50 protein-coding genes and 1 tRNA gene (1 of these 51 cut by a window edge) are annotated in these 51,018 nt (G+C 62.6%); 23 read left to right on the forward strand and 28 right to left on the reverse strand.

The features are described from left to right. Positions 1-176, forward strand: the 3' portion of a protein-coding gene (locus tag HMPREF3162_RS06415) for a DUF5703 family protein (protein ID WP_070572731.1). Its footprint begins 19 nt before the window's first position; only the last 176 of its 195 coding nucleotides appear in the window; its start codon lies beyond the left edge, outside the window; its stop codon occupies positions 174-176. After that, on the forward strand, positions 173-1,147 hold the full coding sequence (locus tag HMPREF3162_RS06420) for a DMT family transporter (RefSeq protein ID WP_070572729.1): 975 nt from the start codon (positions 173-175) through the stop codon (positions 1,145-1,147). Before HMPREF3162_RS06415 ends, HMPREF3162_RS06420 begins: the two co-directional genes overlap by 4 nt. A 27-nt stretch (positions 1,148-1,174) precedes the next feature. On the opposite strand, the gene HMPREF3162_RS06425 is transcribed toward HMPREF3162_RS06420, so the two are convergent. Together HMPREF3162_RS06425 and HMPREF3162_RS06430 are read right to left on the reverse strand one after the other, a co-directional pair. Next, positions 1,175-2,485 carry a M20/M25/M40 family metallo-hydrolase gene (locus HMPREF3162_RS06425; RefSeq protein WP_083304036.1) on the reverse strand — a complete coding sequence of 437 codons (1,311 nt, stop codon included), beginning with the start codon at positions 2,483-2,485 and terminating at the stop codon, positions 1,175-1,177. A 3-nt stretch (positions 2,486-2,488) separates the two neighbouring features. After that, positions 2,489-3,118: a hypothetical protein gene (locus HMPREF3162_RS06430; RefSeq protein WP_141750123.1), complete on the reverse strand. Its 630-nt coding sequence runs from the start codon at positions 3,116-3,118 to the stop codon at positions 2,489-2,491. A gap of 506 nt (positions 3,119-3,624) precedes the next feature. Between HMPREF3162_RS06430 and HMPREF3162_RS06435 the strand changes: the two genes are divergently transcribed. Next, complete coding sequence (locus tag HMPREF3162_RS06435) at positions 3,625-4,077, forward strand: hypothetical protein (RefSeq protein WP_070572726.1); 453 nt, start codon at positions 3,625-3,627, stop codon at positions 4,075-4,077. 636 nt (positions 4,078-4,713) lie between these two features. Here HMPREF3162_RS06435 and HMPREF3162_RS06440 read toward each other — a convergent pair. From HMPREF3162_RS06440 to HMPREF3162_RS06455, 4 genes are all read right to left on the reverse strand, one after another. Beyond that, a tRNA-Leu gene (locus HMPREF3162_RS06440) sits at positions 4,714-4,801 on the reverse strand. Positions 4,802-4,877: 76 nt separating this feature from the next. After that, positions 4,878-5,714, reverse strand: a complete 837-nt coding sequence (locus HMPREF3162_RS06445; RefSeq protein WP_070777314.1) for a MaoC/PaaZ C-terminal domain-containing protein — start codon at positions 5,712-5,714, stop codon at positions 4,878-4,880. Beyond that, positions 5,714-7,054, reverse strand: coding sequence for a 3-oxoacyl-ACP reductase (locus HMPREF3162_RS06450; protein WP_070777316.1), 1,341 nt, complete (start codon positions 7,052-7,054; stop codon positions 5,714-5,716). Before HMPREF3162_RS06450 ends, HMPREF3162_RS06445 begins: the two co-directional genes overlap by 1 nt. A 1-nt stretch (position 7,055) precedes the next feature. Next, the gene (locus tag HMPREF3162_RS06455; RefSeq protein ID WP_070777319.1) at positions 7,056-8,336 is read right to left on the reverse strand and encodes an acetyl-CoA C-acetyltransferase; all 1,281 of its coding nucleotides are present in this window, start codon (positions 8,334-8,336) and stop codon (positions 7,056-7,058) included. Between the two features lie 53 nt (positions 8,337-8,389). Here HMPREF3162_RS06455 and HMPREF3162_RS06460 point away from each other — a divergent pair, with 53 nt between their 5' ends. Both HMPREF3162_RS06460 and HMPREF3162_RS06465 read left to right on the forward strand, forming a co-directional pair. Continuing rightward, positions 8,390-8,989 (forward strand): TetR/AcrR family transcriptional regulator, encoded by a 600-nt coding sequence (locus HMPREF3162_RS06460; RefSeq protein WP_070572719.1) that lies wholly within the window; start codon positions 8,390-8,392, stop codon positions 8,987-8,989. Further along, on the forward strand, positions 8,986-11,061 hold the full coding sequence (locus tag HMPREF3162_RS06465; RefSeq protein WP_070777322.1) for an acyl-CoA dehydrogenase family protein: 2,076 nt from the start codon (positions 8,986-8,988) through the stop codon (positions 11,059-11,061). Before HMPREF3162_RS06460 ends, HMPREF3162_RS06465 begins: the two co-directional genes overlap by 4 nt. A 51-nt stretch (positions 11,062-11,112) precedes the next feature. On the opposite strand, the gene HMPREF3162_RS06470 is transcribed toward HMPREF3162_RS06465, so the two are convergent. The 5 genes from HMPREF3162_RS06470 to HMPREF3162_RS06490 all read right to left on the reverse strand — a co-directional run bounded on the left by HMPREF3162_RS06470 (position 11,113) and on the right by HMPREF3162_RS06490 (position 19,299). Then, positions 11,113-12,192 (reverse strand): homoserine O-acetyltransferase MetX, encoded by a 1,080-nt coding sequence (locus tag HMPREF3162_RS06470; RefSeq protein ID WP_070572715.1) that lies wholly within the window; start codon positions 12,190-12,192, stop codon positions 11,113-11,115. A 6-nt stretch (positions 12,193-12,198) separates the two neighbouring features. Beyond that, complete coding sequence (locus HMPREF3162_RS06475) at positions 12,199-13,581, reverse strand: bifunctional o-acetylhomoserine/o-acetylserine sulfhydrylase (protein ID WP_256282685.1); 1,383 nt, start codon at positions 13,579-13,581, stop codon at positions 12,199-12,201. A gap of 159 nt (positions 13,582-13,740) precedes the next feature. After that, entirely contained in the window at positions 13,741-17,019 is a 3,279-nt protein-coding gene (locus HMPREF3162_RS06480; protein WP_083304035.1) for an error-prone DNA polymerase, read from the reverse strand. Beyond that, positions 17,016-18,650 carry a DNA polymerase Y family protein gene (locus tag HMPREF3162_RS06485; RefSeq protein ID WP_083318933.1) on the reverse strand — a complete coding sequence of 545 codons (1,635 nt, stop codon included), beginning with the start codon at positions 18,648-18,650 and terminating at the stop codon, positions 17,016-17,018. Before HMPREF3162_RS06485 ends, HMPREF3162_RS06480 begins: the two co-directional genes overlap by 4 nt. Continuing rightward, a complete protein-coding gene (locus HMPREF3162_RS06490; RefSeq protein ID WP_070777324.1) occupies positions 18,643-19,299 on the reverse strand; it encodes a hypothetical protein in 657 nt (218 codons plus the stop codon). Before HMPREF3162_RS06490 ends, HMPREF3162_RS06485 begins: the two co-directional genes overlap by 8 nt. Before the next feature lie 63 nt (positions 19,300-19,362). Here HMPREF3162_RS06490 and HMPREF3162_RS06495 point away from each other — a divergent pair, with 63 nt between their 5' ends. Next, positions 19,363-19,830, forward strand: a complete 468-nt coding sequence (locus tag HMPREF3162_RS06495; RefSeq protein ID WP_070572710.1) for a tRNA (cytidine(34)-2'-O)-methyltransferase — start codon at positions 19,363-19,365, stop codon at positions 19,828-19,830. A gap of 20 nt (positions 19,831-19,850) precedes the next feature. Continuing rightward, positions 19,851-20,681, forward strand: coding sequence for a bifunctional hydroxymethylpyrimidine kinase/phosphomethylpyrimidine kinase (locus HMPREF3162_RS06500; RefSeq protein ID WP_070572708.1), 831 nt, complete (start codon positions 19,851-19,853; stop codon positions 20,679-20,681). A gap of 126 nt (positions 20,682-20,807) precedes the next feature. On the opposite strand, the gene HMPREF3162_RS06505 is transcribed toward HMPREF3162_RS06500, so the two are convergent. From HMPREF3162_RS06505 to HMPREF3162_RS06525, 5 genes are all read right to left on the reverse strand, one after another. Beyond that, a complete protein-coding gene (locus HMPREF3162_RS06505; protein WP_070572706.1) occupies positions 20,808-21,065 on the reverse strand; it encodes a type B 50S ribosomal protein L31 in 258 nt (85 codons plus the stop codon). A 142-nt stretch (positions 21,066-21,207) separates the two neighbouring features. Further along, the gene (locus HMPREF3162_RS06510; RefSeq protein WP_070572704.1) at positions 21,208-21,972 is read right to left on the reverse strand and encodes a phosphatase; all 765 of its coding nucleotides are present in this window, start codon (positions 21,970-21,972) and stop codon (positions 21,208-21,210) included. After that, complete coding sequence (locus HMPREF3162_RS06515; RefSeq protein WP_176747344.1) at positions 21,965-22,852, reverse strand: TrmH family RNA methyltransferase; 888 nt, start codon at positions 22,850-22,852, stop codon at positions 21,965-21,967. The genes HMPREF3162_RS06510 and HMPREF3162_RS06515 overlap by 8 nt, the downstream gene beginning before the upstream one ends. Next, the gene (locus HMPREF3162_RS06520) at positions 22,849-23,652 is read right to left on the reverse strand and encodes a sulfite exporter TauE/SafE family protein (protein ID WP_070572702.1); all 804 of its coding nucleotides are present in this window, start codon (positions 23,650-23,652) and stop codon (positions 22,849-22,851) included. Before HMPREF3162_RS06520 ends, HMPREF3162_RS06515 begins: the two co-directional genes overlap by 4 nt. Then, positions 23,652-24,440 carry an ABC transporter ATP-binding protein gene (locus tag HMPREF3162_RS06525; RefSeq protein WP_070777325.1) on the reverse strand — a complete coding sequence of 263 codons (789 nt, stop codon included), beginning with the start codon at positions 24,438-24,440 and terminating at the stop codon, positions 23,652-23,654. Before HMPREF3162_RS06525 ends, HMPREF3162_RS06520 begins: the two co-directional genes overlap by 1 nt. A 29-nt stretch (positions 24,441-24,469) precedes the next feature. Here HMPREF3162_RS06525 and HMPREF3162_RS06530 point away from each other — a divergent pair, with 29 nt between their 5' ends. Beyond that, positions 24,470-25,225, forward strand: coding sequence for a hypothetical protein (locus HMPREF3162_RS06530; RefSeq protein ID WP_070572698.1), 756 nt, complete (start codon positions 24,470-24,472; stop codon positions 25,223-25,225). Positions 25,226-25,253: 28 nt separating this feature from the next. Continuing rightward, positions 25,254-26,045 (forward strand): phosphoserine phosphatase SerB, encoded by a 792-nt coding sequence (gene serB / locus HMPREF3162_RS06535; RefSeq protein WP_070572696.1) that lies wholly within the window; start codon positions 25,254-25,256, stop codon positions 26,043-26,045. A 174-nt stretch (positions 26,046-26,219) separates the two neighbouring features. On the opposite strand, the gene HMPREF3162_RS06540 is transcribed toward serB, so the two are convergent. Genes HMPREF3162_RS06540 through HMPREF3162_RS06550 form a run of 3 tightly spaced genes read right to left on the reverse strand, consistent with a single transcriptional unit; the run spans position 26,220 to position 28,198 of the window. After that, a complete protein-coding gene (locus tag HMPREF3162_RS06540; protein WP_070572695.1) occupies positions 26,220-26,690 on the reverse strand; it encodes a SixA phosphatase family protein in 471 nt (156 codons plus the stop codon). Positions 26,691-26,701: 11 nt separating this feature from the next. After that, positions 26,702-27,460 (reverse strand): enoyl-ACP reductase FabI, encoded by a 759-nt coding sequence (fabI, locus tag HMPREF3162_RS06545; protein ID WP_070572693.1) that lies wholly within the window; start codon positions 27,458-27,460, stop codon positions 26,702-26,704. Between the two features lie 27 nt (positions 27,461-27,487). Then, positions 27,488-28,198 (reverse strand): beta-ketoacyl-ACP reductase, encoded by a 711-nt coding sequence (locus HMPREF3162_RS06550; RefSeq protein ID WP_070777328.1) that lies wholly within the window; start codon positions 28,196-28,198, stop codon positions 27,488-27,490. A gap of 116 nt (positions 28,199-28,314) precedes the next feature. Here HMPREF3162_RS06550 and HMPREF3162_RS06555 point away from each other — a divergent pair, with 116 nt between their 5' ends. From HMPREF3162_RS06555 to HMPREF3162_RS06565, 3 genes are read left to right on the forward strand one after another with little or no spacing between them, the layout of a single operon-like run. After that, positions 28,315-28,665 (forward strand): DUF3099 domain-containing protein, encoded by a 351-nt coding sequence (locus HMPREF3162_RS06555; protein WP_070572689.1) that lies wholly within the window; start codon positions 28,315-28,317, stop codon positions 28,663-28,665. After that, entirely contained in the window at positions 28,658-28,867 is a 210-nt protein-coding gene (locus HMPREF3162_RS06560; RefSeq protein ID WP_070427988.1) for a hypothetical protein, read from the forward strand. The genes HMPREF3162_RS06555 and HMPREF3162_RS06560 overlap by 8 nt, the downstream gene beginning before the upstream one ends. Beyond that, complete coding sequence (locus tag HMPREF3162_RS06565) at positions 28,868-29,761, forward strand: SURF1 family cytochrome oxidase biogenesis protein (protein WP_070572687.1); 894 nt, start codon at positions 28,868-28,870, stop codon at positions 29,759-29,761. Positions 29,762-29,793: 32 nt separating this feature from the next. Here the strand turns inward: HMPREF3162_RS06565 and HMPREF3162_RS06570 are convergent, their stop codons facing one another. The 8 genes from HMPREF3162_RS06570 to HMPREF3162_RS06605 form a co-directional block, all read right to left on the reverse strand. Then, positions 29,794-31,395, reverse strand: coding sequence for an ABC-F family ATP-binding cassette domain-containing protein (locus tag HMPREF3162_RS06570; protein ID WP_070572685.1), 1,602 nt, complete (start codon positions 31,393-31,395; stop codon positions 29,794-29,796). Further along, complete coding sequence (locus tag HMPREF3162_RS06575; protein ID WP_070777331.1) at positions 31,392-32,099, reverse strand: ribonuclease H family protein; 708 nt, start codon at positions 32,097-32,099, stop codon at positions 31,392-31,394. The genes HMPREF3162_RS06570 and HMPREF3162_RS06575 overlap by 4 nt, the downstream gene beginning before the upstream one ends. Positions 32,100-32,160: 61 nt before the next feature. Beyond that, a complete protein-coding gene (locus tag HMPREF3162_RS06580) occupies positions 32,161-32,496 on the reverse strand; it encodes a metal-sulfur cluster assembly factor (protein WP_019175051.1) in 336 nt (111 codons plus the stop codon). A gap of 19 nt (positions 32,497-32,515) precedes the next feature. Continuing rightward, on the reverse strand, positions 32,516-33,271 hold the full coding sequence (gene sufC, locus HMPREF3162_RS06585; RefSeq protein ID WP_070572681.1) for a Fe-S cluster assembly ATPase SufC: 756 nt from the start codon (positions 33,269-33,271) through the stop codon (positions 32,516-32,518). Positions 33,272-33,282: 11 nt separating this feature from the next. Further along, complete coding sequence (locus tag HMPREF3162_RS06590) at positions 33,283-33,603, reverse strand: Rieske (2Fe-2S) protein (RefSeq protein ID WP_070572679.1); 321 nt, start codon at positions 33,601-33,603, stop codon at positions 33,283-33,285. Beyond that, positions 33,600-34,751, reverse strand: a complete 1,152-nt coding sequence (gene sufD / locus HMPREF3162_RS06595; RefSeq protein WP_070777334.1) for a Fe-S cluster assembly protein SufD — start codon at positions 34,749-34,751, stop codon at positions 33,600-33,602. Before sufD ends, HMPREF3162_RS06590 begins: the two co-directional genes overlap by 4 nt. Positions 34,752-34,791: 40 nt before the next feature. Next, complete coding sequence (sufB, locus tag HMPREF3162_RS06600; RefSeq protein WP_305366931.1) at positions 34,792-36,231, reverse strand: Fe-S cluster assembly protein SufB; 1,440 nt, start codon at positions 36,229-36,231, stop codon at positions 34,792-34,794. After that, positions 36,228-36,947 (reverse strand): helix-turn-helix transcriptional regulator, encoded by a 720-nt coding sequence (locus tag HMPREF3162_RS06605; protein WP_070777340.1) that lies wholly within the window; start codon positions 36,945-36,947, stop codon positions 36,228-36,230. Before HMPREF3162_RS06605 ends, sufB begins: the two co-directional genes overlap by 4 nt. Positions 36,948-37,089: 142 nt before the next feature. Between HMPREF3162_RS06605 and HMPREF3162_RS06610 the strand changes: the two genes are divergently transcribed. Genes HMPREF3162_RS06610 through HMPREF3162_RS06630 form a run of 5 tightly spaced genes read left to right on the forward strand, consistent with a single transcriptional unit; the run spans position 37,090 to position 43,357 of the window. Then, complete coding sequence (locus tag HMPREF3162_RS06610) at positions 37,090-37,992, forward strand: ABC transporter ATP-binding protein (protein ID WP_070777342.1); 903 nt, start codon at positions 37,090-37,092, stop codon at positions 37,990-37,992. Beyond that, positions 37,989-38,774: an ABC-2 transporter permease gene (locus HMPREF3162_RS06615; protein ID WP_070777344.1), complete on the forward strand. Its 786-nt coding sequence runs from the start codon at positions 37,989-37,991 to the stop codon at positions 38,772-38,774. Before HMPREF3162_RS06610 ends, HMPREF3162_RS06615 begins: the two co-directional genes overlap by 4 nt. A 13-nt stretch (positions 38,775-38,787) precedes the next feature. Next, positions 38,788-39,756: a COX15/CtaA family protein gene (locus tag HMPREF3162_RS06620; RefSeq protein WP_070777345.1), complete on the forward strand. Its 969-nt coding sequence runs from the start codon at positions 38,788-38,790 to the stop codon at positions 39,754-39,756. Between the two features lie 3 nt (positions 39,757-39,759). Then, on the forward strand, positions 39,760-41,484 hold the full coding sequence (locus tag HMPREF3162_RS06625) for an ABC transporter ATP-binding protein (RefSeq protein WP_070777347.1): 1,725 nt from the start codon (positions 39,760-39,762) through the stop codon (positions 41,482-41,484). Continuing rightward, on the forward strand, positions 41,477-43,357 hold the full coding sequence (locus HMPREF3162_RS06630; protein WP_070777356.1) for an ABC transporter ATP-binding protein: 1,881 nt from the start codon (positions 41,477-41,479) through the stop codon (positions 43,355-43,357). The genes HMPREF3162_RS06625 and HMPREF3162_RS06630 overlap by 8 nt, the downstream gene beginning before the upstream one ends. Positions 43,358-43,360: 3 nt before the next feature. Here the strand turns inward: HMPREF3162_RS06630 and HMPREF3162_RS06635 are convergent, their stop codons facing one another. Beyond that, a complete protein-coding gene (locus tag HMPREF3162_RS06635; protein WP_070572663.1) occupies positions 43,361-44,002 on the reverse strand; it encodes a TetR/AcrR family transcriptional regulator in 642 nt (213 codons plus the stop codon). A 133-nt stretch (positions 44,003-44,135) separates the two neighbouring features. Here HMPREF3162_RS06635 and HMPREF3162_RS06640 point away from each other — a divergent pair, with 133 nt between their 5' ends. From HMPREF3162_RS06640 to HMPREF3162_RS06665, 6 genes are all read left to right on the forward strand, one after another. After that, on the forward strand, positions 44,136-45,773 hold the full coding sequence (locus HMPREF3162_RS06640; RefSeq protein WP_070777363.1) for a class I adenylate-forming enzyme family protein: 1,638 nt from the start codon (positions 44,136-44,138) through the stop codon (positions 45,771-45,773). Positions 45,774-45,904: 131 nt separating this feature from the next. Beyond that, positions 45,905-46,564: an SDR family oxidoreductase gene (locus HMPREF3162_RS06645; RefSeq protein WP_371089266.1), complete on the forward strand. Its 660-nt coding sequence runs from the start codon at positions 45,905-45,907 to the stop codon at positions 46,562-46,564. A 1-nt stretch (position 46,565) separates the two neighbouring features. Continuing rightward, entirely contained in the window at positions 46,566-47,819 is a 1,254-nt protein-coding gene (locus tag HMPREF3162_RS06650) for an acyl-CoA dehydrogenase family protein (RefSeq protein ID WP_070777366.1), read from the forward strand. Beyond that, positions 47,813-48,892, forward strand: coding sequence for a phosphotransferase family protein (locus tag HMPREF3162_RS06655; RefSeq protein ID WP_070777370.1), 1,080 nt, complete (start codon positions 47,813-47,815; stop codon positions 48,890-48,892). Before HMPREF3162_RS06650 ends, HMPREF3162_RS06655 begins: the two co-directional genes overlap by 7 nt. A 2-nt stretch (positions 48,893-48,894) precedes the next feature. Then, positions 48,895-50,301, forward strand: a complete 1,407-nt coding sequence (locus HMPREF3162_RS06660) for an MFS transporter (protein WP_083318934.1) — start codon at positions 48,895-48,897, stop codon at positions 50,299-50,301. After that, the gene (locus tag HMPREF3162_RS06665) at positions 50,301-50,933 is read left to right on the forward strand and encodes a histidine phosphatase family protein (protein ID WP_070777372.1); all 633 of its coding nucleotides are present in this window, start codon (positions 50,301-50,303) and stop codon (positions 50,931-50,933) included. Before HMPREF3162_RS06660 ends, HMPREF3162_RS06665 begins: the two co-directional genes overlap by 1 nt. The last annotated feature ends 85 nt before the right edge of the window (positions 50,934-51,018 follow it).

A 51,018-nucleotide genomic window follows, 5' to 3' on the forward strand; every position in this document is an offset into this window, starting at 1 on the left:
ACGAAGTGCGCCAGGTGACTTTCCACCCGAAGATTTCGCGCAGCGAATCGCTGCGGGCACTGACCGAAGCGGCTGATACGGGCCGCTGGGAGCTGGCCCGGACAGTAGTCGGAATGGGCGGCCAGAAGACCGTCTGGCTGCGTCGCCGCGTTATGACGGTCGTGCGCACCGCATGAGGTCAGGCCCCAATCTCCTCTACATTTTTCCGGCCATTGCGACCGGACTCGCGGTTTCCCTGCAGGGGAAGTACAACGGTGAACTGACCGTCGAAATCGGCCACTGGATCTACAGTGCGGCCGTGTCTTTCGGCGGCGGGCTCGTCCTCATCTCCATTGTCACTGCGATACTCCCCGCCGGGCGGCGAGCCATTGCAACCACTGTCGGGCTTCTGCGCTCAAAGGCCCTTCCCTGGTGGATGTGTCTGGGCGGGCTCGGCGGCACCACGATCGTCATAGCCCAAGGCATCACGGTTCCGGCTTTCGGCGTAGCCGTTTTCACTATGAGCTTCACATCTGGCCAGCTGCTCGGTGCGCTGATCGTAGACAGCACACGGCTGCCCGCCGGCGGGCCGAAGCCGATTACCCTCGGCCGGCTCGTCGGTGTTGCCGTCGTTCTGGTGGGTGTGGCGATTGTGAGCGCCGGAGCATTCACGTCCGGCCTGCAGTGGTGGATTCCTCTGATTCCCTTTGCGTCCGGTGCGCTCACAGGGCTGCAGCACGCTTTCAACGGGAGGCTGTCAGCCGCCTCTGGTTCTGCGCTTGCCGCGACGACGATGAACTTCGTGGTCGGCCTTGCTGCCTTGGCTGTTGCCTGCGCCGTTGTGTTTGCCGCAGGCACTCCCCCGCTGAGGTTTCCGTCTGAACCGCTGCTGTATTCCGGCGGTCTGTTCGGCGTTGCCTTCATCTTGGTGTCCGCGCTCATTGTTCCTCGGCTGGGCGTGCTCATTCTGAGCCTGTCAACGCTGGTGGGCAATATGGGCGGTTCGCTCATCATTGACGCGGTGGCGGGAAGCGAACAGGCATTCACTCCTGCTTCGCTGGTGTCAATTGGGCTGGTGGTGCTCGGGGTTGTGATTGCCACTCTGCCCGGGAAACCCGTTATTGGGGGCCGCCGGGCAGTGCGGTCACACATCGACGTCGGCAGCTGATTGTGCAGCGGATGCCAGTCGCGCCGGTTAGGCGTTGATGAGGAAATCTCCCAGGATCTGCGTGCCGAATTCCAGGGTGTCGGTCGGGACGCGTTCGTCGACGCCGTGGAACATTGCGGGAAAGTCGAGATCCTTCGGCAGGCGAAGCGGGATGAACCCGTAGCCGGTGATCCCCAAGAAGCTCAGAGCTTTGTTGTCGGTGCCTGCTGACAGCGCGTAGGGCAGGACGTGGGCGTCCGGGTCGTAGGCGTGGACGCTGTTCTTCATCTGCTCGACGAGGTCGCCTTCGAAAGGCGTTTCGAGTGAAACGTGCTGAACCACCGGGACGATGTCGACGTCTGGACCAGCGAGTTCTTTCAGCTTCAGCAGAGCGTCTTCTGTGCGTCCGGGAATCGGTCGGCAGTCGACGAGGGCTTCTGCTGAACCGGGAATGACATTGTGCTTGTAGCCCCCGGCAAGTGCAGTCGGGTTTGCGCTTGTGGCAAATGTCGGTCCGACGAACTTCTCCACTGAGCCGAGTTCGGCGAGCAGAGCTGGGAAGTTCTCCTCCGTGTATTCGATTCCGGTGAGTTCCGCCACACCCTTGAGCAGTTCACGGGTTGCCTGAGGAATCTCTACGGGCCATTCGTACCTGCCTATGCGAGAGACAGCTTCGGCCAGCTTCACGATGGGGTTGTCGTCATTGCGCTGCGAGCCGTGGCCTGCGGTTCCCTTGGCTACCAGCTTGAGCCACTGCAGGCCCTTTTCCGCTGTCTGGACCAAGTAGACCCGCTCACCGCGCACATCGACGGAGTAGCCGCCGACTTCCGACACAGCTTCGCTCGCCCCGGCGAACACGTCGGGGTGATTGTCGACCATCCAGCCGGAGCCGAACTTTCCGCCTGCTTCCTCATCGGCAAAGAACACCACGAGGATGTCGCGGTCAGGAACAATGTTCTCGCGCATCATCTGGCGCACGACGGCAACGATCATGGCGCAGCCGTTCTTCATGTCCACAGCACCGCGGCCCCACAGCAGTCCGTCTTTGACCTCGCCGCCGAAAGGATCGACGCTCCATTCGGATGCATCTGCTGGAACGACGTCGGTGTGGCCGTGCATGACAAGTGCAGGCCTGTCCGGGTTCTTGCCCTTGATGCGGGCAACCAGGTTGGCTCGCCCGGGTGCCGATTCGTAGATCTCAGAGTCAAGCCCGACTTCTCTGAACTTCTGGGCGATGTAGTCAGCGGCAGGCCTTTCGGGGTTGGCCTTGCCTTCACCCCAGTTCTGAGTGTCAATCCGGATAAGCTCTGAGCAGATCTGAACAACTTCGGACTGAGCGGCAGAGAAGTCGATGTTCAAGGGTCACTCCTGTCTTTCAGTAGCCTGTGCTTCTTTCGCGGCGGACCAGCTGCCGAAGAACTTGCGCAGCGCCGGTCCAGAAGGCCGGTGTGCTCCCAGGGCGTTCTGGTGAGCCACCCACTCACCGTACGCGCGGAAGGACTGGTCGGACTGAGAATCTGCAATAAAGTCCGTCACAGACTGCACGTACTCTTCTCGGCTGAACCGGGTGGGCCCAGGAGCTTTGCCCCGGGTGGAAATGGGAATGCCGAGGCTGCGCATGGCAGTGTTCCACTGTTGGCCGCCGAGCTGAGCGCGCACGGTTTGGCTGGTGGGCGGCCACAGACGAACGCCTGCACTGCCGGCGCGGACAAGACGCGAAACAAACTGGCGACGCGATTTGTCGTAGGCAACAGCACTGAGCGGTTTGGCCGCATCAGAGCCTATGTGCTGTTGGGCTGCGGCGATGAGCCCTTCAATCTCGCTGATCTTCTCTGAGGGTGTGCCCTGCTGGGCGAAGCGCTCGAGGAGCACACGGCGGATCTCTGGGCTGAGAATACGGGCGCCGTGGTCGACAGGCAGTTTGTGGATGCGGCCGTATGTCGCCAATACCGCTGCCGTTGTCAGCTCTGATTCGAGATGCGCTTCTGCCATGCGTTCTCCGTTCATCCCAGCGCTCTTTCAGCTGATATAAGGCCAAGCGTACCGCGAGGAGCAAGAGCAGCGCGCGTTCTTCCTACAGGGTTTGGTACGCGGTGTCAGCAGCGTGGCGCGTTGGAAGGAAGTGCTGAAGCTGTCTGGTCCAACCCACTTATGTGGCTGGTATGAATCCACCGGCTATTGACAGGTATCGCTGTATTGGGCGTTTCTGTGCTGAGGTTTCACAAACACCGATATTGGTTGCAAATCACGGGCAAATTTGCGGGCCTTTGAATCTGTACTGAGCATAACAATCTGTGATCATCACCGAACTGTCTCACCTACCGTAATCTCATCTGAAGAAAACTGTTTCTGTTGCCCCTTGCTATATTCTGGACGCATAAGCGAACAGCGCCGCAAGATAAGGATGAAATATGCGACGTACATTCATGCTGGCAGCCGTTGCTGCTTTTCTACTGGTTTCCGGTTGCGGATCCGGACCAGATGGCCAAGCAGGAACTGTGACTGAAACGGAGGCCGCGAAAGCTCCCAAAGGACCGATCAAGGTTTCTATTGGCGACACTGTGGACGATGAGGAGGGTGGTTCGATCACCGCGCACGGGTACCGCGTGACGACCGACACTTTGGGCAAGAAAGTCGGCGCTGTTGACATTGAAGTCTGCCTTGGGCCGGACGTGCCCGCTGGGGTTGAAGACGCGGAAGGGCATGTCACGACTGATTATTGGTCTGCGGTCGACAAGGAGAATCGTCGTTACCAGCACCCGGGTGAATGGTCGGAGAACAAGGACGTATCACCCGTGCTCGATCCGGAGACTCCGGCTAGTTGGGGTGACTGTGTCCGAGGTTGGGCGCTCCTGGAAACGAACGACAAGACTGACGTCACAGAAATTCGCTACTACCGCCCCAAGGACGAGAACAGAAATGCCACCGATATCCGGTGGGCTGTGAAGTAGGATGAACTGCCAAACAACGCAAATGCGCCGGCATGTTGACCTATAGCCCTGTCTGCGGTGCGTTTGATCCCAGATAGAGCGCAAGGCCCGGAACTTCGGTTCCGGGCCACGTTTGTCTTTGTGCGCTGTGAGCTGTTTCGTTATGGCATCGTTCACTCCTATCTGGCGTCTGTGCACAGATGTGCCAGATGGTTGGTGGCCCCGGCGAACCGCGTGGTTTCAGGACATCGTTCCCCCCGCCGCTGGGAATCGGGCTGCGGATGTCTCATGACATCGTTCCAGTGATGTGTCGTGTCATCGTTCACGTCTACATTCAGACTGCCGACACCCTTTAGCCGGGTTCGGCGCCTTAGCAACAGCTTCTAACGGGAGTTTCTGCTGCTCAAGGGAAGCTCCGTGCGGCTCAAGCGTGGATGTGGTGTTAACGGGTGTGGGGACGCGGAATAGTCAGCCATCCAGCAGCCACGCTGGCAAGAGACAGCCCGCAGGCTTCAGTGGGTTCTGCAGATAAGGGCACATGCTCCAACTTGGGGTGTGCAGGACCTACAGCGGGGAACGATGACCCGACACATCAGTCGCCCCACACACAAAAAGTCCCGGAACATCGAGTGAACGATGTCCCGGGACTTCACACTGTGCGCGGAGGGGGACTTGAACCCCCACGACCGTATAAGTGGCCACTAGCACCTCAAGCTAGCGCGTCTACCAATTCCGCCACCCGCGCTGGGCAACAGCTGATACTTTACACGCTGGTCAGGCGATTGCAAAATCATCTGTGCACCACCCGTTCTGCGAGGCTCCTACACGCCGAGCGGACTGATCCGGGAAATGACGTGGGGCGCTCCGTCGGACTTGCGGGTGACAGCCGTCGTAATGCCGTCACCGGTCTGTGCCAGGCTGAATTCCACAGTGCTCGGCAGCAGGACCGGCTTGGCGAACTGGATCTCCCACACACAGGACTCACGCTCGACATCTGTCGAATTGAGCGCCCGCGAAGCCGTGTACATTCCGTGGGCAATGCGCCGCGGAAACCCGAAGGCCTTTGCTGCTACTGCGCTCAAATGAATCGGATTGCGGTCGCCGGACACAGCGGCGTAGCTGCCGCCGACTGCAGGGGCGAGCTTCCACTGTGCTGTTGGCCGTCCTACCGCGTGCCATTCGATCCGCGGAACCGCTTCGCCTTCTTCCGCGCCGATAAGCTCCACACCCTTAGCCAGGTAGACCGAGGTTTCTTCGAAAACCAGGGCTCCACCTCGGCGACCGATCACGTGAATATCGACCACAGCACCCTTGGTGTGTAGGCGAGGAGTTGAAACAGACGTTTCTACCTCGAGTTCGTCATCCACCCATACGGGTGTCAGCAGTTCAAAGCGGTTGTAGACGTGGACCATGCCGAGCACCGGCAGCGGGAACGCCTTGTCGGCCATGAGCTCGAGCGAAGGCAGGAAGCCCAGCGTGTGCAGATAGGCGGGACTGACGCGGTTGCCCACAGTTCCCGAGGTGACGCGCTGGAAGCGCGCCCACGCCGACGGATCAATACGGTGCGTTTGCGTCACGGATCTTGCGGGCGCGGATGCTGCCCTCGGTCCGCGGCGCAGTGCTGTAAGAGCCGCTTTCACATAGATGGAAGCGCTCATCACGCACCCACCATATTCTGCCCGCACACCCGCAGGGTCTGCCCATTGATGCCGCCGGCCGCGGGGCTTGCAAGGAACGCGATGGCCTCTGCGACATCGACTGTCAGACCGCCCTGCTGGAGGCTGGACAGGCGCCTGGCAACCTGGCGGGTCAGGAACGGCATAGCCGCGGTCATATCGGTTTCAATGAAGCCGGGTGCCACCGCGTTGATGCTGCCGCCGCGAGCAGCAAACTCGTCAGCACAGGCAGCTGCCATTCCGATGACACCGGCCTTGGAGGCAGAGTAGTTCGTCTGGCCGCGGTTGCCCGCAATACCCGATGTCGAGGCGAGGCTCACCACGTGCGGTTCGTTCCCCCACGCATCGGCCAGCTGGGAGTTGATGCGCAGCTGTGATTCGAGGTTCACCGCAAGCACCGCCTCCCACTGCTGCTGGTTCATATTGGCCAGCAGCTTGTCGCGGGTGATGCCGGCGTTGTGCACGAGGATATCGACGGCAGCGCCCACATCCTCGGCAAGACGGGCGCCTGCGTCTTCTGCAGTGACGTCGAGAGCGCACGCGCGTCCGCCGATCGAGTTCATGGTTTTCGCGAGAGCATCGCCAGCTGGCGGGACGTCAACGCCGACTACGTGTGCTCCGTCGCGGGCGAGGGTCTTCGCAATCGCTGCGCCGATACCGCGGGCGGCGCCCGTAACGACAGCAGTCTTCCCTGCCAGGGGGCCGTCGTCCCCAGTCGCTGCGAACTGTTCAGCGCCAATCGGCGTGCCTGCTGTCGAGTTCACGCGTAGGAACTGGCCGGACACATAGGCCGACTTCGAGGACAGGAGGAACCACAGGGCGCCCCGGACGCTCGGTGCGTCGAGGTCTACGCCGTCGAGCTGAATGCCGTTTGTCGTTGAACCGCGCAGCATTTCATGTGCCAGTGAGCGCGTGATGCCTTCAACGGCTTTGCGTGCCGAATTGAGTTCGGCAGACACACTGCTGTCCGGTGCGTGGTCAATTGTGACGATCCGGGCACAGGCGCTCATGCGCTTCAACGCCGCACCAAGCCCCAGGGAGATCTCTGCGAGGTCCGCGGGCGCTTTGATCTGGGTGTAGTCGGCAATGATTCCGCCGTAGCGGTAGGCGGGGTCAAAGCTGCGGTGCACGCTGAAGCTGTTCTCCTTGAGCATGTCAGCCAGCTGGTCTGCTGCACTGCCCGTGCCGACCACCAGAATCGGCTCTTTCAGATAAGCCGAACCGCTTGCAAAGCGCCGCAGCTTCACCGGTGCCGGCAGTCCGAGTTTCTTGATGATGCCTGCCAGCGGGCCGTTTGCAATGTTGATGTACTTATCAGCCATGTCATGCCTCCACAATTGCTGTGAGTCCCTGACCACCGGCCGCGCAGATGGAAATGAGAGCGCGTTTGCCGCCGGTTTCCTTAAGGTGCTTGGCTGCCGAGGCGACGATCCGCCCGCCCGTTGCCGCGAAGGGGTGACCGGCGGCCAGCGATGATCCATTCGGGTTGATCTTGCTGCGCTCGATCGCACCGAGAGGGGCGTCCAAGCCCAGGCGCTCACGGCAGAACTCTTCCGATTCCCACGCCGCGAGGTGACACAGAACGGTCGATGCGAACGCCTCGTGGATTTCAAAGAAGTCGAAGTCAGCGAAGGTGAGGCCATTGCGAGCCAGCAGGCGCGGCACCGCGTAGGCGGGAGCCATGAGCATGCCCTCATCGCCGGTGACGAAGTCAACAGCCGCAACCTCGGCGTCCTTCAGGTAAGCAAGCGGCTCGAAACCGTGCTGCTGAGCCCAATCCGGGCTGGACAGCAGGACTGAAGAAGCGCCGTCGGTCAGCGGTGTCGAATTGCCCGCGGTCATGGTTGCAGGCGCATCGAGCCCGTGACCGAAAACCGTGCCGAGGCGTGCAAGGGCTTCCGGGGTTGAATCGGGTCGAAGGTTGCCGTCGACAGTCAAGCCAAGGTACGGGGTGACCAGGTCGTCAAAGAATCCGCGGTCCCACGCGGCTGCAAGATTCCGGTGTGAGGCCGCGGCAAGCGCGTCCTGATCCTCACGGCTGATGGCCCAATCAGCGGTGGTGCGGGCCTGGTGTTCACCCATCGACAGGCCGGTGCGCGGTTCGCTGTTGCTCGGCGGTGACGGTGCGAGGTCGGCTGGCCGAATGCCCGCCAGAGCTTTGAGGCGCGCTGGCAGAGTGCGGGCGCGGGAAGCCTCCAGCAGCGCCCGTCGAAGGCCTTCACTGACTGCAATGGGGGCGTCCGAGGCGGAGTCGACTCCTGACGCGATGCCGGCTTCGATCTGGCCGACTTTGATCTTCTGCGCAATCGAGACGACGGATTCGAGTCCTGTTGCGCAGGCCTGCCCGAGGTCGAAAGCCGGAGTCTGCGGTGCGAGAGCCGAACCGAGAACAGCTTCGCGCGTGATGTTGAGATCGCGGGAGTGGCGGAGAACAGCACCGCCGGCGACAGCGCCGAGCGTGGTGCCGGCAAGGCTGAATCGTGCGGTAAGCCCGTCGAGAGCCGCGGTGAGCATGTCCTGCACGGAAGCTTCGGCGTATTCACGGTTGGCGCGGGCAAAAGGTATGCGGTTGCCGCCGAGAATGGCGGCTGGAGTCTGTGACACGGGAACCTCCTGAAGAGTTATCTGATACGAACAGTACTTGATACTGTGGCCGTATGGAACCGCAAAGACGCGATGGTCGCGCAGCACGATGGGACGCCCACCGCGCTCGCAGGCGCGCTGACCTGCTGCGCTCGGTGCGCAAGGCCGTCGACGCGCACGGCGATCTGTCAATGGATGAAATCGCCGCCGAAATCGGCACTTCCAAGACCGTCGTCTACCGCTACTTCGGTGACCGCACGGGTCTGCGCCGGGCTATGGGCGAATGGGCGCTCAAGCGCATCGAGCGCAGCCTCGACACCGGCGGGCAGGGCGCACCCAAAGATGAACTGCGAGACATGATCTTCGCCTTCGCACAATTTGCCGCAGGATCGCCGAATGTCTACCGATTCTGTGAAATCGCAGTCAGTCCAGACAGCCCGTTCATGAAGGGCATTGCCGAACTCATCGCCGCGCGCCTGCGCTTGAAGGGACCTGACGGATTGGCGTGGTCATACGGAGCACTGGGATTCATCCACTCTGCTGCACAGCACTGGCTGGCCCAAACACCGGTTGATGATCGCCCCGCTGACGACATTCCCTCCCATGAACATCTTGCCGCCACCCTGACCGACTGGCTGTACGCATCAGCCGCCACCCTCCCAGGAGAATCATGAGCCGCAAAGACCATCTGACGCTCGACGTCGACGTCCTGTCCTCCCTGCTTGACGGCACCCGCGCAGAATCCCGCGCTGCCGGTCGTGAATTCGCCGGAGGCGACGGCCTCCTGCTCGATGACAGCTGGACGCTGTCACAGAAGCGCGAGGCAACCCGCGAGAGCCTGCAGAAGCTCATCGATACGGGAATTGCGCGCTCTCCCCTGCCGAAGCGGCTTGGCGGGGACAACCGACACGACCAGCACATCACGATGTTCGAAGAGATTGTCACCGTCAGCCCGTCACTGCAGATCAAAGCCGGTGTGCAGATCGGCCTGTTCGCGGGCGCCATTCATCACCTGGGCAACGAGCAACAGCACGATGCGTGGCTGCTCGACGCGATCGAAGGGCGCCTTCTGGGCTCTTTCGCTATGACGGAAATCGGCCACGGCTCTGATGTTGCCGCTGTCGCCACAACTGCCGAGTACGATCCGCAGACACGCGAGTTCGTGATCAACACGCCGTTCCGCGCGGCGTACAAGGAGTACATCGGCAACGCGGCCTGTCACGCGCGTGCAGCGGTCGTGTTCGTCCGCCTCATCACCGCCGGTGTTGATCACGGCGTGCACGCACTGTTCGTTCCCGTCCGCGATGAATCCGGCAATCCCCTGCCCGGCGTCATAATCGAAGACGACGGGCACAAGGGCGGCCTGGCCGGTGTCGACAACGGCCGCTTTGCCTTCGATAACGTACGAGTTCCCCGCACCAACCTGCTCGACCGCTACGGGGCCGTCTCCGAAGACGGCGAGTACAGCTCCCCCATCGAATCACCCGGCAGGCGCTTCTTCACTATGCTCGGCACTCTTGTGCAGGGCCGCGTATCGCTTGTGGGCGCTTCCAACGCGGCGGCAAAACTGGCCGCCGACATCGCCGTGCGCTACGCACTGGCCAGGCGCCAGTTCCAAGCACCGGGTGCCGCAGAAGAATCTACGCTGCTGTCCTACCGTCGCCACCAGCACCGACTCATGCCGATGCTTGCGAAGATCTGGGCCAATCAAGCTGCATACGACCGGCTTCTGGACCGTTTCGACGCTGTGTTCTCCGGCCGAGAAGACACCGAAGAAGCCCGGGCAGAACTCGAAACCCTGGCCGCGGGACTGAAGGCCACAACCACCTGGGAAGCCCTTGACATCATCCAGGAAGCGCGCGAAGCGTGCGGCGGTGCAGGCTTCATGGCCGAAAACCGGCTGGTGGGACTGCGCCACGACCTCGACGTGTACGCCACGTTCGAAGGCGACAACACTGTCCTCCTGCAGCTGGTGGGCAAACGCCTGCTGACCGACTACGCGAGCGAAATGCGCGACCTCGACGTCGGCGGCATTGCCCGCTATCTCGGCAGCTACGCCGCGGAGCGAACACTGTTCCGCTCCGGCATTGCCAGTGTCAGCTCAACCATTGGCGACATCTTCACTCCCGCAATGAACGAAAAGCGCATCCGCTCCGGCCGCCTGCAGGAAGCCCTGCTGGCCTCGCGGGCAGAAGTCACGCTGACTGAGCTCGCCGCCAATCTCCGACCGGCGAAGAAGATGAGCTCAGCCGATGCCGCGGAGCTGTTCAACGATCACCAGAACGACCTCATTGAAACGGCGCGGGCCTACATCGAGCTGTACAAGTGGCGTGCACTCAACGACCTCATGCACTCCGTCGACACCGAAGACAATCCAGCAGAAGCGAAGTTCCTGCGGCGCCTGCGTGACCTCTACGGTCTCGAACTCATCAATGCGCACGCCGGATGGCACATCGCCAACGGGCGCCTGTCCATGACACGCGCCCGGCAGGTTGAGCCGACCATCAACCGTCTGGTGCGCAAACTCGCCGCCAACGCCGCCGAGGCAGCAGCGGCGTTCGGCTACGGCCCCGAACACCGCCGCTGCCCGATAGCCGACGGCGCAGAAGAACACCGCCAGCAGGAAGCGCACGACTACTACGCCGAGCTCAAGCGCAGCGGGAACATGCCGCGGGATGAAAAGGACATCTACCGCCGCAGGCAGCAGAGAGAAGCCCAGCTGAGAGCCAAAGCCGCGGACAGCTGATCTGAACCGCAGCGGCGCCTGCGAAAACGCGGCTGCGCTGCCTGCACCTCGTCAGTCGAGGAAGCGCGACACGTAGGCGCCCACTGCGCGGGCTTCCGTGAGGAAGCCGTCGTGACCGACTTCCGTGGGAATCTCGGCGTACTCGACCTCGCCCGGCAGGTTGTCGGCAATGAGCTTCACCTGCTGCGGCGGGTAGAGTCTGTCTGTCGACAGCGACAGAATCAGCGCCGATCCCGTATAGCGCGACAGCGCCTGGTCAAGAGTGTCCGCGCGTCCGCGACGCACGTCGTGATCGCGCAGGGCTTCAGTCAGGAGAATATACGCCTGCGCGTCAAAGCGGCCCACGAGTTTGTCCCCGTGGTAGTCCAGATAGGACTGCACAGCGTAATAGGGTTCGTCAGCCCTGTGCTGCAGACTGCGGCCGAAGCGCGAATTGAGCTCGGCATCGCTGCGATACGTCAAGTGCGCAATCTGGCGGGCCAGACCCAAGCCCTTTTCGGGTACAGCACCCAGTGCGGCATAGTCACCGCCCGCGTAGTCAGGGTCCATCGTGATGGCGGCAACCTGCGCGTGCGCCCAGGCAATCTGGTCCGCCTCGGAATACGCGGGGGCGGCCAGAACCGTCAGCCGCTGCACACGCTCAGGCGCTTCAAGAGCCAATTCCAAAGCCCTCGCCCCGCCCATCGAACCGCCAATCGCCGCATACAGGCTCTCAATGCCCAAATGGTCCAGCAGGAGCAGCTCCAGACGAGCCATATCGCGGATGGTGACCCGTGGAAAGCGCCCACCGTAGGGCAGACCGTCCGGTGCGGTCGACAGCGGTCCGGTAGTGCCGGTGCAGCCTCCCAGAGCATTGGTGCAGATGACGAAGAAGCGGTTGGTGTCAATCGGTCGACCCGGACCGACAAGCTCTTCCCACCACCCGGGCGCGGCGCCGGCCGCATGGGCATCCATGCGGCCGGACGTCACGTGAGAGTCACCGGTGAGGGCGTGTTCGACAATCACCGCATTCGTCTTCTCGGCGTTGAGCGTGCCGAATGTTTCATATGCGACGCTGACGTGCTCGAGAGTTCCCGACTCAAGGGTGAAGTCGTCGATCTCGAATACTCTGTTCACACTGGTGACTGTCATAGTGGATCAGCCGCGGGCCGCGGCGAAGCCCTTCTCGAGGTCGGAGAGGATGTCGTCGATGCCCTCAATGCCCACCGACAGGCGGACAAACGCGGGATTGACTCCGGCTGCAAGCTGCTCTTCTTCGCTCAGTTGGGCGTGAGTTGTCGAAGCCGGGTGGATGACGAGCGAACGGACATCGCCGATATTGGCCACGTGGCTGTGCAGTTCGAGTGCTTCGACGAACTTCACCGCTGCGTCGTAGCCGCCTGCGATGTTGAAGCCGAGAACCGATCCGACGCCCTTGGGCAGGTACTTCTTTCCCGTTTCGTACCACGGGGAGGACTCCAGTCCCGCGTAGGCCACCGATTCGACGTCGTCGCGAGCTTCGAGCCATTCGGCGACCCGGGTGGCGTTTTCAACGTGGCGCTCCATGCGCAGCGACAGGGTTTCGATTCCCTGCTGCAGGAGGAACGCGTTGAACGGCGATGCCGAATTGCCGAGGTCGCGCAACAGCTGCACGCGGATCTTCAGTCCGTAGGACACATTCGCGCCGAACGGCGAGTCAGCGCCGAGGTCACGGGCGAAGACCAGGCCGTTGTAGGAGTCATCCGGTTCGTTGAAGCCGGGGAACTTCTCCGGGTTCTTGCCGTAGTCGAAGTTGCCGGAGTCGACGATGACACCGGCGATCGAAGTGCCGTGCCCGCCGAGGAACTTGGTGGCCGAGTGCACGACGACATCAGCACCGTGCTCGATGGGACGCAGCAGGTACGGGGTTGCCAGGGTGTTGTCGACGATGAGCGGCACCCCGGCTTCGTGTGCGACGTCGGAAACAGCGCGGATGTCGAGCACGTCCGAACGGGGGTTCGAAATGGTTTCGCCGAAGAACGCCTTGGTGTTGGGCTTCACGGCGCGCTTCCACGCTTCGATGTCGCTGGGGTCGTCAACGAAGGTCGTTTCGATGCCGAGCTTGCGCAGAGTCACGTTGAGCAGGTTGTAGGTGCCGCCGTAGAGGCTGGGGCTGGACACGATGTGGTCGCCGGCTTCGACGATGTTGATGAGCGAAAGAAACTCTGCCGACTGACCCGAGGAAACGAGAACCGCGTGGACGCCGCCTTCGAGGCTGGCGATCCGGTTTTCGACTGCTTCAACCGTCGGGTTGGTCAGGCGGCTGTAGATGGGGCCCAGTTCCGCGAGGGCGAAGCGGTCGGCCGCGGTCTTCGTCGAGTCGAAGACGAACGAGGTGGACTGGTAGATGGGCAGGGCGCGTGCGCCGGTCTGGCTGTCCACTACCTGGCCGGCGTGGATCTGGCGGGTTTCAAAAGCCTGTTCGGCCATGGGGTTCTCCTCAGCGAAATCGTGTGTCCCAGTTGGGTTCGGTCTGGTCGTGTCTGGGCTGTCAAAGCTCACGCTAGGTTCGTGTGCGCCCCTGCTGCCGCGGTCTCGTCATGTCTGTGTCACGGCTTGTCATATTCGGTCACACACTCGTCGGTTCGCGTCATGAAGCAGATATGAACGGCAGTTCAGACAGCCTTGAAGTCGGCAGTCGCGACACCCGCCGTCACAGTGCTACTGGAAGTCGCGGGAGCGGACGGGCAATTCGACTTCCAGCGGCACGAGGCTGTGGGCGTAGAGGCTGATGACAGTCCCTGCGCGCTGAATGAGGCCCGTGACCGCTATTGCACTGCTCGTGAGCGCATGTGGTGAGAACCGGCGGATGAACCCGCGGGTGCACACGATGTTGAGCATGCCGAACTCGTCTTCCAGGTTGATGAACGTGATGCCCTGCGACGTGCTCGGCCGCTGTCGGTGCGTCACAATCCCGGCGACAGTCACACGCTGTCCCTGAGCGGCGCGCCGCACATCTGCCGTCGACCAGCAGCCGCGTGCCGCAAGCTGAGCGCGCAGGTGCTCCGTTGGATACCCCTCAACAGTGATTCCGGTGGAGAACAGCTGTGCGAGCGTGACATCGAAGTCGTCCATAGTCGGCAGCGTGGGCGACTGTGCTGCAGGCGCGGTTCCCGGGAGCGTCTGCGGCCCCGCCCGGCCCAAAGCACCGGCCGTCCACAGCGCCTGGCGGCGGTCAACGCCAAAGCAGTCAAAGGCTCCGGCGGTGGCAAGGGCTTCAAGCACCCTCACGCCCACCCCGGTGCGTTCGGCAACATCGACGATTGACGTGTACTCCCCTCTCTGCCGTTCCTGTTCTATGGCACAGGCGGCATCGGCAACCCCCTTGACTTCACTCAGCCCCAAGCGGATGGCGAACCCGCCGGAAGACTCGGCATCCGCCTCGAGATCCGTGCGCGCGCCAGAAGAGTTGATGTGCACGGGGCGAATGTCAATCCCGTGGCGCCTGGCATCGGAGATGAGCGACTGCGAAGAGTAGAAGCCCATGGGCTGGCTGCGCAGAAGCCCCGCTGTGAAGGCCGCGTGGTGGCGGTATTTGAACCACGCGGATTCATAGACCAAGCCCGCAAAGGACAGTGCGTGAGACTCCGGGAAGCCGTAGTTGGCAAATGCCGCGATCTTGTCGAAGATGACCTGCGCTGTCTGTTCGTCAATTCCGCGCTGGGCGCATCCGGCGTGGAAGCGCTGTTGAAGTTCGCGCATCTTCCGCTGGCTGCGGGAAGCTCCCATGGCGCGGCGCAGCTCATCGGCGTCTGTCCCGGAGAACCCGGCGACGTCAATGGCCAGCTGCATGAGCTGCTCTTGAAACAGCGGAACCCCGAGTGTCTTCTCCAGTGCCTGTCGTGTGCTGGGGTGAATGTAGTCGACATCCTCCAAGCCCTGCTTACGGCGAATATACGGGTGCACGGACCCACCTTGAATGGGTCCGGGTCGGATGAGCGCAACCTGCACCGCGAGGTCGTAGAAGCTGCGCGGTCTGAGTCTGGGCAGTGTGGCCAGCTGAGCGCGCGATTCCACCTGAAACACGCCCAGTGCATCGGCGCGGCACAGCATGTCGTAGACCCCGTCCTCCTGGGGTATCTGCGCCCGGTCGATGCGCGTTCCGGTGTGGCGGTCAACGAGGTCGACCATTTCGTGCAGCGCCCCGAGCATGCCGAGGCCCAGAAGATCGAATTTGACCAGGTCCATCGCCGCACAGTCATCCTTGTCCCACTGGAGCACCGTGCGGCCGGGCATGGAGGCCTGTTCGATGGGAACCACTTCACCCAGGGGACGGTCGGCAAGAACCATGCCGCCGGAGTGGATGCCCAGGTGCCGCGGTGTGCCCAGCAGACCTTCTGCCAGCTGAAGCACCTGGGGCGGGGCCGGGGATTCATCGGCCGGAGGAAGAGAGCGCCAGCGGCTGATGCCCTTGGTGAACGCGTCTTGTTGGCCGGGGCTGTAGCCCAGTGCGTGCGCGGCATCCCGTATGGCCGATCGGGGCCGATAGGTGATGTAGTTGGCCACCTGCGCTGCGCGGTCGCGCCCGTAGGTTCGGTAGGTGTACTGGATGACTTCTTCGCGCCTGTCGGATTCGATGTCGAGGTCGATATCCGGGTAGCCTGCGCGCTCGGGGCTGAGGAAACGGTCAAACAGCAGCTGGAACTGGACGGCGTCGACGGCTGTCACGCCGAGCACAAAGCACACCGCCGAGTTTGCCGCTGATCCTCGCCCCTGGCAGAAGATGTTGTTGTCGCGGCAGAAGCGCGCAATGTCTTCGACTATGAGGAAGTAGCCGGCAAGCCCCATGGAGTCGATGACGTCGAGTTCGCTGTGGACCTGCTCCCACGCCCGAGGTGCCGCTTCCGGGCCGCCGTATCGTTTCCAGGTGCCTTGGGTCACCAGATCGCGCAGGTGCTCGCTGTCTGTTCTTCCGTCCGGCACGGGCGGACTCGGCAGCCCGGCGCGTGCTGCGCGCAGCTCGAATGCACATTCGTCTCCGATGGCAGCGGCGGTAAGGACCGGACCGCGGCCGAATCGCGCCAGCATTTCGGCTGGTGTGTGGATCCTGGCGGAAGCTGTCGGCGGCAGCCACCCGGCCAGTTCGGACAGCGGAAGGCGGGAGCGAACGGAAGCCCGCACCTGCGCATCGTGGAATCCTGAGCGGTCAGCGTAGTGCACCGCGTTTGTGGCTGCGGCGGGCAGACGGAACCGGGCTGCGAGATCTTCGAGGTGGGCTATGCGCGCATCGTCGCCGGGAAGGCCGAAGCGGGTGAGTTCGACGACAACCCGTTCGCGGCCGAACAGGTCGACAAGCCGCCGCAGTGCGCCTGCGCCCCCATCGGGATCACCGAGTGCCCGGCCCAGGTGCCCTTTGCGGCAGCCGGTGAGGATCTTCCAGTCGGCTTCGAGTGCTGCGAGTTCTTCGAGCTCGAACACCGGCCTGTTCTTTTCGCCGCGCATACTGGCTCGGGTGATTGCCGCTGACAGCTGCCGATAGCCTTCAACCCCGGCGGCCAGCACCAGCAGGTGATGAGCTTCAGGGTCAACCTGGCCGGGGATCTTCTTCTGAAGTCCGAGTGACAGCTCCGCGCCGAACACCGTGGGGATCTTGTGTTCACGGGCAGCCTGGGCAAACTGCACTGCCCCGCCGAGGCTGTTGTGGTCTGTCAGCGCCATCGCACTCAGTCCCGTCAGGGCTGCCTCCTCTATCAGTTCGTTCGGCTGTGAGGCCCCGTCGAGGAAGCTGTAGACCGAGTGAGCGTGCAGTTCGGCGTAGCGGATGGCACCTGGGGCCGTGCGCACGGCAGGCACGGGTGGTGCCGATGGTGACGAGGGGCCTGCTTTTGCGGCGGCGGGCCAGCCCGCTCCTACCGGGCTGCCAGTTGCAGGGCCCGGCTGCGTGGCTGACAGGCGCCGTTCGAGTTCCGACCACGGTGTGCGGGGGTTGAAGCCGCTCATTCGTACCTGCCGACAATCGACCACTGCCCGTCTTCTTTTTTCAGCAGAAAGGCACGATCGTCGTCTGTCAGCACCTGCAGGCGAACCCGGTACTGTCCCGGTGGGTCCCACCATTCGGCTTCGACGGGCCAGGCGGAAGAGTAGGCGATCACGCGGCTGTGTTCCCCTCCTGACCACACGATCCTGTCCGGTGGACTGTCCAGCCCTGACGGTCTGGCCACGACCGTGTTGCCGCGTGTGTCAAAGAGGTCGATATCGGCTGTCTCAACGAGGGTAGGTCGGGGTGCCGGAAGTGCGCCGGGCCAGGGCGCCTGACTGTCTCTGAGCGGCCGAGGCGACTGCTGCCACGGGGTCCACAGGTTCGTTTCGCTGGGTTCGCGGCCGCCCTGTACGTGCGGTACGCGCACGGCGTCGGGGCCGAAGAGCCCCTGTAGGCGTTCGAGTGTGCGGCTGACGTCTCCTGACCGGGAACTGAAAAGATCCGCGGTGCTTTCCAGCGGGCGGACGAGTTCGGCCGCTGTGAGTTCGATGAGGCTGACGCCGTCGCTGTCGGGTTCCGGGGAGCCGGCGTCTGGGGCCTGCGATGCTGAGACTGGAGTGTTGCCGCGTGTGGCCATCCAGCCATCAGCCTGCCAGCGGACGCGGTCGGCAATGTGCGATTCGTCCATGTCCGGCAGTCGCCACGTGCGCTGTTCGGGTTCTGTCCCGCGGCTGTGCAGGACGACTGTCACCTGCGTGCACACCAGTCCGGTGGAGCGGACGCGACGGAACAGCTCTGCCGCTGCGCTGCGCGCATAGAAGGACAGTGCGTCGGATCGGCCGGTGGGCGGTTCTATGGGACAGGAGACAGTCACATCGACCGCCCGGAGATGGGTGGTCGGAAGAGATTCGGTCAGCCCCGCCGCCAACAGTCGGGCTCTCCGGCCGACAGAGCCGAAGCGCGTGTAGACGCTGTCAGCTGACAGCGCCGCGAGATCACCCAGGGTTCTAAGCCCCAGGTGGCTCAGCTGCTGGACGAAGTCCGCGTAGCGCTCCGGGTGGGCTTCTGCCAGAGTGCTGACCGGCAGCGGCGCGAGGAATTCTGCGGTTCTGCCTGCCTCAACGCGATGTGAACGATGCGCTGCGAGCACCGCCGCAAAAGGCGAGTCGGCAATGCCCGCCAGCACTTCCCACCCGGTGGCATCGGTCAGCACCGTCAGCAGTTCTTCTGCCGCGGCGTCTTCAGTGTGGGTGTGGGAAAAGGAGCTGACGGGAACGCCGACGGTGCCCGGCCGCAGCAGAGTGAAGCGAGCCATGCGATCTTCGAGGATTCCCACGCTGCGGGCAAAGAGCCGCTGTTCGATGTCTTCGCTGTAGTCGAGAACAGCCGCCTGCGGGCAGCGGTGACCGACGGCTCGGCGGCCCAGGCCCACGGCAATGCCTGCTGTCCTGGCCTGCGCGTCGGCGCTGATGACACGCCCGGCGTGCAGAACGACAGCCGGTGTGCTCGGCGGAATGTCGGCAGCTTCAGCATGAGCGACGGCGGTGAAATCGGGAACGTGGAGCACGAGCGTGCGCAGAGTGCCTCCGGGCTCAGCCGGCCGACGCTGGGCAGCTGTGCGCGCAGTGCTGGCGCGGCGAGAATCAGACAAGGCGAAAGCCCCTTTCCTCAGCGCACCCAGATGGGCCGGGCAGGAGCAGCTGGACACGATCGCGGCCGCGGTGGACCGTAACAGTGCATTCGCTGAGCGCTCCCGCGCCCTGTGCCAGGCCCGTCCACCGTGGCGAAGTGACAGACACTGTGCTGCCGGCGATCCCCTTTGGCTGTCGGCTGCGCCCCACCACGAGCAGACTCATGTTCCTTTCGCGCACTTTTGCCCGCAGGCGCGCCTGTTCGGCGGGTGTGAGCGAGAAGCCCGGGCGGACAATGACAGCGGAAAAGGACTCCACGAGAATCGACACGGCACGCAGCCAATCGCGGGTGTCGACTTCAATGCTGGCAAAGCGGCTGAGGGAAACTCCGTAGTCGGCAATTGCCTGAACCGCGGGCTCCCCCACCCCAACAGCGGCCGTCCAGCAGTCTTCTGTGCTCAGGCGCGCCACGGACGCCAGTGCGAGCGACAGAGCCTGCGGCCCGACGATCTCAGTTATTTCACCGCGCGGCAGACCAGTGGGAAACACTGAGCGCAGCCCGGAGACCACGGGGAAGGCGGGCTTTGCCTCCGCCAGGTCGCGAGCAGTGCTCACACCCGGCAGGCGGCGCAGCTGCGCAAGCGCTGCGGACACGGCATGAACGGACATACACCCAGTATCGAACGGGTGTTCTAATAGTGCAAATGGATCTTCGAATAGACTAGTGGACCTATGAAGCTCAGCCTTGTCTTCCACACCCCCGAAATTCCCGGCAATACGGGCAACGCCATCCGCCTGGCCGCTGTGACGGGGGCTCACCTTCACCTGGTGGAGCCGCTGGGTTTCGATTTGTCTGACGCAAAGCTTCGCCGCGCGGGACTGGACTACCACGACCTCGCGCACGTTACGGTCCACCCGAACATCGACGACGTCTTCACACAGCTGGTCGGCCGTCGCATCATCGCGTTCACAACGCACACCGACAAGCACTTCGGCCACCTTGAGTACCGCGAAGACGACGTTCTGCTCTTCGGCCGAGAATCCACGGGACTGCCGCAGAGCGTTGTCGACGATCCGCGGATCGAAGAGCGCGTGCGCATCCCCATGCTGCCCAGCCGCCGCTCCCTCAATCTTGCCAACTCCGCATCCATTGCCGCCTACGAAGCCTGGCGCCAGCTGGGCTACCCCGGCGGCTGCTGAACGCCAGAAGGAGACAGACCATGACGCATCGACGCGCGCTGACAGTTGCCGGCTCCGATGTTTCCGGCGGCGCAGGCCTTGCCGCAGACCTCAAAATGTTCAACGAATACGGGGTCTTCGGCGCATCCGTCATCACCTGCATCGTCACCTTTGACCCGGCGGAGGGCTTTGACCACACGATCGACTTCACCACGCCCGAAAGCGTGATACGGCAGTTCGACTCCACTCTCGGGGCCCACCGCTTCCACGCGGTCAAATCCGGGATGCTCGGAAGCGTTGACACCGCACCCATGCTCGCCCAGCGCCTGCGCGATATCGACGCCCCTTACGTATTCGACCCCGTGCTGACCTACAAGGGCAGCGGCAAAGGCGTCATCGATCTCTCCCAGATGATGCTGGAGACCTATGTGCCTGCAGCTTCGGTCATGACACCCAATCTGGACGAAGCGGCAAAGCTGATCGGCGCGGACTCCCTTGACTCTGCTGAAGACATGATCGCCGCGGCCAAACAGCTGCACGCCCTCGGTGCGGCAAGCGTCGTCGTCAAGGGCGGTGCCCGCTTCCCCGGCCCGGACGCCGTCGACGTCTTCTACGACGGTTCGACGGCCCACGTACTGCGCTCGCGCAAGGTCAATGACGAACTCGTCAACGGCGCCGGGTGCTCTTTCGCATCCTCGATTGCCGCCGGCCTCGCCCTGGGACACAAGCCGCTCGACGCGGTTGTCAGCGCAAAGGTGAAGGTGGCGCACGGAATTGCCCGCTCCATGCCCAACGCAATGAACGTCAACTCGATGTTCCACCCGGCCGCCCGCGTCTGGCCGCACCCCGACGTGTCCGTCACCGTCAGCTGAAACAGCCCCGTCCGGTGAGCTCCGCCTCGCAGGTCACATTCTGAAGCCCCAGCGTTTTGGAACCTCACCCGGAAAGCATAAAGCCGCCGGTCCCACGCAGGGATCCGGCGGCTTCTTCGGCGCAGATTACTTGCGCTTGCCGAAGGACTTGTAGCGGTCCTTGAACTTCTCAACACGGCCAGCGGAGTCGAGGATGCGCTGCTTGCCGGTGTAGAACGGGTGCGATGCCGACGAGATTTCAACGTCGACGAGCGGGTAGGTGTTGCCGTCTTCCCACTCGATGGTCTTGTCGCTCTTGACCGTCGAACGGGTCAAGAGCTTCTTGCCCGAAGCGAGGTCGTTGAAGACAACCGCCTGGTATTCGGGGTGAATGTCCTTCTGCATAAGTCTTTCCTTTGAATTCGTCAGAGCCCCTGGTGCGACCGAGTCGCCTGCCAGCTGCTCAAATTCGGATGTGCCGACGCTGAGGCGTCAACCTATGAGACTATACCGGATCAGCACCTGCAAAGCGAACTGATTCAGGGAGTCAGCGCGTCAGCCACCGGATGAGCCCGGCGTAGTTGTACGGCGGAATGTTGTCGTCCAGTGGTACGCAGACCTCCACCTGGCCCTGGGCTTGCGCGACGAAGAGGGCCGGGTCATTGCAGTCGGCGTAGCCCACTGTGCGCAGTCCCCTGCTGGCCGCGGCCCCCGCCCATCCGTGGTCGGCAACCACGAGGTCGGGCATGGGCTGGCCGGCTTCATCCAGCGCGTCGAGCAGCGCGTGCATGGGCTCGGCCAGGTGCGTGTGCGGCAGGCCGCCGTGAATGTGCCAGTGCCACACACGGCCGATCTGGCGGACGTCCCCGCCTTCTGACTGCAGCGGAATGAACTGGTCAAGCCGCACGAGTGCAGCACCCAGCCGCTCAGCCCAGGCGGCAGTGGCTTCGTGCACCGGCAGAAGCCCCGAAGGGTGGCCGGTGGCAAAGAGGATGCGCTCACCGCGCCCAGCCGCGTCAGATACTGCCGCCCGCAGACGGTCCAGACCGTCCATGCACAGCTCAGTGGAGATCGTGTCAGCGCCTTCCGTGTAGTCCCGCTGCGGTCGAATGCCGCAGCGGGCAACCATGACGTCGAAGACGGAGTCATAATCCCAATCGCGCGTCAGGGGCACGCCGAAGTCGAAATTGCGCTCCTGGGCCAAGAACCTGTGGATGTGCGACAGGTTGTTCTCCCTCGGTGTTGCAACCTCGCCGGTCACCCCGCCTTCAATCAGCGATCGGGCGGCGGCATCGCGGGTGATTTCAGCCATCGGCGTCCTCCTGAAGTGCAAACACTGCCACAGCCGCTGCCGCAGCCACATTGAGTGAATCGATTCCGTGGGACATGGGGATGATGACTCTGGCATCGGCGGATTCGATTGTCCGGCGACTGAGCCCGGCGCCTTCAGTGCCCATAACCAACGCGGTCTTGCGGTGCCCTGCCCGGGCGAACTCGCGAACGCTCATCGCGTCATCGCGCAGAGCCAGAGCCGCAGTTGTGAAGCCGTGCTCACGCAGCAGGTCAATGCCGCCGGGCCACGGTTCGATCCGCACCCACGGCACGGAGAAGACTGTGCCCATCGACACCCGGATGGAGCGCCGGTACAGCGGGTCGGCGCATCGTGGACTGATGAGAACGGCGTCAGCGCCAAGTGCTGCCGCAGAGCGGAAGATCGCACCGACATTCGTATGATCGACGATGTCCTCCAGCACTACGACCGTCCTGGCCCGATCGAGAATCGTTTCGAGTGTTGGCTGCGGTTTGCGCTCCATGGCCGCCAGGGCTCCCCTGTGCAGGTGAAAGCCGACGATGTTTTCAAGTTCAGCCGGTGTTCCCAAGATGATGGGGGCGTCTGAGCTGGCCAGCTGTGGTGCGAGATCAGCCAGCCAGTTGGGCCGCAGCAGGAACGAGCGCGCGCTGTATCCGGCGGCAAGCGCCCGTGTCACGATCTTGGATGACTCTGCAATGAACAGCCCCTCGGCGGGTTCTCGTTTGCTGCGCAGCTGAACATCCGTCAGATCCGTGTAGTCCGCAAGCAGAGTCCCGGACGCCTGAGAAGACCGGATGACCCGAGCTTCGTCGATGCCGTGAGTGCGGAGAATCTGCTGAATCTGCGCGTCGTCAATATCGCGCTTGGCCGGGGTGTTCACAGCTGGATGATGCGGAAGAAGGCGATGATGCTGAGAATGACGATAATGCCGCGCAGCAGCGGGTCGGGCAGCTTCTGGGCGAACTTGGCTCCTGCGTAACCGCCGATGAGCGATCCGATGGCGACAAGCAGCACGGCCGTCCAGTTGATCTTGTCGAACCCGACGATCATGTAGACAACGGCTGCAACCGTGTTGACGCCGAGAACGAGAACATTTTTGAAGCCGTTGATCTGCTGCAGCGAATAGGCCGTGAGAACACCCAGGAGGCCTACGAGCAGAACACCCTGCGCGGCGGCGAAGTAGCCGCCGTAGATTGCGGTGAAGAAGATTGCGGCCAGAGCTGCCGCCTTCATGGCAGTTGAGGCGTCTTCCGGCTTGGCCGGTGCCGTGTGCCCCGTCCTTACTGCCCGAGCAGTCAGGGCCCGTTTGAGGAACGGCTGCCCGATCACGAGAACGACCGCTAGAACAATGAGCACCGGCACTACGGCCTCAAATGTCGTCGAGGGCAGAATCACCAGAAGCAGCGCGCCTACAACAGAGCCGAGAATCGACGCGGGCAGCCACACGGCAACCTGTTTGCCGTAGCCGGCCATCTGCTTTCGGTAGCCCAGGGAGCTTGCCACATTGCCGGGGATGAGACCCAGCGCATTGCTCATCGTCGCAGTCTGCGGCGGAACCCCAAAAGCGACCAGAGCCGGGAACGTGATGAGCGTTCCAGACCCGACGGCCGCGTTGATTGCGCCGGCGCCAAGGCCCGCGGCGAAGATGAGCAGAGCCTCGACGAGGCTGAATGATCCCATCAGTTCAAGCGCGCCTGCGCGTGGAAGCGCCCTTCGGTGACGGTGAGCTTGATGGGCAGATCGAAAGTCTCCGACAGGTTTTCTTCTGTGATGGCTTCCTTGATTTCACCGGCTGCGACTACGCCGCCGTCGCGAATGAGCAGGGCGTGCGTCATCGACTGCGGAATCTCTTCGACGTGGTGGGTCACCATGAGGGTGGTCGGCGCGTATTTTGAGCCGACGATCTCGGTCAGCGCCCGCACGAGCTCTTCGCGTCCGCCCAAGTCAAGGCCCGTTGCCGGTTCGTCCAGCAGGAGCAGTTCGGGATCGGTCATGAGCGAGCGGGCAATCTGCACGCGCTTCTTTTCGCCGTCGGACAGCGTGCCGAATCGACGAGAGCCGAAGCCCTCGATTCCGAAGGCCGCCAAGAGGTCATCAGCGCGGGTGAGGTCGACGTCCTCGTAGTCCTCCACCCAGCGGCCGAGCACTCCGTAGGCGGCGGTGAGAACGACATCGCGCACTTTTTCGCTGCCGGGAATCCGTTTGGCAAGCTGCGAGGACGAATAGCCGATCCGCGGCCGCAGCTCGAAAACGTCAACCCGCCCCAGGCGCTCTCCGAGGATGTCGATCGTGCCTTCTGTCGGGTGCATGCGTCCGGCCGCAAGCTCAAGGAGCGTCGTCTTTCCAGCGCCGTTTGGACCGAGAACAGCCCAATGTTGGCCTTCTTCAATCTTGAGAGAAAAATCTGAGAGGAGCTGATTGGCTCCTCGGCGGACACCGACGTCGTCTAGCTGCAGGACAATGCTCATACGACGAACTCTAACCTATACTCGGACCGATGATTCCCCCCTCTCCTGACACGTCGGCCGTGTTCTTCGTCGCTTCGCTCCAGTGCCTCCTTTCCCAGACCAGGCCGCCGGATGCGGTGGTTGACTCATACACCTCGGCTGGGTCTGCGGTCCCACTGATTGTAGATGATCCGGTCTTCTCCGCCGACCTGCCCGAGGGCCTTCTGCTGTGGGCGGCACAGCTGCGCCGCGCAGGCATCGACTCGGCATACACCGTCCTCGTCCACCCCACGCTTCCACACCGGGTGCCCCGCACCGACCGTGAGCACCGGGGCCTATTATCTCGCGTGTCAAATGTCACAGTTCTTGAAGCGCAGGGCGTTTCACGCGCCCTCGTCGTGCTCAATGCCGAAGGCACGGCTCGGGTGATTCCCACGGCCGCTGTGCCTTCCACACCTCTGGGCACTGTGTCTGCTTCCGAGGCGGTGCGGGCTCTGCGCGAATGCACGATGGAAGGGCTGGCTCTTGTTGAGCGGCTGGGCGACGAGCTGCCGGAAGATCTGCGTCAGGCCCCGTGGCGTGACTGGCAGGCGGACATGGCGCTGGGCCGCCTGGCAGAGAACATCGGGTTTCTTCTGCCGGAGCCGAGGTGGGCGGCAAGTCTGGTCACAGCGTGTGAAATCCATTCGCTCCTGGCACCGATTTTGGCTCCCCAAACGCTGCAGCCGCCGGAGTTCGGCGCTCTGCTCGCCCGCCTTCACGCCGCGGCAGCCGCAGTTGTGTGGTCTGTTACCCGAGCCCGGTGAGCCGCATTCGCTCACATACAATCGCGGCATGGATCGACTGAGCATCATCACCGACGACGACGGTCTTTTCGTCCGCTCCGACCTCTTTGACGAAGACGAGCAGCACATTGTCGCCCGCGAGCTGCGTGAACAGCACCCCGACGGTGACCTGTGGACCGTCCCCCTGCCCCTGGGCCTGCTTGGACCTGAGCTGGTTGTGATGGATGTCGATTCGACCTTCATCAACGAAGAGGTCATTGAAAAACTCGCGGCACACGCTGGACGCGAAGCACAAGTGCGCGCCGTAACCGAACGCGCCATGGCAGGTGAGCTCGACTTCGCCGAATCGCTGATCCACCGTGTCGAACAGCTGGCGGGCGTACCGGCCTCGGCGCTGGACGAAGTTGCTGCCGCCGTCACGTTGACCCCCGGTGTTGAAACCCTTGTGGCGAACCTGCACGCGGCCGACTGCCGTATCGCGCTGGTTTCAGGCGGCTTCACCGCAGTGGTCCAGCAGATCGCCGGTTCCCTCGGAATTGACGATGTCACTGCCAACGGGCTTGAGATCGCCGAGGGCGTTCTCACTGGGAAGGTCAGCGGTCCGATTGTCGACAGGCAGGCAAAGGCCAACCGGCTGCTGGAGATCGTCGAAGCCGAAGGGCTCGACACAGCGCGCACCGTGGCCATCGGCGATGGAGCCAATGACATCGACATGATTGAAGCCGCGGGCTTCGGCATTGCCTTCTGCGCCAAGCCCGCGCTTATCGAACGGGCCGATGCTCAACTGCGCACCCGGCGGCTCGATGCGGTCTATCCCGGACTGACGGGTATGAGCCTGTAGGCCAAAACCACCCGGCAATCCCCCGCGGGCAGGCGAAAGCTCCGGCGAACCATCCGGGCACAGAAGAGGCGGTGGGCCCCACTTGGGGACCCACCGCCTCTGCTGTGTATTTGAAGGTGCCGCAGAACCGGTTTTTAGGCCTGTTTTTGGGCCCAGATGTTCACGGCAGCGGTCTCAAACCCGTTCTGTGAAGTCGAGAATCTGCGGCTGTGGGAGGACTCCCGCCGCGTCTTCCCAGCTGTCGATCGTGAAAACCGCGATAGAACTGGGGCGGAATTTCTCAACCGGGACGCCCGAGAATTCGGACACCGCTTGGGCGACGGTGGGATTGTGGCCCACGATGATCGCCGCCTGCGAGTCCGGCGGAATGGTCGCAACAGCTTCACGCCAGTCAAGAACCTGCGCCTGGTACAGCGCGTCGTCCAAACGCACCTGGGGGCTGCTGTTCAGCTGCTCGATGATGAGCTGCGCGGTTTCCGTCGTTCGCCGCGCACTCGAAGCTATTGCGAAGTCGATCGGAAGATCCGCGAGGTGTTCGCCAGCTCGTCGCGCTTCTTCGCGTCCTTCGGGCGTGAGCGGACGGTCGTAGTCAGGTCCGGCTTCGTTCGACGCGTGGGCGTGACGGGCGAAGATCAGAGTGGGCATTATCCGCTGCCTCAGGATCCGGTTGAGTGCAGGCCGCCGTCAACGTGGATCATCGAACCGGTTGTCTTGGGGAACCAGTCCGACAGCAGGGCGACGATTCCGCGACCGGCGGGTTCCGTGTCGCTTTGGTCCCAACCCAGCGGCGCGCGGTCGCCCCATACGTCTTCGAACGCGTCAAAGCCCGGAATGGACTTCGCTGCGGTGGTCTTGAGAGGACCTGCCGAGATGAGGTTGACGCGGATGTCGTGTTCACCGAGGTAGCGGGCCAGGTAGCGGCTTGTGGACTCGAGTGCGGCCTTCGATACGCCCATCCAGTCGTATGCGGGCCAGGCGACCGTCGCGTCAAACGTCAGGCCGACGATTGAGGCTCCCTTGTTGAGCACCGGCTGAGCAGCGACAGCGATGGCCTTGAGCGAATATGCCGAAACGTGAAGGGCATTGGATACGGATTCCCACGGCGTGTCGAGGAACACACCGCCGAGTGCGTCCTTTGGTGCGAAGGCGATCGCGTGGACAATGCCGTCGATGTTGCCGCCCAAACGCTCGGGAAGTGCGGCGAGGTCGTCTTCGTTCGTCGCGTCGAGCTCGATGACCTCAGCCGGCTTCGGCAGGCGTTCGGCGATGATCGACGTGATCTTCATCTGGCGTCCGAAGGACGACAGGATGACCTCGGCGCCCTGTTCCTGAGCCAGGCGGGCTGCCGAAAAGGCGATGGACGATTCAGTGAGCACACCCGTGACGAGGATGCGCTTGCCTTCGAGAATTCCCATGATGTTCCTTTCTACAAGATTCTGCTGTCAGTGACCCATGCCGAGGCCGCCGTCAACCGGAATGACGGCACCGGAGATATAGGCGGCGTCATCCGAGGCCAACCAGGCGACGACCCCTGCGACCTCTTCCGGGAGGGCGAACCGCTTAGCGGGGATGGTGTCGAGGTATTCCTTCTGCTGCTTTTCGGGCAGTTCATCAGTCATGTCCGTCTTGATGAAGCCCGGGGCAACAACATTTGCCGTGATGCCGCGGGCACCGAGCTCGCGAGTGAGCGAACGCGCCATGCCCACGAGCCCAGCCTTGGCTGCCGAGTAGTTGAACTGACCGGGCACGCCGTAGAGGCCCGAAACAGAGGAAATGAAGATGATGCGGCCGAACCGCGAGCGGACCATGTTGGTGATCCCCGGTTTGACGGTGCGGAACACACCCGTGAGGTTGGTGTCGATGACCTGTTCGAATTCATCTTCTGACATCCGCATCAGCAGGTTGTCCCGCGTGATGCCTGCATTCGCCACTACGACTTCAACGGTGCCGAGCTCATTTTCGATCGCTTCATAAGCCGCTTCCAACGACGCGAGGTCCGTGACATCCGCGGCGACCGCGAATGCTCCTTCGGGAGCATCGCCGTTGCGCGAGGTGACAGCGACCTTATCGCCCTGGGCCAGGAAACGTTCGGCGATCGTGCGACCGATGCCGCGGTTTCCGCCGGTTACAAGAACAACACGGGGTTCAGCCACGCTGGTCCTTTCAATCTGGAGTCAATCTCTCCCAACCTAGCCTAAAGCCCAGTCGGGCGTGGTTGAACAACAAAGGAGCGATATGCTTTTGTAGTCCGTTTGAAAGGTGGGGAGACGTGAACAGCAGGCCCGCGGTCAACATCACCTCGGCCAGCGAATCTCACGAAGCCGATCTCAACGCGCGCACCCGCAAGTACCTGATACTCATGGCCATTCGCATGGTCTGCTTTGTCGGGGCTGTATTCGCACACGGCTGGTTTCGCTGGGCACTTGTCGCCGGCGCCGTCGTCCTTCCGTGGATTGCCGTTCTCATTGCCAATGCCGTCGTCCGCCGTTACAGCCCGATCGATGCCGAACAGCCCGCGCCCACCGCAGCCCCGCTGGGCCAGCCAAAACAGAGCAGCCCGGCCGCACCGGACGACCCGATCATCATCGACGGCGAAATCGTGGAGGACGACGATGACTGACCTGCAGTGCTCGGCAAAGGGCTGCCCAGCACTGGCGTCGTGGGCTCTTCTGTGGAACAACCCGAAACTCCACTCCGATGAACGCCGCAAAGTGTGGCTGGCCTGCAGTCTGCACCGAGAAACCCTCGAAGAATTCCTCACACTCCGGTCATTTCTGCGTGAAACTGTGCCCGCAGACCGTATTCCCCCAGGAGCTGGATAAGTGCGCTACGGATTCCTCTTCTCCGCAAAATGGCTGCGCTACATCGCCATTGCAATCATCTTCGCCATCGCGTGTGCGCTTTTGGCCAACTGGCAGAACAGCCGCCGTGAAGCCCGCAACGCCGAAATCGAGCGCATCGAAGCGAACTACAGCGCTGCCCCGCAGCAGCTGCACAAGGCGGTGCCGTCCGCATCAGACCAGCTGCCGGATGAGGCCGATTGGAAACACGTGACCGTCACCGGGACCTACGCCGCAGACCATACGGTCCTTGCGCGCAACAGGCCTCTGGGCGGGCAGCCCGGATATTTCGTCGTCACACCGCTGCAGACCGACAACGGTCCCGTGGCAGTCGTGCGCGGGTGGACACCGAGCTCAAGCAGCCCCGATCCGAGCAGCGTGCCCGCTCCCCCGCACGGCACCGTCACAGTCGACGGCTGGATTCGCCCCGCGGAAGACGGCAAGCCCGATGACAACACTGTCGGCACGGTCAAACAGCTCGATCCGAAGGTGATGGGAATCGACGACGGATACACCGGCCTGTATCTCCAAGCCGGCAGCGAAGACCCGCAGGCAGACGAAGCCCTCACGGGCCTGCCGAAGCCATCGGTCGATCCCGGCTCTCACCTGTCCTACACCCTGCAATGGATTCTGTTCGGCGCTATGGCACTCGGTGCGATCATCGTCGCAGCCGTGCGAGAACGCAGGGCAATCGCGGCGGGCAAGGACCAGCAGCAGGCCGACTACGTCGTCGTGGAAAAGGCTGCGATCGCACACGGAGTGCGCACCTCCGGCAGCCGCTACGGCGACGATGGGCGCAGGGTCAGATCAGGCCGTCGTGACCGTTCGGCAGAGGCAGACGAAGACGCGCTTCTGGACTCCCAGGGCTGGGGCTGAGACTGCGAGACCAGAGCCCCAGCTCACTCGCATCAGGCCAGTTCAACCAGGTCCAGGTAGTCCTCGCTCCACAGGTCCTCGTCAGCATCCGGCAGCAGCAGCACCCGGTCGGGGTTAAGAGCCTCAACAGCACCGGCATCGTGCGTCACCAGCAGGATCGCACCCTCATAGCGTTCAATGGCCGACAGGATCTCCACCCTCGACTGTGGGTCGAGGTTGTTTGTCGGCTCATCTAGAAGAAGCACATTGGCTGAAGACACCACGAGGCAGGCCAACGCCAGGCGGGTCTTCTCGCCGCCGGAGAGAACGCCCGCGGGCTTGTCGACGTCTTCGCCGGAGAACAGGAATGAACCGAGCACAGTGCGCACCTTCGTGTCGTCAAAAGCATCCGGTGCGGCCGACTGCATGTTCTCCAGAACCGTCCGCTCAAGATCGAGTGTGTCGTGTTCCTGCGCGAAATAGCCCAGTTTGAGGCCGTGCCCGGCAACGACTTCGCCGCTGTCTGGTTCTTCGACACCGGCCAGAAGCTTCAGCAGGGTTGTCTTTCCGGCCCCGTTGAACCCGAGAATCACAACGCGCGTGCCCCGGTCAACAGCGAGGTCGACACCGGTGAACACCTCCGTCGAACCGTACGCTTTGGACAGGCCGCGCGCCTCAAGCGGTACCCGACCGCACTTGGCAGGTTCGGGGAACCGGAGGTCAGCGACCTTTTCGCGCTGCCTCTCCCCCTGTGTGCTGGCCAGAAGCCGGTCCGCCCTCTTGGCCATGTTCTGCGCGGCAACCGTCTTCGTGGCTTTCGCGCGCATCTTGTCGGCCTGGGCGTGCAGGGCTGCAGCCTTCTTTTCGGCGTTGGCGCGTTCACGGCGCCTGCGACGTTCGTCGTCTTCACGCTGTTTGAGGTACTGCCGATAGCCCATCGAATAGATGTCAATGCACTGGCGCGTGGCGTCGAGGAAGAACACCTTGTTGACGACTTCGTCGATCAGGTCGAGGTCATGCGAGATGATGATGAGCCCACCGGGATACTTGGCCAGATAGTCCCGCAACCACAGAACGCTTTCGGCATCGAGGTGGTTGGTCGGCTCATCGAGAATCATGGTCTTCGGTGCTTCAAACAGAATTCGGGCCAGTTCGACCCTGCGCCGCTGACCGCCGGAAAGAGTCTGCAGCTCTTGTTTGAGAAGCTCCGCATCCAGCCCCAGATTGGCTGCAATCGCAAGCGCTTCAGATTCAGCAGCATAGCCGCCGGCGGCTATGAATTCGTCTTCAATGCGCGGGTACTTGTCGATGGCCTTCGACGCGGTGTCCGGATCAGGCGAAGACATCTGCTCCTCCGTGCGGCGCAGACGCTTGGCCAAAACGTCGAGCTCCCGCCCGGCTAGGATCCTCTCTTTGCCCGTCATGCGGAGATTGCCCGTCCGCGGATCCTGCGGCAGATAGCCGACCGAACCGGAGCGGAACACCTGCCCGGCGCTCGGCGGCACCTCGTCCATGAGGGCCTTTGTCAAGGTGGTCTTGCCCGCGCCGTTGCGACCCACCAGACCAACCCGGTCACCCTTCTCGACGCGGAAGGTGACATCGGACATGAGCACGCGGGCGCCCACCGTGATTTCGAGGCCGGATGCGGCAATCATTCCGCAACCGCCTTCTCAATGAGTGTGCGCAGGTACTGCTGCGGGCGGACGCCGTCTTCACGTGCGCGCTCGGCGATGGCCCCCGCGAGGTCACGCGGAACATCTGCCCAGATGCGCACCGTATCTGTGGTCGAGGCCGCGGTTGAGCGGTCCTCGGAAGACGAGGTGCCGGAGGATGAGGACTCGGCTGTGCCACTGCCTGCGGTGTCGGGTTCGTTCGCAGCTTCTCCGCTGTACCCGGGACCACTGTCGGGCTTCGCGCCTTTCTGATAGGCGCCTGCCGCAGCTCGGGCGAGATCATCGGCCCTTTCGTTCATCCTGTGGTTTGCGTGCCCCTTCACCCACTCGTATGTGATGGAGCGGCCCGCAGACTTGGCAGCAGACATGAGTTCATCGAGCTGCTTCATGAGGTCGTCGTTGAGCACGGGCGATCCGTTGGCTTTCTTCCATCCGCGCTTCTTCCAGCCGGTCATCCACTTGGTGATCGAATTGATGGCGTACTGCGAATCACACAGAACGTGCACGTCAGCGCCAGAATCCTCGACTGCGCGGAGGAGCTCGATGACGGCCTGCAGCTCTCCGCGGTTGTTCGTCGCCTTGGGCCACCCGCCACAAGCCCACTGGTCGTCGCTGATGTACCAGGCCCAGCCGGCGGGGCCGGGATTGCCGAGAGCCGAACCGTCAACGGCTGCGATGATCGTCACAGAACTCCTAGAGAAGACTTTGGGGGCGGGTAGATTCTACCCGCCCCCAAGGATCAGCTGATCAGATGTTGAAGCCCAGTGCACGCATCTGCATGCGGCCGTCTTCTGTGATCTTCTCCGGGCCCCACGGCGGCATCCAGATCCAGTTGAGGCGGAATGCCGGGACGATGCCGTCGAGCGCCTGGGCGATCTGGTCTTCGATGACGTCGCTCAGCGGGCACGCCGCCGAGGTCAGGGTGATGTCGATGACAGCAGTGCCGTCTTCTTCGACAACAACCCCGTAGACGAGCCCGAGGTCGACGACGTTGACGCCGAGTTCTGGGTCAACGACGTCCAGGAGCGCTTCTGTGACTTCTTCTGCAGAGGCGTTGCTCGGCGAATCGATGACTTCGGTCACACTTTCCTCCTCTGATGTGTCAGGCGGTCTGGAAGAAGCGGTCGTAGCCTTCGTTTTCCAGACGCTCGGCCAGTTCCGGTCCGCCCTCTTCGACGATCTTGCCGTCGACGATCACGTGCACGAAGTCCGGCTTGATGTACTGCAGGATGCGCGTGTAGTGGGTGATGAGCAGAATGCCCACGTCGGTGTTGTCTTTGGCGCGGTTGACGCCCTCGGACACAATGCGCAGGGCGTCGACGTCAAGACCGGAGTCGGTTTCGTCGAGGATCGCAAAGCGCGGCTTGAGCAGCTCCATCTGCAGGATTTCGTGGCGCTTCTTCTCACCGCCGGAGAACCCTTCGTTGACGTTGCGGGTGGCAAATGCCGGGTCAACGCGCAGCTTCTCCATGGCTTCGCCCAGTTCTTTCGACCAGGTGCGCAGCTTGGGAGCTTCGCCGTCGATGGCGGTTTTGGCGGTGCGCAGGAAGTTCGTGACGGTCACGCCGGGAACTTCCACCGGGTACTGCATAGCGAGGAACAGACCGGCCTTGGCGCGTTCGTCTGCTTCCATTTCGGTGATGTCTTCGCCGTCGAGCTCAATCGTGCCCGAGGTGATGGTGTAGGCGGGGTGGCCGGCCAGGGCGTAGGCCAGCGTCGACTTGCCCGAGCCGTTGGGGCCCATGACGGTGTGGGTCTTCTTCGAGTTGATGTCGAGTGACAGGCCCTTGAGGATCTCCTTCGGGCCTTCGTCGGTTTCTACGCTGACGTGGAGGTCGCGGATAGAGAGAGTGGACATGTTTCCTGCTTTCAGTGCGTCGAGTTGATGTCTACGAAGATCGTGCCGTCGCGCTCTTCGGCGGCGTAGACGGCTACGGGCTCGAAGGCCGGGGGTGATTCGGGCTCACCCGTTCTTAAGTCGAAGGCCGAACCGTGCAGCCAGCATTCGATCGAACAGCCCGAAACTTCGCCTTCAGCCAGCGAAACTTCGCCGTGCGTGCAGACGTCGTTAACGGCGTGGACCGCGCCGTCTTCCGTGCGCGCAACACACACTTCGACGTCGTCGATGACCACCCGCACGGCGGTGCCGATGGCGAGTTCGTCCGATTTCAGTGCTGGCTTGCTGCTCATTCGGCCATGCTCCGAGCGAGTTCTTCTTCGATTTTCTGGCTGAGGAGGTCTTCGACTTCCTCGTTTTCGATCTTCTGGATGATTTCGTTGAAGAAACCGCGAACCACCAGGCGGCGCGCTTCGTCTTCGGGAATGCCGCGGCTCATGAGGTAGAACAGGTGCTCTTCGTCGAACTGGCCGGTCGACGATGCGTGGCCGGCGCCTTCGATTTCGCCCGTTTCGATTTCCAGGTTGGGAACCGAGTCAGCACGGGCACCCTTGCTCAACAGCAGGTTGCGGTTCATTTCGTAGGTGTCGATGCCGAGGGCCTCGGGGCGGATCAGGACATCGCCGATCCAGACGGTGCGCGCGTCCTTGCCGTAGAGGGCGCCCTTGTACAGCACGTTCGACACGGCCTTCGGCGTGTTGTGGTCCACGTAGGTGCGGTGTTCGAAGTGCTGTCCAGCATCGGCGAAGTACAGCCCGAACATTTCGGCTTCTCCGCCGGGCGCGGAGTAGCGGACGTTGGTGTTCAGCCGCACGATCTTTCCGCCGAGCGTAATCTGCACGTGCTTGAAGTACGCGTCCTTGCCGACGACGGCATCGTGCTGCGCGGCGTGCAGGGCGGTGTCGTCCCACAGCTGCAGTTCGATGAAGTCGACGTTGGCGCCGTCTCCCACAACCGTCGTGATCAGCTCGCTGTAGTCAACGGTTCCCCTGTGGGTGACGATGAAGTCAACGTGGGCGTTCTCACCGACCGTCACGAGGGTGTGGCCGTGAACGAGGCCCCCTGCGCCCGTGAGGTCGATGCGGACGGGTTCGCTGATCTCGGCACCGGCTTCCACCGAATAGTGGGTGACGGTCGCCGCCTGATCGGCGGCGATGACAGCCGGAAGGTCTTCCGGTGCTACCGCTCCGAGTTCGCGAGCCCGTTCCAGCGTGATCGTTTCTACGGCGACGCCTTCGGGCAGGGTCTCTTCGCGGCCGAGCGTTCCGTTTCCGGTCTGGTTCTGAAGCAGCGCGTCGAGCTTCTTGACCGGGCTGAAGCGCCATTCTTCTTCCCGGCCGGTCACTGCCGGGAAGTCAGCAATGTCGAAGCTGCGCGTGCGCTGCGAACGAGTGGTGGCAGGCACCTGCTTGGGCGCGGTGCTGCTCGAGGTCTGGGTCATTATTCTCCTTTGACAGTCGGCGTGATCGCGGCTGGACTGGTCAGCCGACCGCGCCTTCCATCTGAAGTTCGATAAGGCGGTTGAGTTCGAGTGCGTATTCCATCGGCAATTCGCGTGCAATCGGTTCGACAAAGCCGCGGACGATCATGGCGTAGGCCTCAGTTTCGTCCAGGCCGCGGCTCATGAGGTAGAACAGCTGGTCTGCCGACACCTTCGACACGGTGGCCTCGTGCCCGAGGGTCACATCGTCATTGCGAATGTCGATGTACGGGTACGTGTCCGAACGCGAATGATTGTCCACCAGCAGAGCGTCACACAGCACGTTGTTAGCCGAACCGGATGCGTTCGGGTACACGTGCACGAGTCCGCGGTAGGCGGAGCGACCGCCGCCGCGGGCAACGGACTTCGCGACGATGTTCGAGGACGTGTTCGGAGCTGCGTGCACCATCTTCGAACCGGTGTCCTGGTCCTGGCCGGAGCCTGCGAAGGCAACAGACAGGGTTTCACCGCGAGCGTGTTCGCCGGTCATCCAGATGGCCGGGTACTTCATGGTGACCTTCGAGCCGATGTTGCCGTCGATCCACTCCATGGTGGCGCCCTCTTCGGCGATCGCGCGTTTGGTCACGAGGTTGTACACGTTGTTCGACCAGTTCTGCACGGTCGTGTAGCGAACCTTTGCGCCCTTCTTGGCGATGATCTCAACGACTGCCGAGTGCAGGGAGTCGGACTTGTAGATCGGAGCGGTGCAGCCCTCGACGTAGTGCACCGACGAACCTTCGTCGGCGATGATGAGTGTGCGCTCGAACTGGCCCATGTTCTCGGTGTTGATGCGGAAGTAGGCCTGGAGGGGAATTTCGACGTGAACGCCCTTGGGGACGTAGACGAACGAACCGCCGGACCACACAGCGGTGTTGAGCGCGGAGAACTTGTTGTCGCCGGAGGGGATGACGGTGCCGAAGTACTCTTCGAAGATCTCCGGGTAGTCGCGCAGGCCGGTGTCCGTGTCAACGAATATGACACCCTGGCGCTCAAGCTCTTCGTTGATCTTGTGGTAGACGACCTCGGATTCATACTGCGCAGCGACACCGGCGACCAGGCGCTGCTGTTCAGCTTCCGGGATGCCCAGGCGGTCGTAGGTGTTCTTGATGTCCTCCGGGAGGTCATCCCACGTCTGCGCCTGCTGCTCGGTCGAGCGCACAAAGTACTTGATGTTGTCGAAGTCAATGCCGCCCAGGTCTGGGCCCCACTGCGGCAGCGGCTTCTTCTCAAAGAGCTCGAGTGCGCGCAGCCTGCGCTGCAGCATCCATTCGGGCTCGTCCTTCAGCTTCGAGATGTTGCGGACGACATCCTCATTCAGGCCGCGCTGAGCATTGGCGCCTGCTTCATCAGAATCATGCCAGCCGTATTCATAGGCGTTCCCGATGTCCTTCAGTTCGGGATTGGCTTCCAGAATCCAGTTGGATTCAGTGGTGTCAGTCACCTTGCTCCTCCTTGGTTTTGTTCCGGCGCATCGATCAGCGGTCTGTTGACGTCTGAAGTCGGCACGTGCGTTGTGCACACATGACCGCCGGCTGCGAGCGTCGACAGGCGCCTGATGTCCACGCCCAGAAAATCAGAGAAGGCATCGAGCTCTGCTTCGCAGAACTGCGGATACCTTGCGGCAGCTTTGTGTATTGGACAGTGCCCCTGGCACAGCTGCATGGCCTCCAGCGGTGTTCCCACCGCCACGGGGGTTGCCGATGTGGCGTACCCCTCGGCATCGAGTGCCGCGGCGAGGTCGCGGGAGCGGCCTGCCACGGTGGCGGACCTGCGGCCGACACTCGCTTCGACACGATCCATGAGTTCGCCGATCCGCTGCCTGGCGAACTCCTCTACTGCACTCTCCCCGAGTTTATCTTCGAGGAACTCGAGTGCCTCAACGGTCAGTTCGTCATAGGAGTGGCTGATTCGGCTGTGGCCAGCGGTCGAGACCACGTAGTGGCGTGCCGGGCGCCCCCGGCCGGTCTTCGCACCGGCCAGTTCCCGCACCTCGATCGCGCCCTCATCTGTCAGTGCGTCCAGGTGCCGTCTTATGGCCGCGGCGGTCAGGTCGAGCTGGCGGGCGATGCTGGCAGCGGTGATGGGACCGTGATCCAATACCGCCTGCAGCACCCGCGCCCGGGTGCGCAGCACAGCCTGCGAACTCTGCTGAGACATAACCTGCCTTGCTGCATAGACTTATGAGACGTTCTGCCTCATTTTCATTCAATAACATTAATGTGGCCTAAATTGTTCCACAAGCACCGGGCCTGGGCGTCCTCCGCACGTCCGGCGGGCCAGACGGCTACAGTGGGCACCTGTGACAGCACTTCAAGTCCGCGACGTCCGGTTCGCCTACGGCCGCAGAACCGCCGTCGACGGAATCTCACTTTCTGTTGAACCGGGTATGACCACCGCGGTTCTCGGCCCCAACGGAGCGGGAAAATCCACTCTCATCTCGCTGTGCACCGGTCTGCTGCGCCCACAGTCCGGTTCGGTCGAGATCTTCGGCCGCAGCCCCCTGGAAACACAGACCAGGGCTCTCATCGGCGTCATGCTGCAAGACGGCGGTCTGCCCATGGCCGCAAAGCCGCCGGCCATTCTCAAACACCTGGCGCGAATGTACGCAGACCCGGCAGACCCGAACGAACTCATGGACCAGCTGGGCATCCGATCCTTTGCCGGACGGTCTATCCGCCGGCTCTCCGGCGGTCAGAAGCAGCGCGTGGGCTTGGCCGCAGCGCTTATCGGCAAGCCCAGCCTCGTGTTCCTCGACGAACCGACCGCCGGGCTGGACCCGCAGGCATCCCTGGCTGTCAAAGACATTGTCAGCAGCCTCGCCGACAGGGGAACGGCCGTCGTGCTGACAACCCACAACATGGCAGATGCACAAGAGCTTGCCGACAACGTCCACATTGTCGACCACGGGCAGATCATTGCCCAGGGAACGCCGTCAGAGCTCACCGCGGGCCGCGCCTCGGTACTGCGCCTGACCTTTGCCGAGGCTCCCCCACACAAGCTCAGCGACAAACTGCACTCTCGCTGGGACCTCAGCTGCGCTTCGGCAACGGCTATGACCTCAACCGGCGCCTACACGGCTGAGGACCTCAGCCAGATCACAGCGGAAATAGCAGCCAGCGGAGCAGAACTGACGGGCTTGACGATGAGCTCTGGCGACCTTGGCGATGTCTTCCTCCAGCTGACGGGAAGGAGCCTGCGATGACAGCGCGCACGAATGCCGAAGAGCCCGGCTCATTCCGGCAGCGGCCCGCACCTGCCGTTGGCCGCGTTACCGCGCGCGCAGCGTTTGAGACCAGGGCGATTCTCGGCAACGGCGAGCAGCTGATTTTGTCACTGGTGCTGCCGCTGGCGATCCTGTTCACCCTGTCCCTGACAGACATTCTCGAAGTCTTCGGCTATACGGGCAGCAATCACACGGCCGTTGCACTGGCGGGCGTACTCGGGGTGTCCATTGCCTCCAACGCTTTCACCGGCCAGGCGATCGCAACCGCTTTCGAGCGCCGCTACGGGGTTCTGCGCCACACCGCAACAACGCCTCTGGGCGTCAGCGGCCTCGTAGCAGGCAAAATCGCAGCCGTGCTCGCCGTGACCGTCGTCCAGTACGCTCTCGCCTTCGCCTGCGCGGCCTTTCTGGGCCTAGAGGCGAATATCAGCATTTCAGCGGTTGTTTTAAGCGCAGTTTTAGGCACCGCCGCTTTTGTCGGCCTGGCTCTTCTCATGGCCGGAACCATGAGGCCCGAGGCGGTGCTCGCCTTCGCCAATCTCCTGTGGGCTGCCATGGCCGGCGGCGGTGGACTGCTCATCGACCACGGCGGCACGTGGGGTTCCGTCGTAGGCTTTCTGCCCTCTGGAGCTTTGGGATCGGCGCTGCGCAGCGCTGTGGTCGACGGTCGCTTCGACTGGATGAGCCTGCTCGTTTTGGCAGTGTGGGCGGTCATCGCAGCGGGTGCGGCTCGCCGATGGTTCTCCTACGACGACAAATGAGACAATAGGGGCCATGTCGACCTCCGCCTCTGTTTCTCCCGCGGCAGCCCCGCACAGAAGTGAAAAGCTTCCCCGCCGAGTTCGCGTGGCTGCGTGGGTTGTCCTCTTAGCCCAGGTGAGCATTATCGTCACCTCAACGGCCGTGCGCCTGACAGGATCCGGTTTGGGCTGTTCCGACTGGCCCATGTGCGAGCCCGGATCGCTGACGAACACCCCGGAGATGGGCATTCACGGCTTCATCGAGTTCGGCAACCGGGTCCTGGGCGTTGTCCTCGGTCTCATCTGCCTCGCCGCGCTCATCGTGGTCTGGCCGTGGCGGCGCGAACGGCCCGAACTCGCGTGGTCGGCCTTTGCACTTCTCATGGTTGTGCCCGTCCAGGCTGTCATCGGAGGCATGTCGGTGCTGACAAAGCTCAACCCGTGGGTTGTCGCCAGCCACTTCATTCCATCTGCCGCATCAGTCGCGGTTGCCGCGTATCTGATTGTCCGCGTGTATTCCGGACCGGGACCGCGCAGAGCGGTCGGACCGGCAAAGCTGCGGACGCTCATGTGGATCATCGCGGCACTGCTCGTGGTCGTCCTCGTGTTCGGCGTCCTCACCACCGGGGCTGGGCCGCACGCGGGCGACCGCGAATCGGCTCGCAACGGCCTGCCGACCGTGTGGATGGCCCGCTTCCACGCGTTTCCCGTCTGGCTGATGGTCCTGACCGCGGTGTGGGCTCGCGTCATCGCAGCAAAAGAAGGCGCTGTCCCCCAAGCCCGCGCAATCGACTTTCTCTTGGCCGTCACGGTCGTTCAGGGTCTGATCGGCTACGTCCAGTACTTCACCGGTCTGCCGATCGGCATTGTCTTGGTCCACATGTTCGGTCTGACGCTTGTGATCATGGCCGCGGTGTTCGCCATCATGTCGAACTACTCGTGGAAGGATGCACCTGCTCACCCGGCAGATGACATTTTCGAACCTACAGACAGCAGGCCCTGACACATGCTTCTGCGTCTTTTTCGCAAGTTCGCGCTTCCGCTGTGGCCTGCGCTTCTCGGTCTGTTGGTCTTTGAAGCCCTGCAGATTGCAGGATCGCTGGCTCTGCCGACCCTCAATGCGCGCGTGATCGACGACGGGATTGCCGTCGGGGACACTGCCGTGGTGTGGCGTTTGGGCGCAGCCATGCTGGCTCTGACTTTCGGACAGCTGGTGACCAATATCCTCGCGGTTGCCTGCGGCGCCTACGCCTCCCTCAAAGCGGCGCAGCACATGCGCACGGCGTTCTTTGCCAAGGTGTCGTCGTTCGGGTTTCAGGAGATCGCCCAGTTCGGCACATCGAGTTTGGTGACCCGCTCAACCAACGACGTCCGCCAGGTCCAGCAGTTCCTGACAATGGCGATGTCGATCGCGATCATGGCTCCGTTTATGGCCGTCGGCGGGCTCATCATGGCGCTGACTCTGGACCTTGCGCTTTCGTGGACGATTGTGGCTACTGTCGTCCTGCTGATGGCGATCATGGTGTGGGCAATTCGCGGGATGGTGCCGAGCTTCCGCATCATGCAGGAGCGCCTTGACGCTATGGGGTCGGTTCTGTCACAGCAGCTCTCAGGCCTGCGGGTCATCCGTGCCTTCGTCAAAGAAGACGCTGAGAAGAAGCGCTACGAACGGGTCAATGATCAGATGACGGACGCCTACATGACTGTCGGAAAGTATTTCGTGACCCTGTTTCCGCTGGTCATGCTCGTTGTCGGCCTTGGCGAGATGGCCATTGTGTGGTTCGGGGCGCTCGGTGTGGAAGCCGGCACCAGCAATGTCGGTTCGATTATGGCGTTCACGCAGTACCTCATGCTGATCCTCATGGGCGTTCTCATGGCCTCGTTCCTGGCCATGATGATGCCCCGTGCCGAAGTCGCCGCCGGCCGCATCCGGGAAGTGCTGGAAACCGAGCCGGCACAGACGCGCTTAGGTTCCGCCGAGTCCGTTTCCCACCCCGGTCTGCTGGAAGTCTCCGATGTCACTTTCTGCTTCCCCGGTGCCGAGGCGCCCGTTCTGGATTCGGTCACGTTCACCTGCCGACCGGGCACCACGACTGCGATCATCGGCGCCACGGGCTCCGGCAAGACCGTTCTCATGCAGCTCATCGTGGGCTTGCTTGACCCCACGAGCGGCTCTGTCGTCATCGGCGGGGTGCCCGCCGAAGAGCTCACGGCAGAAGCACGCAGCGAACAGTTCGGCTATGTGCCGCAGAAACCGCAGGTTTTCGGCGACACGATCGAGGGAAATCTGCGCAAGGGCAACCCCGGTGCCACTGATGCTCAAGTGCAGAGCGCCCTGCGCACATCCCAGGCGTGGGAGTACGTGCAGGGGCTAGAAGGCCAGACCCAGTACCGGGTCAACCAGAACGGCACTAACCTCTCCGGCGGTCAGCGTCAGCGGCTGGCAATCGCCATGGCGCTGGTTCGCCCAAGTCCCATCCTGATCTTCGACGATTCCTTTTCGGCCCTCGACACGCAGACAGAAGCGCGAGTGCGGGACGGAATTGCCCAGATGGGTCCGCGCACCCAGATCGTCGTCACCCAACGCTGCTCAAGTGCAGCCCGGGCCGATCAGATCGTCGTGCTCGATGAAGGTCGAGCCGTTGCAGTCGGCACGCACACCGAGCTTTTGGAATCCTCGGACGTCTACCGGGAGATCTACTCATCGCAGACGGGAGCGGCCCATGAGTGAAGAAACCCCGCCAAACGAAAAGTCCGCTCACTTCTGGGCCACGGTCAAACGGTTCGTCGGCGAATTCAGACCGCATCGCACCCCGATGGTCATCACCGTCATCACCCTGTTCGTCGGCACAGTGCTCACAATTGCGGCACCCTATGTTTTCGGACTGGCGACAGACGCCGTGTTTGCAGGCTATCTGTCGATGACGACCGCGGCTGGGCAGCATGCCGAAGAAGCTGCACAGGCGCGCGATCAGCAGTCATCGCTGGGACCCATCATCGACACGATGGATGTCGTGCCCGGAGCGGGGTTGGACTTCGGGCTCATCGGCAAACTCGTTCTCGTCGGTGTTGCGGTGTACGTCCTGTCTTCGCTGTTCACCTTCATCGGCGGCCGCGTGAGCATCCGGGTTGTCAACATCGTCATGAGCGATATGCGCGCTCGTGTTGAGGCAAAGCTGCACCGGGTGCCGCTGTCCTACGCCGATAGGCAGCGCAAGGGCGATGTTCTGTCCCGGCTGAACAACGACCTCGACAATGTCACCCAGGTTGCCAATGAAAACCTCCAGCAGATTATTACGGGACTCATCAGCTTCTTCGGAGTACTCGCGGTGATGTTCACCCTGTCGTGGCAGCTGGCGCTCATTGCGGTTGCCTCAATTCCGATTACGGGTGTGATCTTCGCGCTCATCGGCGTGCCCAGCCAACGGCAGTTCAGCAGGCAATGGGCCGCAACCGGCGAACTCAATGCGCACGTCGAAGAGTCAATCACCGGGATTGCGCTGCTGCGCGTACACGGCGGGCTTCCGGCGGCACGCACAGAGTTCGAAAAATCGAATCGCGAAGTCTATGCCGCCAGCCTCCGGGCGCAGATTCTGTCCGGTTCGATCATGCCGTCGATGACATTCGTGTCGAACCTCGTGTTCGTCGCAATAGCGATTGTGGGGGCGGCTCTCGTGGCCGGCGGAGCCATCACTCTGGGCATTGTGCAGGCCTTTGTGTGGTACTCACGCCAGTTCTCTCAGACCTTCGGCCAGCTGGGCGGCATGGCATCGCGCCTGCAGTCGGCTGCTGCAAGTGCCGAGCGCGTCTACGAACTTCTCGACGCTCCGGAGGAAACACCGCAGACGGACGTCGAGCCCTTTGCCCCCTCGCACGGGAAAATCGAGTTCTCTGCGGTCGGCTTCTCCTACAGCCCCGATGAGGAGCTCATCTCCGATTTGACGCTCACTGCCCAGCCGGGTCAGACAATTGCCGTTGTGGGACCCACGGGTGCTGGCAAAACCACGATCGTCAACCTGCTCATGCGCTTCTACGACGCGGATTCCGGCAGCATACGGATCGACGGACGAGATGTTCGCAACATGAGTCGAGCCGATCTGCGCCGCCCTATCGGCATGGTTCTGCAGGACACGTGGCTGTTTGAGGGCTCCATACGGGACAACATCGCCTACGGCAATGATCGTGCCGATTCCAGCGCAATCGAAGCGGCCGCCCAGGCCGCCTACGTGGACCGCTTTACGTCGCAGCTGCCTGACGGTCTGGATTCCATGATCACCGAAACCGCAGACAACATCTCCGCGGGGCAGCGTCAGCTCATCACAATTGCCCGCGCTTTTGTGTCCGAGCCGACGATCCTGATTCTCGACGAGGCCACCTCGAACGTCGATACTCGCACAGAAGTGCTGGTGCAGGAGGCAATGAACAGGCTGCGGGCGGGGCGGACGAGCATTGTCATAGCCCACCGGCTGTCGACCATCCGCAATGCGGATGTCATCGTCGTCATGGACAAGGGCAGCATTGTCGAGCAGGGCGCGCATGACGATCTCATTGCCGCCGGCGGCCTCTACGCGTCACTGCACGCGGCGGGTTTTGGCGAAGAGTAGCTCTCAGGGCTCAGCCGACCCAGAGCGCACAGCACCGACAGCACCGCGTGCTATGTGCCGAAAACGTCCGGCCAGCTGTTCCGGACGCAGCGGCCCGTCCGCGCGATACCACTGGGAGATTCCCGTGCACATGCTGATCACAGCGGTCACGGCTTCGCGCGGATAGGGCACGCTGAATTCGCCATCGGCGGCACCGCGTTGGACTATTCTGCTGAGCCTGGCGTGCTGCGCATCGCGCAAAGCAACGTAGTCGGGCCTGTCATCAGGGTGAATCGAGCGAAGCTCTGAGGCTGCCACAAAGGCGAGCTGCTGGTTCTTTGCATGGAACAGCACCATGCATTCGACGTATGCGTCGAGCTGCTCAGCACTGCTTGCACCAGCCTGCTCTTCTGCAAGGTCAGAACGGGCCGCGAGGTCAGTCATCGCGTAGCGAATGACAGCCAGCAGAAGGTCGTATTTCGATTTCCAATGGTGGTAGAGCCCAGGCACCGAAAGACCTGCGCGATCGGCTATCTGGCGGATGCTTGTGCCGTGGAAGCCCTTGTCGGCGAAACAGCTGAGGGCAGCGCGGAGAATCGGCGGCATCACAGTGTCGTAAAAAGCGCGCCAGTTTCCGTCTTCTATCGACGGCTGGAAATCCTCCATCGTGCTTCCTCTTTCTGCAATTCGGCATCCCCCACACTCTTACACGCGAATGACTCTTGACATTGCGCGGCTCGCCGTGTGAGGGTTCATACACCGAGCGATCGCTCGGTCGGGACATTCGAAGGAGCATGTCATGGGGCACACCAAGCGATGGACACATCTCTACCCTGAACACATCCCGGAAAGCGTCGAGGTCGAACACGCAAATCTACCGGAAGGGTGGAAAGCACGCGTTGCCCGAGACCCAGACAACACGGCCCTCGTCTACTTCGATCGAGTATTCTCCGCCGCGGAGGTTGACAGAAAGTCCGATGCTCTTGCTGCGGCCTTAGCGCAGCGGGGAATCGGCAAAGGCGACTGCGTCGGTTTGAAGCTGCAGAACATTCCCCAGTTCCCCCTTGCTCTGCTCGCCTTGTGGAAACTCGGGGCTTCCGCTCTGCTCATCAATCCGATGTACCGCCAGCGAGAGTTCCGCAGGCTGGTAGACGATTCCGGCGCCAAGGGCGTCATCGTTGAAGACACGCTGTTTGAAGAGACGCGGACCTTCTGCAAGGGCTCTGACGTTGAGTGGATCCTCACCACGTCGAGCCTGGACTACCAGACCCGCAACGACCCCCGTGTCTTCGCCAGCACCGAGCGCCTTGACGTTGCTTCCGACGGCGATGTCTGCGCACTCATCGAACAGTTCGACGGCAGCGCACCGCCCCCTCTCCAGCTGAACCACAACGACGTGGCCGTCATGGTCTACACGTCGGGAACAACCGGACCGGCCAAGGGCGCACCGAATACACACGGAAATCTCCTGCACATTGCTGCGACGAACAGCGCGTGGCTGTCCATGACGCCCGAAGACGTCACGTTTGCTGCCGCACCGCTGTTCCACATCACGGGTGTCGGCGCCGTCAATACGACTGCCCTGCTGCACGGCGGTGCGCTCGTGTTCGCCAACAGGCCCAAGCCCGATGTCCTGGCGGATGCGTTCCGCGAGCACGGCGCCCACCACATGCTGTCGTCGATCACCGTCTACAACGCCCTGCTGCAGTCAGATGAGGTCAAGCGCGAACACTTCGCATCTGCAAAAGCGCTGCTCTCCGGCGGAGCGCCCACTCCCCCGGCCACCGTCGAGGCATTCGCAGAGAAATTCGGCATCGTAATCGGCGGGGCCTACGGAATGACGGAGACCACCTCGGCCATCATTGCCAGTCCGCCAGGCCACAGGGCACCAGTGCACAGCGCAAGCGGCACCCTGTCGGTGGGGGTGCCGCTGCCCAATGTCGACGCCGCCGTCATCGGACTTGACGGAAGCGAACTGCCGCCGGGCGAAGAAGGCGAACTTGCAGTTGCCGGACCGCAGGTGATCTCGGGCTACTGGAACAACCCGGAAGCCACAGAGAAAACGATTGTCGACGGAATGCTGCGCACCGGGGATTCCGCAATCATGGACGAAGACGGCTGGATCTACCTGGTCGACCGGCTCAAAGACCAGATCAACGCATCCGGCTTCAAAGTCTGGCCGCGCGAAGTCGAAGACGTCCTGTACGAACACCCTGCCGTCTACGAAGCCGCAGTGATCGGCAAACCAGACGAATACCGCGGTGAAACAGTTGTCGCCTTCGTGTCGCTGCACCCGAACACCCCTGCCGAACCAAGCGAGCTCAGAGACTTCTGCAGTGAACGCCTAGCGGCCTTTAAACGCCCGACAGAAATCACAATCGTCGATGAACTGCCCAAGACAGAAACCGGAAAGATTCAACGCCGCGCACTGCGGTGAAGCACTCCCGAGGAGAACACCATGACCGTGTACACCGAACTCGAAGGGCAGACAGCCCTTGTGACCGGCGCATCGCGCGGAATCGGCTTGCAATAGCCGAAGAGCTCACCCGCAGCGGCGTGACGGTGGTTATGACAGCCCGCAAGGACGACGCGCTGCAGCAGGCAGTCAACAGCCTGACGGACGGCAAAGCCATCGGCATTGCGGGCAAAGCAGATGACCCCGAACACCGCAGACAGGTACTGGACACTATTGCCGAGCGCTTCGGCAGACTCGACATCCTCATCAACAACGCAGGAATCAACCCCGTCTACGGCAAGCTCGTGGACCTCGAAATGGCAGCCGTTGAGAAGGTGCTGTCAGTCAACCTGCTCTCAACCCTGGCCTGGACCCAAGCGGCCTACCACCACGAAGGACTGAAGTTCCGCGAAAACCGCGGCAGGGTCGTCAACCTGTCTTCGGTCGCAGGCGCAACACCGTCACCGAACCTCGGCCTGTACGGCGTTTCCAAGGCCGCGGTCAACCACCTGACCACGACTCTCGGCGCAGAACTCGGACCGGAAGTGCGAGTCAACGCGATCGCCCCGGCCGTCGTGAAAACTCAGTTCTCCGAAGCGCTCTATGCCGAAGGCGAAGACAAGGTCGCCCAGCAGTATCCGCTCAAACGCCTGGGCACACCCGAAGACATCGCACATACCGTAGTGTTCTTGGTATCCGATTCTTCGTCGTGGATCACTTCACAAGTCATCACCCTCGACGGTGGACTGCTCTCAAACGGAGGAAGGGCCTGACATGAACGCACACAGCACGCACACCCCCAATGTCGAACAGCTGCGCCGAAGAATCCGCAGCTTCGTGCGAGAGCAGATCATTCCCGCCGAACCTCGCCCCGGTGAGACCCTCCAACCAGAAGAGCTGCAGCGCCTCAAAGATGCCGCAGCCGGTGAGGGACTGCTCAGCGTGCACGTCTCCGAAGAGCACGGCGGTGCCGGTGTTCCGCTGCGCGATTGGCCTGTGCTGTTCCAAGAGGCCGGGCACTCCCCCATCGGACCGGCAGTTCTCAACATCATGGCCCCAGACGAGGGCAATATGCACATGCTCAGCCTGGTAGCGAACGAAGAGCAGAAAGAGCGCTATCTTCGTCCGCTGGCAGCAGGTCAGGTGCGTTCGTCATTCGCTATGACCGAACCGCATCCCGGCGCCGGCTCCGACCCGAACTCGCTGACTTCGAGTGCTGAGTTCTCAGACGGCCAGTGGGTGCTCAACGGACACAAGCGCTTCATTTCCGGGGCATACGAAGCATCGTTCTTCATCGCGATGATGCGCACTCCCGCACACGGTGATTCCCCCGAGGGCGCCACCATGTTCTTCGTCGATGCGGACAATCCCGGAGTGCGTGTGGGTGAGCCCATCCACACGGTTGACACCACAATTGCCGGTGGCCACCCCCACGTGTACTTCGACGACTGCAAGGTCGATTCTTCAGCAGTCATCGGTGCGGTGGGGCGGGGGTTTGAATATGCCCAGGTTCGTCTGGGACCGGCTCGCCTCACACACTGCATGCGCTGGCTGGGCCTGGCCCGCCGTTCTCTTGACATTGCGCTGGATCGGGCGGAGAAGCGGGAGATCTTCGGCGACAAGCTCTACCGTCTGGGACTTGCACAGGAGCTCATCGCGCAGTGTGAGATCGACATCGAAACATCTGCAGCGCTCATTGAGAAGACAGCACGGAAGCTGGAGGAGGACGAAGCAGCCGGCCGCAGCCTGTCGTCAATTGCGAAAGTGTATGTTTCCGAAGCTGTCTACCGGGTCATCGACCGCTGTGTGCAGATCTGCGGCGGCGACGGCGTATCCGACGGTCTGCCGCTGATTCAGTACCTCAACGAGGTTCGCCCGTTCAGGATCTACGACGGCTCGACTGAGACCCACAAGTTCGCCATAGCCCGGCGCGCTTCGTCCCGCCGCAGAAAAGAAGTGCAGGCAGGAGCACCCGATCAGGGCACAGCTGCCCTCCGCCCCTGCGATGGGGATGATTCCCGATGCTGACACAGCCTGATGGAATCGAGGTTGTCGCCACGCGCACCGAAGCGCAGGAGTTGAGCTCTCCCCCGCTGCTCGTTCTGGAATCCCTGACCGAATATCTTGACGAGCAGCGGCTGGGCTCAGGGCCGGTTGCGTGGCAGCGAATCGGCGAGGGCCAGTCGAATATCACCTACCTCCTGCGCCGCGGCGACACCCAGTTTGTTCTGCGCCGCGGACCGCGCCCTCCGCTGCCGAAGTCGACGCACGACATGAAGCGCGAAGCGCGCATCCAGTCCGCACTCGCACCCGAAGGCATAGCCGTTCCCAGCATCCTCGCCCTGTGCGAAGACGAAGCGGTCCTCGGTGTTCCGTTCTACATCATGGAGTTCCTCGACGGTGAGGTCGTCACCGACCGGGTGCCCGACTGCTTTGCCGGACCGGAGGGGCCGCGCATCGCTGTCGAGGCGATGGTCGATTCACTCGCTGCCTTGCACTCCGTCGATGTGTCTTGCGAACCGGTATCCGCTCTCGGCAGGCCCGAGGGGTACCTTGAACGCCAAGTGCAGCGTTTCAGCGGCCTGTGGGGACAGACATCGAAGCGTGAAGTCCCCCAGGTCGATGCGATCGCGCGCAGGCTGGCGTCAGCACTGCCGACAACCCAGCGTCACAGTGTCGTCCACGGCGACTTCCGCATGGGCAACGTGATGTATGAAAAGTCAGCTCCGCCTCGGATTCAGGCGATCCTCGACTGGGAGATGGCAACACTCGGAGATCCCCTGGCAGACCTCGGCTACCTGGTGGCAACCTATGCCGACCCATCAGCGGAGCCGACGATTATGGAGCTGACACCCGTGACCCGCGGGTCGGCATTTCCCACCCGCGACGAGGTCATCAGCCGCTACGCCGATCGCACGGGCCTCGATGTCTCGCCGCTGAAATGGTACATGTCGCTGGCACTGTGGAAGGCCGCAATCTTCTCCGAAGCAATCTACACCCGGTGGCTCAACGGCGAGCGTCCGGACGATCCCTTCGCGGCGAATCTCGACACCGGCGTCTTGACGCTGCTTGATCAAGCGCAACAGCTCATAGAGGAGTAACCATGTCCCAGCCTCCAACGTCGCAGGCTCACACACCACCTCGCCAGTACCCCCAGTCGCTGCCGACCTCCCGTGTCAAAGCTGATCGGGCTACAAGAAAATCGGTGCGGGCCTCAACCGTCGGCAACATCCTCGAATGGTACGAGTGGTCGTCCTATGCGGTCTTCGCCCCGTTCATCGCCAAGGTGATGTTCGACCAGACCGACCCCGTGTCAGCCCTGCTGGCGACCTTCGCGGTATTCGCAGTCGGGTTCTTGGCTAGGCCTCTGGGCGGTTTCGTCTTCGGCCGCTTGGCAGACAAGAAGGGCCGCAAGTTCGTTCTGCTGGTCACAATGCTGACCATGGCCGCGGGATCATTCGCAATTGGAATCATGCCCACCTACGCCGCAATCGGCATCGGCGCTTCGGCTCTTCTCCTGGCGATCCGCATTGTCCAGGGCTTTGCCCACGGCGGTGAGTCGGCCGCGGCGAACACCTACGTCGCTGAGATCGCACCCGCCGCACGCCGCGGCATGTGGGGATCAATTCCCTTCATCGCCATTTTCGCCGGATCGGTCCTCGCCTATATCGTCGGAACGGTTCTCACCACGGTGCTTTCGGATGAAGCAGTTTCGGCATGGGGCTGGCGTCTGCCGTTCCTCGCAGGCGGTGTGCTCGCTCTCGTTGTGCTCTGGATGCGCCGCGAAATGCTCGAATCCGAGGTTTTCGAAAGTTCCGATGACGACGTCCCGGCCGACGCGGCTGATCTCGCACACCCTGCCGCTGACACCGTCAGATCCGCAGCAGCCGAAACACCCGCAGATGCACCGCATCCCGTCACAACGCACGCGGTGTGGAAGACGGTCATCCTCATCATCGCCTTCGTGTCAGGCATTACGGCTGCGCACTACACCTGGAGCTCCTATGTTTCGACCTATGCGATCACTCAGCACGGAATGGAACCGGCCCAGGCATACCTCGTGGTGTGCGTATCGCAGACCATTGCGCTGGCAGCTCTGCCGCTGTGGGGTCTGCTTTCCGATAAAGTCGGCCGCAAGCCGGTGCTGTTCGGCTTCGCGATCGGCATGATGGTCCTCCAGTTCCCGATGATGATGCTCATCAGCTCGGAACCGTGGACTCTGCTGGTTGCTTCGACGGTGTCGCTGGTGGTCGTCGCCATGTCCGGCGCGCTTCTGGCCTCCGTCATGTCCGAGGCCTTCCCCACCAAGTACCGCACACAGGCGCTGGGCTTCGCCTACTCCGTTTCTGTCGCAGTCTTCGTCGGTTCGGCACCGTACCTCAACGCTTTGGCAATCGACATCAACATGGCGTGGCTCTCAAGCGCGTACATCGTTGCACTGTGTGTTTCCACGCTCATCGCTGTGCTCATCATGCCCGAGACCAAGGGCATCGACCTCAACAGAATCTGATGCCGACCATCCTCTTGGTCCGTCACGGACAGGCGAGCTTCGGAGAGCCGGTGTACGATCGGCTCTCCGAAGTCGGCCGCGCACAGGCCACGGCGCTCGGCGCCTACTTACGTGAGCATCTTCCGGCTGAACCAGCGCGGATCATCACCGGCAGCCTCGAAAGGCAGACGCACACCGCGCAACTGGCGAAATCGGCCGCCGGCTGGACGGCCGATGTGACAGCAGATGCACGCTGGAATGAATACGACAGCGACTGTCTGCTGAGCCTGGCGGGCTACTCAGACGACATCATTTCGGCGACAGAGTTCCAGAAGAGAATCGAAGTCGGCATGCGCCTGTGGGCCACCGAAGCGCAGCATCGCAGCGCCTACCGTGAGTTCGCTCGCGCAGCCGACGAGGCGCTGACTGAGCTTGCGGCTGTGCCGGGCACGAGCGTTGTCTTCAGTTCCGCCGGAGTGATCTCGCAGCTGGCGACCGCGCTCATCGACGGCACAGTCGAAACGTGGGTGAAGCTGTGCCGGGTTGCCGCCAACACCGGTGTGACGACCCTCGCTGCCGGCAGACAGGGCGTGAACCTCGTGAGCTTCAACCAAACGGCCCACTGCACCGGCAGACTGCTGACCTACCGCTAGGAGTCCAACCGCCCGCTGCCGTGTACGTTAAGAGCACAGATCGGGCAGACACAGAACAGCGGGGCCGGTGAGAAATTTCTCACCG

The organism is Brevibacterium sp. HMSC07C04, assembly GCF_001815905.1.
GTDB lineage: Bacteria > Actinomycetota > Actinomycetes > Actinomycetales > Brevibacteriaceae > Brevibacterium.

Coding starts and splice junctions, on each gene's coding strand:
- fabI (WP_070572693.1), bottom strand. CDS start 27,460: ATGGGAATTCTCGAAGGCAAGCGCATCCTCGTCACGGGTGTGCTCACT.
- HMPREF3162_RS06655 (WP_070777370.1), top strand. CDS start 47,813: ATGCTGACACAGCCTGATGGAATCGAGGTTGTCGCCACGCGCACCGAA.
- HMPREF3162_RS06635 (WP_070572663.1), bottom strand. CDS start 44,002: ATGGAGGATTTCCAGCCGTCGATAGAAGACGGAAACTGGCGCGCTTTT.
- HMPREF3162_RS06430 (WP_141750123.1), bottom strand. CDS start 3,118: ATGGCAGAAGCGCATCTCGAATCAGAGCTGACAACGGCAGCGGTATTG.
- HMPREF3162_RS06660 (WP_083318934.1), top strand. CDS start 48,895: ATGTCCCAGCCTCCAACGTCGCAGGCTCACACACCACCTCGCCAGTAC.
- HMPREF3162_RS06650 (WP_070777366.1), top strand. CDS start 46,566: ATGAACGCACACAGCACGCACACCCCCAATGTCGAACAGCTGCGCCGA.
- HMPREF3162_RS06615 (WP_070777344.1), top strand. CDS start 37,989: ATGACAGCGCGCACGAATGCCGAAGAGCCCGGCTCATTCCGGCAGCGG.
- HMPREF3162_RS06630 (WP_070777356.1), top strand. CDS start 41,477: ATGAGTGAAGAAACCCCGCCAAACGAAAAGTCCGCTCACTTCTGGGCC.
- HMPREF3162_RS06465 (WP_070777322.1), top strand. CDS start 8,986: ATGAGCCGCAAAGACCATCTGACGCTCGACGTCGACGTCCTGTCCTCC.
- HMPREF3162_RS06590 (WP_070572679.1), bottom strand. CDS start 33,603: ATGAGCAGCAAGCCAGCACTGAAATCGGACGAACTCGCCATCGGCACC.
- HMPREF3162_RS06560 (WP_070427988.1), top strand. CDS start 28,658: ATGACTGACCTGCAGTGCTCGGCAAAGGGCTGCCCAGCACTGGCGTCG.
- HMPREF3162_RS06450 (WP_070777316.1), bottom strand. CDS start 7,054: ATGGCTGATAAGTACATCAACATTGCAAACGGCCCGCTGGCAGGCATC.
- HMPREF3162_RS06570 (WP_070572685.1), bottom strand. CDS start 31,395: ATGATTGCCGCATCCGGCCTCGAAATCACGGTGGGCGCCCGCGTGCTC.
- HMPREF3162_RS06665 (WP_070777372.1), top strand. CDS start 50,301: ATGCCGACCATCCTCTTGGTCCGTCACGGACAGGCGAGCTTCGGAGAG.
- HMPREF3162_RS06520 (WP_070572702.1), bottom strand. CDS start 23,652: ATGGGATCATTCAGCCTCGTCGAGGCTCTGCTCATCTTCGCCGCGGGC.
- HMPREF3162_RS06495 (WP_070572710.1), top strand. CDS start 19,363: ATGAAGCTCAGCCTTGTCTTCCACACCCCCGAAATTCCCGGCAATACG.
- HMPREF3162_RS06605 (WP_070777340.1), bottom strand. CDS start 36,947: ATGTCTCAGCAGAGTTCGCAGGCTGTGCTGCGCACCCGGGCGCGGGTG.
- HMPREF3162_RS06540 (WP_070572695.1), bottom strand. CDS start 26,690: ATGCCCACTCTGATCTTCGCCCGTCACGCCCACGCGTCGAACGAAGCC.
- HMPREF3162_RS06480 (WP_083304035.1), bottom strand. CDS start 17,019: ATGAGCGGCTTCAACCCCCGCACACCGTGGTCGGAACTCGAACGGCGC.
- HMPREF3162_RS06620 (WP_070777345.1), top strand. CDS start 38,788: ATGTCGACCTCCGCCTCTGTTTCTCCCGCGGCAGCCCCGCACAGAAGT.
- HMPREF3162_RS06640 (WP_070777363.1), top strand. CDS start 44,136: ATGGGGCACACCAAGCGATGGACACATCTCTACCCTGAACACATCCCG.
- HMPREF3162_RS06470 (WP_070572715.1), bottom strand. CDS start 12,192: ATGACAGTCACCAGTGTGAACAGAGTATTCGAGATCGACGACTTCACC.
- HMPREF3162_RS06645 (WP_371089266.1), top strand. CDS start 45,905: ATGACAGCCCGCAAGGACGACGCGCTGCAGCAGGCAGTCAACAGCCTG.
- HMPREF3162_RS06525 (WP_070777325.1), bottom strand. CDS start 24,440: ATGAGCATTGTCCTGCAGCTAGACGACGTCGGTGTCCGCCGAGGAGCC.
- HMPREF3162_RS06510 (WP_070572704.1), bottom strand. CDS start 21,972: ATGGCTGAAATCACCCGCGATGCCGCCGCCCGATCGCTGATTGAAGGC.
- HMPREF3162_RS06490 (WP_070777324.1), bottom strand. CDS start 19,299: ATGTCCGTTCATGCCGTGTCCGCAGCGCTTGCGCAGCTGCGCCGCCTG.
- serB (WP_070572696.1), top strand. CDS start 25,254: ATGGATCGACTGAGCATCATCACCGACGACGACGGTCTTTTCGTCCGC.
- HMPREF3162_RS06505 (WP_070572706.1), bottom strand. CDS start 21,065: ATGCAGAAGGACATTCACCCCGAATACCAGGCGGTTGTCTTCAACGAC.
- HMPREF3162_RS06530 (WP_070572698.1), top strand. CDS start 24,470: ATGATTCCCCCCTCTCCTGACACGTCGGCCGTGTTCTTCGTCGCTTCG.
- HMPREF3162_RS06625 (WP_070777347.1), top strand. CDS start 39,760: ATGCTTCTGCGTCTTTTTCGCAAGTTCGCGCTTCCGCTGTGGCCTGCG.
- HMPREF3162_RS06445 (WP_070777314.1), bottom strand. CDS start 5,714: ATGAGCGCTTCCATCTATGTGAAAGCGGCTCTTACAGCACTGCGCCGC.
- sufD (WP_070777334.1), bottom strand. CDS start 34,751: ATGACCCAGACCTCGAGCAGCACCGCGCCCAAGCAGGTGCCTGCCACC.
- HMPREF3162_RS06500 (WP_070572708.1), top strand. CDS start 19,851: ATGACGCATCGACGCGCGCTGACAGTTGCCGGCTCCGATGTTTCCGGC.
- HMPREF3162_RS06460 (WP_070572719.1), top strand. CDS start 8,390: ATGGAACCGCAAAGACGCGATGGTCGCGCAGCACGATGGGACGCCCAC.
- sufC (WP_070572681.1), bottom strand. CDS start 33,271: ATGTCCACTCTCTCTATCCGCGACCTCCACGTCAGCGTAGAAACCGAC.
- HMPREF3162_RS06420 (WP_070572729.1), top strand. CDS start 173: ATGAGGTCAGGCCCCAATCTCCTCTACATTTTTCCGGCCATTGCGACC.